The sequence below is a fragment of the uncultured Paraglaciecola sp. genome (assembly GCF_943787955.1).
Classification (GTDB): Bacteria; Pseudomonadota; Gammaproteobacteria; order Enterobacterales; family Alteromonadaceae; genus Paraglaciecola.
The window spans coordinates 288,358-343,347 of the sequence record NZ_CALSOK010000013.1; the positions used below are offsets into that span (position 1 = coordinate 288,358).

Sequence of the window (54,990 nt, forward strand, 5' to 3'; positions counted from 1 at the left end):
ATTTTAAAGGGATGTTTATATGAGTTTTACAAACAGACTGAAAAGGCAATAGTATGTCACTTAGTTAACTGTTAACACTACCTTAACAAATATAACATTTGTTAATCACAATGGTTTTCTAATTTATATATATTACAATGGCTTATGGTATAAAAATAAAACCAAATAGAAGCAGTATTATGAAAAAATACTATAATGTATAGGGGTAATCATACTATTTGGATTATCAGCTTGCGGAGGTGACCTACCTGGCGACGTCACAGTCACAGATGATGCCCAGTGCAGTGGTATCTGTTCCTATATAAACCAATGACTTACAAACCCATCGGCACCGAAGCAAGCCACTACACAAGTAGGTTTTACCTCATAGAGCCTGTAACAGATTCTGTGTAACTGTCATTATTTAAGATGTTTTCGAGGTGGTCCCCTAACTCGATAATAAAGCGAACCATCGCCTGTCGCCAGTTATGAATTGGCATAGCTCACTCTTTTGATGCTTCGGTAATAGCTAAGTACACCTTTTTCTTAGCTGAATTGTCACTAGTAAATATCTTTTGTTTTTAAGTGCATTATGGATAACACTATTGAGAGACCCTATGGCGTTGGTCGTATAAATCGCTTTGCGGATGTCCGCAGGGTAATTAAATATGTTGTTTGATTTCTGCCAATGGGCTTGCTGGGATTTACTGCTTTGGAGGTATTACTCGTCCCAAGTGTTTCTGAAGCGCTCTAGTTCAAGCAAGGCTTCTTCCTCTATACTTGAACGTTACATACTCTTTATACCAGTAGTACCAGCCTTACAGTCTTTCCAATAAAGATATTTAAGTGAGTTACGCACCATGTGCACGATACAAATCTGAATATTGGTTTGTCGAAGAACTGCATTAATCGCGTCAAGAAACCCTTTGAGGCCATCTACACCGGCTATAAGTATATCTTCCAGACCACGATGTAGCAGGTCGGACAGCAAACTAAACCAAAACTTAGCTCCTTCTGGCCTTCGGTATTAATACAAAGTGCTAAAAAGATGGATTTGTTGATAACCCGCTTGTCTTGGCGAATTTTCACAATAAAACAATCTAGATAAATAATGGGTTAAATGGGATAAATGGTGTCAAGCGGTCGTGATTGCCATTCAACGACTTTGTCGATGACGGCGCTAGTCACTCTCGATATAAGCGTGGGTGAGATGTCTGCTCCGTAACATTCATCAAAGGCTTGAACATTTCCGTTGTACTCATGCCCGGAGCATACAACCAAAGAATTTTCAAATCCGTGGAGGTAAATAGAGACTTATTTTTTGACCAGTTTGGGCTCAAAAGATCCACCAAGATCACTTAGTGAGTCGAGATCGAACTCACCATCTTCTGTTTTTATACGCTTAGAAGTCATGCCATTACGACTATTTTTGACTACTGACTTAGCATGTTTCTCGTAGCCTGAATGCTCATCCATCTCAGTGTTTAATGCAGCTTCAACGGTTATTTTCTTTAGCATTCGACTGAAATTATTCAGGTCTTCTGAGGTTTAATGCCTTTGGCCGCTTCTTTAGCGAAAGCTACAAGTTCTTTTCTGTTCATTTGTATCTACCTATATTTAACCCTCAATAGAATAATTTATGATAAGAAGTTACAGAATATTTGTTACAGCCTCGATATTGTATCATTTGGCTTTCTTACTGGCTTTAGCAATCGAACCTTTTAATATTCCTGCGGGTAAGCCAAACTCTTTGCACACACCTTTTACTTCTTTGGGTGCACTAACACTTCGTTCTTCTAAACAAAAAAACACTAACCCAAAGGGAAAAACCCCAATCGGCACCTCACAATCCATAGCGCGCCTAAATTATGTAAAGTTAGGCCCAAAGCGATCGCGTACGCTGTACCCAATACACCCCACATAGCGGTAAGCCAGAGCGCACATACAATTGTTACTGGGCCAGAGAGCATCGTCACGTTACGCATATCTCGCTCATGCCCCGTCATATTTAAGAGAAAACTTACCGATCCCGTCGCCATGTTAATCAGCTGGCCCGCGGCAATAATCACCAGCAGCTCAGCACCACTCTCAAAACCCGCACCAAAAAAACTCATAATGAAGCCCGAACATAGCACCATGGCAATCACTATAGGCAGCGAAAGTACCAGCATCGCTCGAGTGGATTTTTTTGCTAAACGCTTTATCGCCGGTAAATCTCCCTCGTTCCATAAACGCGAATAACTTGGCGCAATCACCGTATTCACAACCACTAAAACAAAAGCGATCAAACTTGCTGTACGTTGTGCCGCAACTAGATAAGCCAGCTCTTGAGACTGCACATACGCCCCTGCAATTAAAATACCTCCGTAAGCAGCTGCGACACTCATAGCGTTCGCCGACCACATTTTGCTACTGGATTCCCAGATTTCAGGATTTTTAATTACAGGGAAAATAAATTGCACCTGGGGTTGTCGAAACCATAACCAAAGCCCAAAACCCAACACCAAGACTGTAGAGAAAAAGTAGATGGCGGCCGCCGTTTCAACCGTCGCTGAATGAGGATTAAGGATAAAAAGTAAGGCAAAAAGAGTTAAGAAAATAAAGCTTACCCCAAGGTTCTGAAACACGACTACTGCGACGACACGATGTACGCCCTGAAAAGCTGACGCTAACAACATAAATAGTGATGTCGCCGGAAGTGCCAACATACAGTATTTCAAAACCACGGCGAATTCTGGCTTCTTGAAAACCGCCACCGAGATGGCGTCTGCGAAGAGAACCGTAATTATAGAAAAGGGCACTGTGGCTAGAACAATCCAAATCAGCCCCGTATTTAATTTAGATTGGCAAGCAACCGAGACATACTCTGCACCCATAGTGCGCAGAACCAGATCATCCAAGCCCAATCGAAAGACGATCGAAAGGCCCGTTAGCAGAGTCAGGCCCAGAAAAAACAAGCCTGCCTCATAAGCACCCAGCACTCTAGAGAGTGAAACTGTCAGCGTAATACCAACTATCGCAGCAACGCCCTTTGCCAACCCAGTAATAGCGATTTTAACTAACATCGGGGACATTAGGTTTGTTTTTTTTGGGGAAAGAAAAGCCGACCGGACTGAAGACCTTTTGGTCTCGTCATCTCGACTCACAACCGTATGCCTTTTTTATATAACAAAGGAATCACTTAGCCTCGCTTTTCTGCTGCATCGACAAAATCGCCTCATAGGATCTGAGCACATCATTCCAATCGAAGCCTTTTTGAAATTGTAATACCGCTTTGGACTTCTTTTCCTCCACATAATCATCCTCAATATATTGTTCGCTGAAGAAATTGCTTAAACGGTCAACCTCCCTAAAGTAGAGTGCACTCTCATTAGCGACCCACCGATTAAAAGGGTTATCGTGAGCTATTATTGCACACCCTGCACCTAAGGCCTCAACCAACGAAGGATTCGTACCGCCGACTTGATGACCATGTATATAAAAACGCGAATAAAACCTTAATGCCGCAATGGTATCCGCATCATAAATAGCGCCAGGAAAAATGACACTGTCGTTAGCCGTTTCAAAGATTTCTCGGTGGTAGTGATTGGAGTCTGGGAAAAAACTGCCTAGAACAAGCAACTTTCCCTTCCTAGGACACATACAAAAAGCTTTGACGATTTCAATAATTGAGTTCTCTGGCTCGGGCCTAGCAATAACTATTGAATAATTGTTCTTTTCAACGCCATATTGATCAATGAGAGACTCATCAGCGTCGCTTACCCTTATTGCGCCGTAGGGGATCATGGTAATCTTATCTCGTGAGACACGCGTGGCCAGATGTGCTTCTATTAGTGGATGATCGGCGATTAAGTGATTGGCGAACCAACAGCCTAAACGCTCATTCAGCCAAAACCAAGCTTTAAGAATACGTCCCCATTTCTGACGTTTCCACTCGATACCATCCATATTCATCACATTTCTAATGCGATATATGCGCTGTACTATATTGACACATGCCGTGTTGTAACCTAGCGTCAAATGTAAGGACTTATATTTTCTCGCATGCCATACAGATCTCAGGTCAAACAAAATGGTACCAAGCGGGCTCTCATTTTTGATGGGAATATGAACGCGTTTTATCCCCCGCCAAGTAGACTCGTGTAGCTTACCTTGACCCCCTTCCTGACAATAGACGATCAAATCCCAACCTTGATCAACTAGAAATAAACAAAGGCGTTCAGCAAATGTCTCGAACCCCCCGTGCCTAGCAGGTACACCCCGAATACCCAAAATAACGAGCTGCCTCCTACTCATAACGCTCTCAACTTAGCAGACATAAGGCTTGTCACTCTTTGATCAAAAACAGACAACTTAAAGTCATCTGCACGTTTCGCAGCGTTTAGTGAAAGTCTTTCCCACTCGCTGCGATCATGTGCGACCTCCTGAATTTTTTCAGCGATTTCTGCTACTCGGGATGAATCCATTAAATATCCATCCATACCCTCTCTAACCACTTCAGTTGGCCCGCCGACCTCAGGCGCAATTACCGGTACTCCGAATGAAAAGGCCTCCAGCAGTGTCAGCCCAAATGTCTCAACCCATTCATCGGGCTTTGAGAGATTCAACACAAGACTTGCATCGGCATAAAACGAGCTCATATCGGTTTGCCTAGGCAACAAGCGGACATTTCCGAGCACTTCTACATCTTGAAAAAATTCGTTGATCTCATCGGCCTCTGCATTAAGCACCAGCGTAAATTGAATACATTGATCTTCGCGAAGAGCCGACGCAACATTAAGAAATTCAAAAATCCCCTTATATGTTTTTAATGAACATGCCATGAGTACACCAAATGCGCTTTGCTTATCACGCTTTGGCTTTAAGCTTTTTGCGATAGCATTGTAGATAACACGCTCGTCATCAACCCCAAAACCTTCAACCTTGCGAAGATAATCTGAAACAAAAACCACCTTAGATGCGCAAAGACTGACGACTGACCGTAAAAGCTTCTTAAACAAAAGCGGCTTTATCGAGGTCTCATGTATATGACATACCACAACCTTACCCATCAACTTCGCAGCTAACATAGCTCCCGTAGGTCTCATCGTGTTGATATAGAAAACGGCATCAACCCTGAGATACCTCAAACAATCAAAAAACAGGTGCAGTTGAGACAGAATGTCGAAAAACAGTGTTATGTAACGGTTTTCTGATCGCCTATAAAAAACAGTGCGCTCTGTATCGGCAATTCCTCTCAGAGGCCCGTCTCCCCAACTACTGGTTAGCATCTCGGTGCGAATGCCCTTGCCAGACAACGCAGTGGCAACTTGCGCAAGTACTTTAGGACTCCCACTACAGTCATTAAAAAGATGAACGAACACGATCGCTTGTGACAAATCTTTACCTCTTCCTTTCCCAAAAAATATTAATAGAACAACCCAGAAAGATCATGAAAGGTATTGCTTGAACTTTATTGTACAGCCCAGAAATAGCGAAGCTGGTGAAAAAAATAATGCCGGCAATAACGAGCACAGACCTAGCTTCCATATCTCGTGCTCTGATTGCTATGTAAAAAAGGTGTAGTAAAAAAAACAGATACAACAAAACTCCAATAATGCCGGTCTTTAAAAGTAGGTATGAATAGGCGCTGTGCAAAATAAAAATTTCGCTATGGACATCGCCACCAAGCTTTATCGTCACATCCAAAGGGAGCGAATAGCCAGCGCCAAATCCAAACAGCTGAGTCAAAAAAGGTGCGTTTTCTAAAACTTCACGCGTAAGAAAGTTTTCGTAACCACGCCAATTATTATTGATGTCATATATATTCCAATTGTCGAACTGAATAAATTCTGACGTCGGATTCATAAACTTATTCAGCAAGGGATTGTTGGTTTCATAGCCACCCACAACCAAAAAACTGAGTATTAGAACGATTAACACCAGAAAAAGAATTAACGCCGGCTTTCTATAGAATTCAAAATAGACAAAGAGAGAGAAAATTAAAATCAGCCAGCCCGTTCTGGAGAAAGAGAGAGCCACGCTGATAATCAATAAGAAAACAGCAAAAAGTAATGCCTCTAACCGCAAGTGAAATAATCTACCTGTGCCCCCCCACAACAGCAAAGCCACTGTAAAAGGAACGATATGATTGCCTTTAACTCCCAGGTCTCTGATGTCCCGCCCGCCAAGAGACAACACCTCTGGATTAATGGCGAAATACGCTAAATGCATAAGCGCAAGAAAAATTCCAGCGATGCAAAAAATGTAGTAGAAATCTTGGCGACTCAAGGCTAAATAGAAAAAGCATCCGACATAAAATGCCAGCAAGGGGTTTAACAAATACCAAAAGTCCTTAAAAACTTCATAGTAAGTAAAACTAGACCATAGACCGTGGGTGGAAATCAAAAACACTAATAATAAGGGTAGTATGAAAGCGAACAGTTTCTTAGAAGGGATTCGCCACACAGTAATGGCAGCTAGGGGAGCCATAGCAAGGGTATAAAGTCCTGAAGACAATATAAACGGGGTAACCAAGTAACCAAAAAACAGTGGCTTATAAAAAGAAAATAAAGTCATAGCACATCAGTTTGAGGGTTTACCGCGCCAATCACTCTTGCTGGTACGCCAGCAATCATTACCCCGCTTGTGAATTCGCCGCTAACCATCGCACCAGCCGCAACTATGCTGCCGCTGCCGACCTTAGCGCCATCCAAAAAGGTTGCCTTTGCACCTACCCAAATGTTGCTTCCGAGCTCTATACCTCGCGATGTAACACCCTGATCACGAATCAACATATTTGGATGGCTAAAATTATGATTTTGCGAGTGAAAACTAACGTACTGCCCCATTATTACATCGCTACCTATTTTAACCCCGCCAGTACAGCCGAAATATGAGTTCTCTCCAATGCCAGTATTATCTCCAATCTCTAAGCCAACGCCGTATTTACTCATATGGCTCGTGACACTGATGATCGTCCCTGCGCCGATATTCACGGAATTACCCAGTCGGACACCGTTTTCGCCATAACAATCAACTGAAGCGTAATTGCCAATCGTGCACCCGGCCCCCATATGCAATTGCGATCTGTTTTTAATGCTGACGCCTCGCCCCAAGAAGACTTTCCTGTTAATTTTCAAGAGCCCCCGCGAGACCATGATAAGGCGCTGTAATAGTGTCCCTAAGAGCAAGCGCGATGGAATTCGTGAGTCTACTTTGTAGAACTTGCCAGTCGATCTAAGTAAACTTTCGTAAATAGCGTTTAGCATTGCGCAGCCCAAATCCAACCGTAATAAAAAAATTAAATATCGTTAACGTGTAACCACGAGAGAAGTTGTTGGCATAAATCCTAAAGCCGTCTTTTAGCCATCCCTGTCTAGTCTCACCGTAACCCCCATAATGAATATAGCCTGAGTCGAGATTACAAATCCGCCTGTAGCCGTGAATTGAAACCTTCTTACAATAATCAACGTCTTCAACGTACATGAAATATTCGGGATCCAAGCCCCCAACCAACTCCCAAACAGATCGTCGAGTCAATAAAAATGAGCCCTCAACCCAGTCGACATCAAGTATGCCTTTGTCAGATCCACGAGTATCGAAATACATTCGAGACAACTTGAGCATCATCAACGCACTTGGAAATCGACCAAACGATCGTCTAGGCTCATTATTGGTGCCAAACATTTTGGCACCAACTACCCCAATATCTTCTGTCCTAATTATATCCATGAACACGCGTAATTCCGTTAATAAAACAGTGTCGCTGTTAAGTAGTAATAGGTTTTCGCCGCTACTACTTGCCACCCCTAAGTTATTTCCTTTAGAGAAACCAAGGTTTGTATCGCTCGTTATGACCTTTACCCAGGAATAGTGAGAACAGATAAAAGCCACACTGCTATCGGTTGATTTGTTATCAACGAATATGACCTCATATGACAAACCAATGCATTTAAGTTCAATCGAAGACACGCAGTCGTCTAGGTATTGAAGCCCATTGTAGTTAACAATAATGATTGAAAGATCTATTTTTTTACTTGCCATCATACCCAGACCAAAGTTTTACGTTAACGTCATATTTTGACGACAGAGCTTCTACATCGTCCCTGAAAAGGGCGGTGAGCTGCGCTCTCACTTCACGGGGAATTTCGGGAATCGGCAACTTTTGGGAAGAAGTGCACTTCAACTTTAAGGACCTGTAAGCCTGAATCCATTCTTCATTCAGACTATTATAAAAATAAGATTTAAAGCGGCTTGGCCTCAACAAAAACCGCATCAGAAGACTCTCTTTAAAGCGCCCTCCAGAGTTGTAAATCTTATCTAGGTTGTCTGGACGAAAATTTTCATCCACATCTAAAAACGAGAACACGTTAGACATTACATCAGAAGGATTATCTTTCAGCTCTTCAAAAGTAATAAAGTGAACATTAGCAATGCCAAAGGCCTTCACATATGCGACACACGGCAAGAAATATTGGGAATGGGCTGCGTATCGCCAAAAATCTGAATACCCTGCGTTGCTCCTCTTTAACTCGCAATCTAATGCCTCAGCAAAGGACAGCGGCTCGTAGGTTAATCGCTGCTGATGGAGGTAATTGGAATAAGCCCTCTCGATCGGATCTCGCAGCATGATAATAATTTTTACGGCGGGTAACTGACGTTTTAGCTCAGGGATCACTCTATTATAGAAATACAAGTATGAGGGCGACACATCGCCCAATTGCTTTTCCAACGCGGCCGCCTTGTAATGTTGGCAATAATACCGCCAGGTCGTCACAACATTCAGCAGAGAATATTGATCACCGGGACCTGACGTATTTTCAGCGAGTGCCGCACTACTCCAGTAATGCAGCTCCTTTTGGTCCGGGAGATAGATGTCTGGGTGCTTTTGAAGGTACTGATACAGCGAGCTTGTGCCCGCTTTCGGCGCTCCGACAACTAAGAAACTGGGAACTTTTATCATGCCTTTCACTCAGAATTTAAGGGATTCATGGAAGTCATTGATCTCTGGCTATTCAATGCGCATATCCTAGGATTTCATAATCCTTATGGTACAAACGTCTTATTGTTGACCGCACTTTTGCGCTAGGGACATAGGCACTCTCTTCTCCAGTGGCGTTCCTTAATTCTAGCTTTGCTGTTATCCCAAGCCTATCTGCAAGATGCTGGTAATCCTCTTGCATTCGCTCGACTCTTCCAACAAAATCCACGAGCACCTTTCCAGCATCGTCACAAATAAATTTATGCTGCGGAATAAAGTGCTCAGCCGAATTTGCTATCGCGCCCTCAAGTCCGCGTAGAACAAAATCATCAAAGGAACAATATTTTTTTATGTGACGATCGTTCCAGTAAAGATCCAAAGGACCTCGTCCGCTTTTTTTCAAGTAAGTGTAGGCAGAGTAGCACCTGTTAACAGGGTCTCTGATAAAGGCGAACTTAAAATACGAATCAAATTTTATAGGGTCCTCTATTAAAAAATCACGCCATGTTGAATGCTGTGAACGAGAATCCCCATAAACGGCCTCCACCAACGAAATCCCGCCACACTTTGGTATATGAATAAAAACGCATTTATTCTTATCGAAGCATGATCGATAGTGCTTATAAAGACCTAACGTTTTCTCTACGCGTAGTCTGTAAAAACGGTATAAGCCTAATAAATTCATTATAGTCTCGTATCCCCTAAAAAACATTGGCCACAGTCACTGTTCACTGAGAGTTTTTCGAGGTGCCTTAGCGCTGGTTGATCATTCCAGCAAAGCCACCAAACGGCCTCATTTAAGAATGATACGTATGACCTGAAGCTGTTTTTGATTGCTCGCATAAATATCCCCGCTTCTAACAATGCGACGTTGGGGCCTATAGATGCCCCTGCGTCGCCTCGATGTATTGCCTCTGTAATCATTTGACGAATCTCTGGTTAAATCTCATTAAAATTTTTGAATTCAAACGCATCTGGTGAAATTGGCGGTAAATCTTTAGCAAGTTAAAGTAAAGTAATATACGCATTGCTTTAAGGTCGCTGTCTGCACATTGCAAAGTGTGCAATTAATAAGTCCTATCGCTGAAAGCAAACAACACCCAAGGCGTCTTCACAACAATCACCAGATCTTGCCAAAGCGACCAGTTGTTAATATATCTCACATCATATCGAATCCGAGCCTCCATTTTATGATCCGTGTCGGTCTCTCCTCGATACCCATTGATCTGCGCAAGGCCAGTTATACCTGGTTTGACCTTATGTCTGAGCATGTAGCCTTTTACTTTGCCACGAAATTCTTCATTGTGTGCAATCGCGTGTGGTCTGGGCCCCACAATCGACATATCTCCGACCAGCACATTAATCAACTGCGGTAGCTCGTCAAGCGAGGTCTTTCTCAAAAAGCTACCGAGCTTTGTTACTCTTATATCGTTTCTTTTGGCTTGCAAAAACTCATCTTTTTTTTCAGCCAAGTTCATACTGCGAAACTTCCAAACACTAATTGGCATGCCGTTCATACCGTAACGGTTCTGTTTAAATAAGGCAGGGCCGGGGCTGCTGAGCTTTACAGCCAGACCAATAATCGCCATAGGGACCGCCAATAGTAGCAAGCCGACGAATGAGATAACGATGTCTTCGGCACGCTTCAACCAAGAATCGATGCCGAGCGTGGGGGTATCGATGATGCTTACCGTGGGAGTATCCCCCACCGTTACCCAGTTGCCCTGCATAATGTCCGCGGTGTAAAAGTTAGGCACTAAGTACATGGAAACAGTAGAGTCACCTAGTGCTTCTATGGTTTCTTCAACAGTATTCTGGTCACAGACATTACTGGCGATGTACACCACATCCACCTCATCGGCTTGTGCCATGGCTAACAAGTTATCCAAGTCGCCAATAACGCGCAGGGTCTCGCTATTGTGGGTGAGTACATCGCCGCTATGAATATCCGACACAAAGCCCTTCAGAACCAGTCCAAGCTTTGGGTGGCTGAGGATATTTTTGGCAAGATGAGTCGCGTTGTCATTCACTCCTAGAATCACCACCGAGCGGCTATTATAGCCTTTGCCACGAAGATATCTTAATGTTACTTGAAACAAAGCACGCGAGGCGAATAGAGTTGCAGGCGCGAAGATACTCCAACAACCCAATACAACACGAGAAAGTTCGTGGGTGACTTTAAGGGCGTAGCCCAAAAACAGCAGGCCAGTGATCGCGGACAACCAAGCGATAAAAAGCGGTTTCAACTCCCCGGTGAGCTTTTCGAAGCGGTATGACTGATAAAGTCCGTTATGTTCGGCTGCGATATAAAAAATTGTCACGGTGGTTAATACGGTCATTGTGTACTGGCCGTTCCAGCCACTTAAAGAAAGGTAGATGGATAAAGTTACAAATAACGTAAGAAAAATCAGCAACACATCAACCGCGCGCTGTAGCATGCCTAACTGGTGATCGATGGGGCGGATGACTCCTTTATTTCCCATAGTCGTTTACTCGACCCTCAGTAAATCATCGATCGCTTCAGATGATAATAACTGCTGGCTATTGGATCTGTGAGCGAGCGCGTCCGTAGGTGCTTTGTTATATCCCCCCAGATTACTGCTTTAGAAAGATGGCTCACCATAATAGTAACCACCGGCTCTTTTCTGAACCGCATTAAAAATAACCCCCTTAATATTAACGCCGTTATGATGAAAGCGGTCTTGTGCTGCGGCAATCTCACCTGCCGTGCAGGTCCCAAACCGAGCCACCACCATATTTGTGCTGCAGTGAGGGCCAATAATCGAGGCATCCGTTACCGCCAAAATGGGTGGCGTATCAAAGAACACCAAATCATAAGCCTCGCTTAATTTTTCGGCTAGTTTTTTGAATATTGGGCCCATCAGAAGTTCCGAAGGGTTATTAGGGATCTTCCCTCTCGGCAGGTAGTGGAGGTTATCCGACGCCGTCTCCTTGATGGCATCTCTGACGCTCAACGTGCCAGCGAGGACATCAGCCAAGCCATGTTCTGGGTTCACATGGAATGTGCGATGTAAATAGCTCTTGCGCATATCAGCGTCAACAATCAGCACACGCTGCCCAGATTGTGCGATGACGGAAGCAAGGTTGACCGTCACAAAGGATTTGCCAACACCCGGGCTACCACTTGAGATCATCACCAAGTTGTTTTTAGCATTCATCATCAAGAAACGTAGGCAGGTTCGAAAGTTCCTCAGCGCCTCAACCGACGAATCATCAGGGTAGTCATCCGCTAGAAAACTGCTGGGCAAGTTTTTCTCTTTCTTTTCTTTGCCGCTAATGGGCCTGAGTGGCCCATTCGTTGGATGCTTAGACGGCTCATTATCAGAGAAGGGGATTGTGGCATGGACCGTTAAGCCAATTTCGGTGAATGTATGCGGGTCAATGATGCCTGGTTTCAATAAAGATCGCAGGACTAAAACCACTAGGCCAAATAAACTCCCCACCAGAAGACTAACCATCACGATGAGCTGACGGTTGGGTGCCACCGTATCCGGCAGAACCACGGCGCTATCCAATAAACGAATATTACCTACTCTACTAGCCTTCAGCATCGACAGCTGCTGCCTACGGTTATCAAGCGAAATAAAAATCGATTGGTTGGCCTCGAAGTTACGGGTGAGACGCAGTATCTCCTTCTGGGTATTGGGCAGTTGAGCTAGTTTGTCTAGCAGCTCTCTCCTTTGCTGCTGCAAATTATCCTGCTGGCGTTTAAATGAAATATAGCTGGGGTGCTGGGTTGTATAACGGCGCGAAATATCCGCTTCACTTATCGACATGGCGCTGATGTCCGCCTCGATCTGGACCAGGCCGTCTAGAGCGGCTCCGGCCTCAAGGGGAAGATTAACTGATCCACGCTTACTCTTGAAGTCGTTGAGGGTCTCCTCTGAATTAGCAAGATCCGTCTTGACCCCTAAGATTTGCTTGTCCAGGAAGTTAAGACTGCTCTCGGCCTCCGTCGCTCGGCGCTTCACGTTCTGAGAGTAAAAATGGACTCCAACTGAGTCAACGACCTCTAAAATATAATCTTTGTTGGTGCCCTCAAGGGCGATCTCAATGATGCCTGTATTCCTGCTTCTCTCAGACACCAGCAAAGATTCTTGCAGATCCATAATAGTTTCGAAGCGGGCTGCTTTCCGGACTTCGAACCGGGTACCAGGTCGCGCGATCAAGGTTTCGATAAAGATCGCCACCTCACCATCGAGACTCAGAGCCATCTCACCTACAGAGCCTTTTAACAGAACCTGATTGCCGTAAGACATAGTAAACTGCTGATCGCCGAGGGCAAGAAGCTCAAAGGAGTGACCAAGGTGACGAGTAGGCAGCTGTAGAGAAGAGACGTGAAGTTTCTCACCTCCCCAGGCATAGTTGCGAAGTCCAAAGGGGGCATCGGCAAGTTCAGCGCTGGCGTGACGCCCCGCTAGCTGCGCTCCAATCAGCGGAAGATAAATAGGCGAAACGTGTGTAGTGAGATCAAGCTCATCGACTACTGCGCCTACAACTGTGCGGGACTTTATAAGATAAAGCTCTTGTGCAACCGAGGTATCAGTAGTGATTATTTCAGCGGTGTCGTCGAGCCCTGGGACGCCAAGGGCGTCATCCTCTACCAAAATGTAACTGTTGGCGCGATATATCGGCGTCGCAAGAAGAGCGTAACTGACACCCACCGTAATAAACGCGGCAATAGAAGCCGCGATGATATATCGTCCCTCCAGTATGATACCCAGTAGCAGGCGGAAATCTATCGCATCGTCAAAGATCCCACGATCTTTCTGTGCTTTATTTGTTTGGTACGCCATATGGCATGCCTTCCTTTCTATTCTCACCCATTGTAGGAAATTCCCCCCAAAATTAGTTGGCGTTTCTCGCCGCAGTCGTTGCCCAGATGGCGTTAAAGCTACTAGTGAGCTGGCGCATCACCTTGTTCCAGCGGGCGACCGGCGCGGAGGTAACATAGACAATGTCCATGGGTTTTAGTCTGAACTGCGTGCTTAAAATAAGCATGGAGCCCATTGAAGCGTCCAACTGGTAGATATCCACCATTTTTGAAGCCGCATCGTTCGCCCTCAGCACAAAAATACCAGAGGCGTCGGCGGAGGCTTCATTGATACCCCCTACGTCGTTTAACGCCTCGGCAAGTGTCAGTCCGCTGCGATCAATTCGCTGCGTTCCTGCGCTGATAACGTCTCCCATGACGAAGACTTTGAGCGCATCGTTGCGCGGCACGTGCAGCGCATCGTTGGACCTGAGCAGTCTGTTATGATTCAACAGCCCCTCTTTATAAAATGCTGAGAGATCGATTACCTCTTTGATCGAAACGCCAGCGCGTGTTGACGTCAAAGTCGCCGAGCGCCAATCGGCGTCGGCTGCCAGGCCACCGGCAGAGTTAAGCGCATCAAGCAACGTTATGGGTACGTCGGTCACAGCAATCGTTTTCGGGTCGTTCACCGCGCCAGATACAAACACGCGCTGAGATCTGAAGGCCGCTACGGCCACGTCAACCTGAGGATCTTTGATATACCCACTCAAGCCCAGAGTAATTAAAGCTCTGATTTCGGTGACGTGCTTGCCAACTACAAAAATATTGCCTACGTACGGATAGAAAACAGTGCCGTCGGTGTGAATGACGTTGCCAGCTTCGATGGGCGTTCTTTGTCCTCCTTGAGGGATGGTCAGCTCGGGATGATCCCAAACTGTGATGTTGAGTATGTCCCCGCTGCCCACAAGATAAGAATAGCTCTTTATTTGCTCGGTAAATGCCATGCTTGAGTCACTGCTTGCCTCCGCGTGATCCAAAATAATACTCTCTAAACCAAACCGCGAATCAACTAAATTCTTAATAGTATCAGCGCTGCTATTGTCTGATTGTGGACCTACATAGACCCTGTAATGATTCATGCCATTAATGGTCATACTCTTAGCGGTCGCATTAAATCCTTCAGATAAGAGTACCCTCTGTATTTTTCTAGCATCCGATTCGTCAACATAAGTCGCCACTTGCACAGTCCAGGGTTTCCGTTGCTGCATCTCGTGGATCAGGCTCTGAGTAATCGGAATAAAATTTACTGCACTACCGCTCACATCGTCCATTTCGCGCGTATCAACCCCCGATATATGGGCACCTGGCACAACCGCACAACCACCGAGCGCAAACACGAGGACCAGGGTTACCGCATGTACTAGTGTCACTGGTAGTAATCCGCATGCCACTTTTTTACGGTGCCCAGATTTTAATTTATTTGACATTAAAGCCCCCATTCGAGGTATTTATACTATCACTTGGCTTTTGGTTGGATGTGTTCAAACAAAATATGAAGGGCTCTAAGCCAGCTTCACAGCCAGTCCACATGGTTACCATGTTCCTAGCGAGTTCGGTTTTTAATAATGCCCGAGGACGGCCCAATGTTGAGAACACAAGTGATGGTTGGCTTTCCTTCATTTTTGCGGTGCTAGCAAATGTATTGAGTTCATTATGACTATTGCCTATAGATTTTATACACAATAAAATTAGCATGACGCATTTTATTTATAAATTTTATTTATAAATTTTAGTGGTAGTAAAATCTGTATGCGGAGCAACGTAGGAAGGCGAATTGCTCGTCCGTTAAAAAAGCAAAGGGGGTAAACTCGTACCTGCCTAAACGTCAAATCTTATATAGAGTTCATCATGGAAAACTTAGACATAGCTCGGAGAAACATCGTTCGCCAAGTTTAAATAAAGTTGCGTCGGCAACGAATTCTGGCTCTTGCCGTGCACCTAATCGCGTCAGATGAAATGGAGGAGTTTACGATAAACCCGCTTGCCAGCGATGCTGGGTATCAACCCCAACGATTTTCGTCTTATTTGGAAAAAATGACATGGTTAACAAGTTGGTTGCGAATTTAATTGAAAATATAAACGGCTTGGCTGTTCTTTCCCCCTAACAACCCTATAGAAAATGCAACGATTTTTGTCGGTAAACAAGTTACTTAATACGATAAAAATACAGATTTTTTAGCGCCGCTTATATTTCGGCAGAGAAATAAGGAATGTTACATCCTAAATTGCCTAATGGATTCTTTCAGCAAGCACTAAAAGTGGCAACATTGTCAAAAGAGTGGTCCGGGAGTGGGTTGCTTTTAGGAAAAATCGAACCCAGTACAACTATGAAAAGAGTTCGCAAGTGCAAGCGGATCGGGCGACTTGACTGGGTTAATGGCTATATCGATTTGAATCAATACTGCCATCAGGTTTTAGAAATAATACTTTTGCCGCTCGCGTCTGATTCCAGCCCCGAACTTAACGCTAGGCGAAGTGAAGAAATCAATTTACTCAACAGCCTCTAGTTTATGGCGCTATCACGTTAATTATTGGCCATTAGCCTGTGGCGTAGCAATGAGGGCTAAGTAAAAAGCTCGTGGGTGTTGCCAAGTTAAGTCGCCATAATAGGTAAAATCAGGCAATGTACACCTACAAACACCACCAATTTCCTCCAGACATCATTCGCGTATCGCTACCATCTCAGATCTATTTCGTTCCATTTCCGCACTGGGGCGCCTCAATACTTATTCCGTGTGGTGTTTTAGTGACACCTTGCTGATTAAACTCGGCTCTCAGTGGGCTCTTGGTCTGCTGATAGGGGGCTGTCGCCGCTTTTGGCTGCCTGTTGTCGTTGTGACAGGGCCTGGCGAACTTCCAATTGACTGGCGTGACTCATATTCACTTTGAATGACATCCACATGGGTAGCAGCATGATAATCGCAAGCCCTGGGCCTATAATCAGGCCGAGACCCCACGTTACCGTACTGGATACTTCACCTGGTTGAGCCCCAGCCTGCAGGCCTATCAAGTCTAAAAACGGACCTGCCGTTAAGTAGCCAAAGGCGCCCATAAATTTGGAGGAAAAAAAAGCCACAGCAAAAACAACGCCCTCCTGACGTTTTCCAGTGGCCAAATCCTGCTCATCCACGATATCTGCCAGCAGCGAGTGAACGGTGATCACGCGCAGAATAGTCATCGTCATATGTACTGCCCAGTTGACGTAGATCAAGGTAAAAACAAACGTGCTGTTATCTGGTAATAGGTCAAACAATTTCAACGGTGTCAGCCAGAGTAGGTTGATGGTGGTCATAGCGCAGGTCATGCGCAGTAACTGTTGTTTTTCAAATAGTCGATTCAGTGTTCCAGAAAAAACAGCCGACAACAGAACAGCGAGAATAATGGGACCGGCAAACAGTAAGGAAGTCTGAGTTGCATCCAGTTGCCAAAAATAGGTATAAGTCACCATTAGCAATGTAGCGGTAATACTGCCGATACCACCCAACCCCATATCCAAGATCACGATGTATCTAAAGTTCTTGTTGCGAAATGTGTTGAACACATCGCGCAACATATTGTTGCCGGCATGCACCTCGCCACCGGCGAGCATGGGAATGTATTGCCAAGTGCCGGCAATGCAGATGACGCTGAACAACACGACGAGGAAGCCGTTGACCCAGCCAAAAAAACGGTAATTGTCGATGATGAAGCGGCCATCTAAGCCACTTTCATCATTGAATAAAAAAATCAGGGCGGTGGCCGAGGCAAGCGTACCAATAATCCAGGCCACATTTGTGCGCATCCCAGCCAGCTGTGTACGTTCGTGATAGTCGTGGGTAATCTCAGCACCCATAGCTAAATAGGGAACCATAAAAAAGCTCAGAGCTGTGCGTACCAGCAGTAAGCTGATCAGCAGCCAGATAAACAGCTGGACTTGATCGCTTAGCATGTTATCGGGTGGCCCGTACAGCATAACAAAACCCAAAACCATTGGAATAACAGCGGCAATCATTAACGGGTGGCGGCGGCCAATGCGCGAGCGCAAACGGTCTGACCAGGCGCCAATCATTGGGTCGCTGATACCGTCCCAGATAATTGAAATGGCGATAGCAAGACCAGTCAGCGTCCCAGACAGTCCAAGCACCTGCTTATAGTAAAACAGGACAAAGACACCCATTGCCGCTTCTTTGAGCGCGTGACTAATAATACCCGAGCTATAAAGCAGACGGTTATGCAAGCTAATACTTGAGACGTAATTGGAATAAGTTTGAGAATTTCGCACTACTTCGCATTACTCCGCATTAAATTAAAAGACCTGAGGCATGTGTATAACAAAATAGGATAGCATGTAATAATGAATAGAAATATGCAAAAATTAGTCATCAATTCATTGTTTTAAATGCGTAAATTATTTAAATGTATCGGCTTTAAGTTCTAGCTCGCTTATTTCCAGTATTGTAAAGAAACCCTATCTCAAAATGAGTTGCCATACGTTCCAGCAGGGGAAAGAACAGCCAAGCCGTTTATATTTTCAATTAAATTCGCAACCAACTTGTTAACCATGTCATTTTTTCCAAATAAGACGAAAATCGTTGGGGTTGATACCCAGCATCGCTGGCAAGCGGGTTTATCGTAAACTCCTCCATTTCATCTGACGCGATTAGGTGCACGGCAAGAGCCAGAATTCGTTGCCGACGCAACTTTATTTAAACTTGGCGAACGATGTTTCTCCGAGCTATGTCTAAGTTTTCCATGATGAACTCTATATAAGATTTGACGTTTAGGCAGGTACGAGTTTACCCCCTTTGCTTTTTTAACGGACGAGCAATTCGCCTTCCTACGTTGCTCCGCATACAGATTTTACTACCACTAAAATTTATAAATAAAATTTATAAATAAAATGCGTCATGCTAATTTTATTGTGTATAAAATCTATAGGCAATAGTCATAATGAACTCAATACATTTGCTAGCACCGCAAAAATGAAGGAAAGCCAACCATCACTTGTGTTCTCAACATTGGGCCGTCCTCGGGCATTATTAAAAACCGAACTCGCTAGGAACATGGTAACCATGTGGACTGGCTGTGAAGCTGGCTTAGAGCCCTTCATATTTTGTTTGAACACATCCAACCAAAAGCCAAGTGATAGTATAAATACCTCGAATGGGGGCTTTAATGTCAAATAATTTTAACAATCTAGAAGCCAACGGAGACTACATTTCAGACGAGGATGGTAACAAATACTATATTCTTGAGTCCAATGGTAACTATAAGCTCGCAACGGCTGCCAACCAGTATCATATTATTGATAGTAATGATGCTGTTATCAGTAGCTTTGGCAATTCCAATAGAAGCGACGGATGGAGCGTTACTCAAGTTGAAGCGAACGCAAATGGTGGTTTTCAACTGTTTTATTCCCATAGCGATGGTCGAACAATGGCGCAAGAAGTGGACGCTTCGGGTAATTATCTGTCAAACATTGCCCGTACTATGGCTCAAAATGAAACAGCTTTTCAAGCTGATCTAAATGTTGATGGAGTCATAGGCCTTAACCTGACAACGATAGAGACCAACGGAGACTTCAGTTTAGCCGAGGATGGTCACGAATATTATATCCTTGATAGCAATGGTAGTAGTTTGAATTACTTGGAAACCAGTGGTCATTATAGACTTGCCACGGGGGGCCACACGTATTATATTTTAGATGATAGTGGCAACAGTTTAAGGCTAACAGGTTTAACCTCTATTTACATACCGACACACGTTGAAGAAAATCCAAATGGTAATGGCTTTCTGGTTCTCGCAAGTAACTCTACTCAACCAGACTGGGATAATAGTCCTTGGCTTAATTATAATAATTTTGGGTTTAAGTTTGATGCATCAGGCCAACATACAGGGTCGGATATTGTATTTATAGGCAATCACGCCTTACCTCGGCCTGCAATACAATATGAACCAATCTTCAACGTTGATCTAGATAACAACAACAGTATAGCCGAAGGGGAAAATTCCAATAAGGAGCTTGACCTCGGCGGTATCCAACATCATATTGTTGACGGCTACGGATCTAGCCCTATCGCCAATTTTGGCAATTCAAATAGAAGCGACGGGTGGAGCGTTACTCAAGTTGAGGCATACGGAAACGGAAGCTTTCAGCTGTTTTACGAACACGGCGATGGTCGAACAATGGCGAAAGAAGTGGACGCTTCGTTTAATTATCAATCAACCATTACGCGTACTATGGCTCAACATGAATTAGCATTCCAAGCGGATCTAGATGGTGATGGTGTCATAGGCCTCGACCTAACAACGTTAGAGGACAATGGTAACTATAAGCTCGCAATGGCCGCCAACCAATATCATATTATTGATAGCAATGATGCTGTTATCAGCAGCTTTGGCAATTCAAATAGAAGCGACGGGTGGAGCGTTACTCAAGTTGAGGCATACGGAAATGGTGGCTTTCAGCTGTTTTACGAACACGGCGATGGTCGAACAATGGCGAAAGAAGTGGACGCTTCGTTTAATTATCAATCAACCATTACGCGTACTATGGCTCAACATGAATTAGCATTCCAAGCGGATCTAGATGGTGATGGTGTCATAGGCCTCGACCTAACAACGTTAGAGGACAATGGTAACTATAAGCTCGCAATGGCCGCCAACCAATATCACATTATTGATAGCAATGATGCTGTTATCAGCAGCTTTGGCAATTCAAATAGAAGCGACGGATGGAGCGTTACTCAAGTTGAAGCTTACGGAAACGGAAGCTTTCAGCTGTTTTACGAACACGGCGATGGTCGAACAATGGCGAAAGAAGTGGACGCTTCGTTTAATTATCAATCAACCATTACGCGTACTATGGCTCAACATGAATTAGCATTCCAAGCGGATCTAGATGGTGATGGTGTCATAGGCCTCGACCTAACAACGTTAGAGGACAATGGTAACTATAAGCTCGCAATGGCCGCCAACCAATATCATATTATTGATAGCAATAATGCTGTTATCAGCAGCTTTGGCAATTCAAATAGAAGCGACGGATGGAGCGTTACTCAAGTTGAGGCATACGGAAATGGTGGCTTTCAGCTGTTTTACGAACACGGTGATGGTCGAACAATGGCGAAAGAAGTGGACGCTTCGTTTAATTATCAATCAATCATTACGCGTACTATGACTCAACATGAATTAGCATTCCAAGCGGATCTAGATGGTGATGGTGTCATAGGCCTCGACCTAACAACGTTAGAGGACAATGGTAACTATAAGCTCGCAACGGCCGCCAACCAATATCATATTATTGATAGCAATGATGCTGTTATCAGCAGCTTTGGCAATTCAAATAGAAGCGACGGGTGGAGCGTTACTCAAGTTGAAGCTTACGGAAATGGTGGCTTTCAGCTGTTTTACGAACACGGTGATGGTCGAACAATGGCGAAAGAAGTGGACGCTTCGTTTAATTATCAATCAATCATTACGCGTACTATGACTCAACATGAATTAGCATTCCAAGCGGATCTAGATGGTGATGGTGTCATAGGCCTCGACCTAACAACGTTAGAGGACAATGGTAACTATAAGCTCGCAACGGCCGCCAACCAATATCATATTATTGATAGCAATGATGCTGTTATCAGCAGCTTTGGCAATTCAAATAGAAGCGACGGGTGGAGCGTTACTCAAGTTGAGGCATACGGAAATGGTGGCTTTCAGCTGTTTTACGAACACGGTGATGGTCGAACAATGGCGAAAGAAGTGGACGCTTCGGGTAATTATCTGTCAAACATTGCCCGTACTATGGCTCAACATGAAACAGCATTCCAAACTGATCTAAATAATGATGGTAGCGTTGCTGGCAATGATAATATTTTCCTAACTAATGGAAACGATACTTATGATGGTGGGGCTGGAAACGATCATATAAATGGCTGGAAAGGCCATGATACGTTAATAGGTGGCGATGGGGACGATACGATAACCGGAGACGGTGGTTCGGGTTTCGCTGGAAATGATACCCTATTTGGTGGTGATGGAAATGATATCCTACTTGGACGCAATGGCAATGATCAAATTGACGGTGGGTACTGGCTCAGATACCATAGCGACTGGCCCTGGATCAGACCAAATTATTCTGCGTCCAGGCGATGGCAATAACGCGCTATCTAATGCAGATATTATCTCCGACTTTACAGACGGTAATGATAACTTTGGCCTTGATGATGGTTTGTTGTTTTCTCAGCTCACTATTGCACAAGGTGAAGGTGATTATACTAGCCATACCATCGTCTCATATGGCTCGGAATACCTAGCAATCCTTCAGAATATTGATGCAAGCCAATTGACTGAATCTGATTTTCAAACCGTCGACATTGCATATGGTGATGGGGACGATACGATAACTGGAGACGGTGGTTCGAGTACCGCTGGAATTGATATCCTATTTGGACGCAATGGCAATGATCAAATTGATGGTGGTACTGGCTCAGATACCATAGCGACGGGCCCTGGATCAGAACAAATTATTCTGCGTCCTGGCGATGATGGTAACGCTTTATCTGATACAGATATTATCTCCGACTTTACAAATGGTAATGTTAACTTTGGCCTTGATGATGGTTTGTTGTTTTCCCCGCTCACAATTGCACAAGGTAAAGGTGAAGGTGAAGTTGAAGTTGATTATACTAGCCATACCATCGTCTCATATGGTTCGGAATACCTAGAAATCCTTCATAATATTGATGCAAGCCAATTGACTGAATCTGATTTTCAAGTCGTCGACATAGCATAATAAGATGACAACATTTTTCTTCAAATGCGTTCATATAACAAATTCGTATTTGCTCTTTCTTCAATATTCATATGAAGCAGGTTTGTATTCTCGGACTACACCAACATAGGGATTAACAATAAGCCACGTGGCGCCGGTAGTACTATATTTGTTGGCATTACCATGGAATTGCCATTTAAAGAAGTTGGAAAAGCAGAAGCTTCTATTGTTACTTTGAAAAAAGAATTGGAATTTAATGCCTTAGATATGTCGCCATATGAGGAAAAATTTTCTCTAGAACACCAACAGTTGGATAAATTTGAAGCTTTTAATAAAAAAAAGAAAGTCCTTTTAGATGGGCGGGTGTGTATCTCCAAGAATCGTATAAATAAGCTTGAGGACAAGTTAAAAGCTGGTCAAGTAGATGTAACGGTTCTTGCAGAAGATATATTAACCCTTGCGAAAACTGAAATAGCCATTGAGAATTTAAAAAATGATGACGTTATGCAAAAGCTTTCTGATCTTGGTGCCACGGGACAAGCATGCAAAGCTGTTTATATATGTAATGTCAAAAACTTCGGGAATTCTGCATGACATCTGTTGAATCTCAAGACAGAGTTAATACAACAGATGTACGCGATGCATTTACGATACATGCGTTTCTTCAACGCTCAGGGTCAAAGAATACGTATAACGAGGTTAGAGAAGCTGTCACATCAAGCCCAAGGTCAGATGTTATGGATTGGTCAAGCGACGCTATTAGCAGCTTTGGGTTTATTTGTAATACTGTGGCGGCAAAAGTCTCAGATTTATCTCCAGCATTATGTCCCTCTCTGTTGCTTGGCAAAGAGGAGGAGCTTGGAATCTTAGAGGATGTTCGTGCTGAGCAATTTATTATATTCGATGGACCGACGCGAAAAAAAAGAAAGCTCACTAAAAAAGAATTTGGAGAATGGTATTCGGGAAATCTTATTTTTTCTCACCCCGCACTTGAGGAAAACAAATCTGTAAAATCGCGACTAAAAGCACTTAGCCCCCTAAAGACACTGGGCATGAAGCGGTTTTCTTGGATTGCGATTGCCGCTCTACTTTCAAATATATTAGGATTGGCTACATCACTTTTTGTTATGGTGGTATATGACAGAGTTTTGCCTAACCAAGCCACGCAATCACTTTACGCTTTGGCTATTGGCGTGGGGCTCGCGATTTTATTTGATACGTTATTAAAAGGTGCGCGAAGCAGAATTGTTGAGCGGTCTTCAGTTACTGTAGATATAGCAGTGAATGAAGATATCTTTGAGCAATTTATTGAAGTTTCTAATACCAAAGAACGTAAATCTGTGGGTGAGCTTGCGTCTGTTATGCGCGACTTTGAAGTCTATAAAGACTTTATGAGTTCAGCCACAATCCTAACTTTGATTGATTTGCCCTTTATCCTCGTCTTTGTATTGGTGATTTCCATGATTGGAGGGCCATTATTCATTGTTCCACTGATATGTATACCGGTCATATTAATCCTTATACTTGCCCTTCAGCCATTACTTGTTCGCAATTCTGCCGCTGTTTCTGTGTCTGCACAATCACGCCAAAGTCTTCTTGTGGAAGTTTTAGGCGGCTTAGAAGCTTTAAGAGTCAATGGAGCATTTTCTCTTATGAAGAAGAAGTTCCTTTTGCAGTCAAACTTCTATGCTAAGGCATCTCATCAAGCAAAAACCTATGCAGAAATTAATGGAAACACAATTACTATAATCCAGCAAATATCTCAGGTTGCTGTAATAGTATATGGGTTCCATCTGTTTGCTGACCAAGTCATTACCATGGGCGCGATAATCGCGACGGTTATTTTATCTGGACGCGCACTTGGACCGCTTTCAAAGGTTGGTCAGACGCTTGGACGTGCGAACGCGGCTTATGTTGCACGTGGAAATTTAAAAAGATTTTTATCCGCAGCTCGCATGCAAAGTGATGGGGAGGGTTCAGCAATCAGAAATACAAATGATGGTGCTGTTGAAGTGAGCAGTGCAACGTTGCGTTTGTCAGAAATGGGACGTCCGCTTTTTAATGGTCTTAACTTAAGCATTAAAAAAGGTGAGAAAGTTGCAATCGTAGGTCGAACAGGCTCTGGAAAGACGTCTTTGGTAAAACTAATTGTTGGGCTTCTCGCTCCTGAAACGGGTACCGTCTTAATTAATGGATCTGATGTGCGTCAATATCCACGAGCTGATTTATTTCGATCCATAGGAACAGTGTTTCAAGAACCTTGGTTATTTACAGGGTCATTGCGCGATAATATTGCCTTAGGTCAAGATGATTGCAGTGATGAATATACCCTAGAATGCTTAAAAGCCGTTGGCGCTGACTTTGTTGGAGATGGCACAACTGCGGATTTAGAATTCGCAATTCAAGATCAAGGAAGCAATTTATCTGGTGGCCAAAAACAAGCTGTGATGTTAGCGCGAGCCCTCGTATTTAAACCACCGTTATTACTCTTAGATGAGCCAACAAGTGCGATGGATGGAGTGAGTGAACATAAAGTTATTGCACATTTATCTAAACACTTAATAAATGAGACTATTATAATAGTAACCCACAAAATGCCTGTAGTAGCAATGTGTGATCGGGTTATTGTCATGGATCAAGGCAAGATTGTTGGTGATGGCACAAAAGATGCTTACTTCGATCTTTTGAAGAAACGCGCACAGAAGAAGAATTAATATGCGATTTCCTCAAAATGACAATTACAATGGTCGCGAGTATTTCATGATCTTATTGGTTGCTGCAGTTTTTACAGTATTTATTGTATGGGCAAACTACACTCAATTAGATTTAGTTAAGCGAGGCGATGGCCGCGTTATTTCTGATGGCCAAAATAAAAATGTGCAATCTCCTGAGCGTGGCGCTATAGCAACTTATCTTGTAGAAGAGGGAAGTAAAGTTAATGCTGGGCAAATTATTGCATCAATTAATCCAATTAAAGCTGAAGGTATTTTAGAAGAGCTTGAGACACGTCTGGGTAATTTGAGATTAAAGATGATCCGCTTGGACACTGAGCTAAATGGAGGCACGATCGCAAGTGTTCGCAATAACGCTAATAGCTATACAAATACACTCTTGGATGCTGAAATTGAGCTCATGTCGTCTCGACGTAAAAGTTTAAATGCCGAATTTAAAGCCCTTAACCAAGACAAGAAGCTTAAGGGTAAAGTCCTTCTAGGCTTTGGCGCCGAAATTGACGGTCTAAATAGTATTAAAGCCCTCTTAAACAAAGAAATGTTTGAGGTATTGCCTTTGGTTGATACTGGTGTCGTGAGAAGGTCCGAGCGCTATAGGTTAGAGCGTGAAGATGTATCGCTCAAAACACAGCTTTATGTGCTCGCCGAAAAGGTTGCTCAAACTGAGTTAGAAATTGAACAAATCAGCCACCAGTTACAATCCGTTCAACTAAATTATAACACTGAGGTATATCAAGAGCGCTCCCAAGTTATAAGTGAAATTGCAGAGCTGGCGGTACGTCTTCCTGCAATCCGCCAACGGCTTAATGAAACTAAAATACGTTCGCCAATTGACGGGATTGTAAATCGTGTGTTCTTTAACACATTGGGAGCTGTTGTATCCAGTGGTGAGGTGATTGCTGAAATTGTACCAACAAAAGGCAAGCTACTTATCGAAGCTTTTATTGATCCAAAAGATATTGCCACCATTGAGCCAGGTCAATTGGCTAAAATAAGTCTTACTGCATATGACCCATCAAAATATGGATATTTATTGGGTACATTGACTAAAGTCTCTGCTGATACAGTTTTTAGGCAAGAAACTAAATTAGCGGCTTATTCTGTTAATCTATCAATTGATACAGAAATTTTTGAGAGTAATGATGTTCCAGTCTCAATTGTTCCTGGCATGATTGCACAAGTTGATATAATCCGGGGTAAGCGATCAATTTTAGAGTACTTCTGGCAACCGATTGCTAAAATGAAAGATACAGCGTTTAGGGAGTGAGGAAGGCTAGATAGGTGAAGCACTATTCCGGCAAACTAACTCTATAGCCTAGGTTTCACCTGTCGAGTAATTCCACCAACAACAAATGCGCCAATAACATTTTTCATGTGACCTGTTGACATAATAAGTTTTGAAACAATTCAATCGAACCACAAAAGACGATAACGCCAAACAAAACTGAGACTGCTAAACTTTGCCAAGTTAGCGACACAGGGGACGCCATACGAAAAAAAACGCAACAAAATAATTAAGCTTATTATTTCTTGCAACGCCCACAGAATCATTTTGTTGGATTAGCATCAACAATAGCAACGTAATGATCACCATAAATACAATTATTACTCCGATACGAATCACTTGACCTTTCAAATTTTCTTACTCTTCAAATGCAAATCACACTTTAATAATGCGCAGATGATCCACTCTGTTCGCAACCCGATTCTTAACACACACTATAATTCCCACATATCCTATAACCTCACATCACTACTATATTTTTATATAGTAGTGATGTGACTATTCGCAATAACCGAGGAAAAGACATTGCATATTTAAAAATGAGGATGGTGATATTCTTTTATAAAATCAAATTTTGGTAAGGGCTTTGAAGTCATGGAAGACGTAAAAGAATGGATCAATAAAGTAACTTTAAAAAATTGTTACATAAAAGGTCTATTTAAAATGCAGGTGTATTTATTGCAAAACTGAATTCCGTAAGAAATTAGTCAGACATGCCATGTAACATTTAAACGCTAACGGCTTGTCAATGGTGTAAAATAAGGCGCTCCGCAAAAGCGGAAACTTGTTAATGAACTCCCCGCTTTTTTTAAAGGTATTAGAAGTGATCAAATTATTTTCAGGTACATGTTCCGTTATTTTTAACCATTGATGAAAATTGACTATGAAGTAAAGCTGGAATACCGCAACTAATTGAGAATTATTTATTATTTCAGTCATCAAGGACTGACCCTGTTTATTCACCCCTATATTATTGCCAAAATGAATAAAGTCACTTAGGCTTATTCTGCGACAGCGTTCGCTCACCCATCAGCAAAACTTGAACAACGTTGAGCGGTGATATTAAAGCTATATTGATAATTTTGTAGATAAAGCCCCAGTATTTAGTGTGTAACAGCAGAGCAAACATCCAACTTGCAATTTATAATCAGCAGTTATTCCTAATGGCCAATACTTGCTTGATGGTGTTATAAACTAAAGGCTGTTGAGTAAACTGATTTCCTTACTCAACCTAGCGTAAAGTTCAGGGTTGGCATCGGATGCGTAAGCCAAAAGTATGCTCTCTAGAACCTGATGGCGGTATTGATTCAAATCAATGTAGCCATTAACCCAGTCAAGCCGCCCAAGCCGGTTGCTATCGTGAACTCTTTTCATAATTGTGCTGGGTTCGATATTTCCTAAAAACAATCCACTCTCGTACCACTCCTTCCTCGGAGCTGCCAATTGCTGTGCACGCTGGAAAAGTCCGTTCGGAATTCTAGGATCAAACAAGTTCACTTGCTCTGCCGACATAAGTGCGGCGCGATAAAAATTCGTATTTTTCTCGAATGCAGAAACCATATTACCTATGAAAAACTTTGCATTTTCTATAGGGTCGCTAGGCGGATTGTCTAAAAAAACACCCTGCATTTGTTCAATTAATTCCGAGACCAACTCTTTAATGATGTCACTTTTTTTCCCGAATAGGTTGTGAACCGTTGGCGTAGTAACCCCAGCCTCATTAGCAAGTTCATTTACAGTAAAATATTCCAAACCTTTTGTAGCTATTAGACGTTTTGCTGTATTAAAAATTCTTTCCCGTCGCAATTTTTTATTTACCTGACGAGTTTTATTTCCTAGTGCATTTAATGGTTTCTTCATAATATTTATATCCATTTAATGTTTTAATAAAAACTTTATATCCTTATTAAAAAAACATTAAAACATAACACATGCTAGATGTTCAAAACAACACTTTTTCCTATGTATCAAAGCTGCGGTGCCAAACGGTCTGATTTTTTTAATGAGGGTATATAAATATTGGGAAAAAATGTGTCGTAATAAGATTAAAAGTACTCTTTATCAAGCGGGTATGTACCCATTATTGTTCCTATATAACGACTATAAAAACAAAGTAAAAACAGAGGCTTATTTAATATATAGCAGTGGCTACATCGACTTTTTAAACCTGCTTACTACACGAGATAATTCGCGTCAAAGTATCGCTGATATTTTAGTCTTTAGATTAGCGCTTAACGGTATCAATGATACTACTGGTTTGGTCGATTTAAACATCTCAGATGTGCATTTTATGGAGCAAAGCTTGGGTTCCATTTATGGGACGGTTGCAGTAGCCATAGCCATAGCCATAGCCAACAAAAGTTGGCCATGTGATTTAGCCGCATTTGACAGTATGTATGCTTTTAAAACGGCTGTTATTAATGTGCCAACTGGTGGCCCAGCTGCAGGTATTTTTGATGCAGCTAACTCTGGACCATCTATTAAAGGAACACTATTAGTGGCCACATCGACTGAATTTGTACAGTTCTTAGCTGTATTTGCAGTAGAAAATGGACTACCTACGGACGTTGCAATAGGTCCAGCTTACACGGCTTTTGAGCAGTTGTTGGGTGATGCAGAACTTGCTGAAATTAGCACAGGTTTCTCATCATTTAAGTTTGCATCGCAAACGGCAATTGATGCTTCAGACTCTATAAGTTCTGCTTCGGAGTTAGCAAACACCACTCCTGTATTGATTCAGTTAGTCGTTGGCGGCTGAACTAATGATGATGGAAGCATCGCATTAACTGACCAAACTACTCCTGTTGTCACCACTTTACCTTTGGTTGTTGGACAAGCGTTGGCAGATATCATGGGGTTACCTAAAGTTTCAACTCCTGCCCAAGTTAGTGGCGTAGTAAGGTTTATCTCGGGGGCTCACTCTTCGCTTCTGAACCTTTTCATTAGTGCTGCAACCACTAAAGAAATGCAAAGCCAAGCAATAATATTTTTTGTTTCTGGTGGTGCAAACATAGTTGTTATTGAAACATCAGTGGTTGAAAATTAAATTAACAAGTTAAAAAAAAGCCAAGTTAATCACTTGGCTTTTTTTTTGTTTATTTACCCCCATATCTCAGAAAATATTTTTAGGAGTAAACCCAGTTGGAATTTTTATATGAGTACGGATTATTTATTGCTAAAGCAATAACAATAGTAGCGGCTATTCTTTTGGCGCTTGGTGGTATCATTAGTTTAGTGAGTAAGCAAAAACAAGGTAAAGGCCACCTTGAAATAAGCTCATTATCAGACAAGTTAGAGTCGATTACTGAGTTTGCAAGAAGTGAGTTGTTGAGCGACTACGAACTTAAGCAATTTCACAAAGAACAAAAGAAGACTCTGAAAGCCAAGAAAAAAGCGCAAAAAAACAATGATACTGATGCGCCTGATAATGGGCAACTTTTTGTTATCGATTTTACTGGTTCGATGGACGCCCATGAGGTGGATTATCTGCGCAAAGAAGTCACGGCTATTCTTTGCGTAGCAAAACCTGAAGATGAAGTGTTAGTGAGACTTGAAAGTGGTGGTGGAGTAGTACATGGCTATGGTCTAGCTGCTTCTCAATTACAACGGCTCAAAGACAAAAATATAAAGCTCACTATTTCGGTTGATAAAGTTGCCGCAAGTGGTGGTTATATGATGGCCTGTGTTGCGGACCACGTGTTGGCGGCGAAGTTTGCCATTATTGGCTCTATTGGTGTGATTGCCCAATTACCAAACTTTAACAAGTTGTTGAAGAAAAGTAATATAGAGTTTGAACAACACACTGCAGGTGAATTCAAACGTACTTTGACTATGTTCGGTGAAAATAACGAACAGGGCCGTGAGAAATTTAAAGCTGAACTTGAAGATGTACATCATATGTTTAAAGATTTTGTACAAGCCCAAAGACCAGAATTAGATATTGATCAAGTGGCAACTGGTGAATATTGGTATGGCATTAAGGCAAAGGAGCTTGGTTTAGTCGATGAAATTCTGACATCAGATGATTACATATTAACAGCAAATGAAAGTAAGAAAATTTTCACGGTAAAATACAGTATGAAGAAAAGTTTGCCAGAAAGGCTAGGCTTAGCTGCTAGTCTCTCAGTAGAATCTTTATTGATGAAACTTTGGAGCAAAAGCGAAAGCAGTTTTCGCTAATTAACTAGTTTGTCGAAGATGATTATTTAATCTTCTTCGACATTTAAAATACCTTGATAACAAATACCAATCGGCAAATTCACGATATAAAATCTTTACCCCTCCCCAAAATCACCTGAACAAATTAATAGAGAAAATATATAGCAAAAAAATAATATTATTTTTGCTATATATTTTTATGGGATTACGGGTTATATATATTGTTGACGTTTGATTTTTTGGGCGTCAAAGGACACATAAAATACTCAATGAACTCAATGAACTTAATGAACTTAATGAAGTACAGGTTCGTATAAATTATCCTTACTATTATAAAAAAATTAAACAGGAAAACAAAATGAGAACTTCAATATCAAAATTAACGAAGAATATACGTTATATTATCGCAGCATCAGCCGCAGCGAGTGTAGTTTCAGTTTCCCCTGTATTGGCTCAAGAAGAAGCTGATACAGAAAGCATCATCGTAACTGGAACAAGAATGACTGATCGTTCAGCTGCCGACTCTCCAGTACCAGTAGATATAATAAGCGGAGATGAATTTCGACAAAACTCTTCTGCAGATGTTCAAGATTTACTTCGTACTGCAGTACCCTCATTTAACATCAATAGCCAACCGATTAGTGATGCTGCAACCATCGTAAGACCGGCCAATCTACGAGGTCTTTCACCAGATAACGTTTTGGTATTAGTTAATGGTAAACGTCGTCATAGAGGTTCAATCATTTCGTTCCTTGGTGGTGGTATTTCGGATGGTGCTCAAGGTGTTGATATATCTGCAATTCCATCAATGGCATTGAAACAAGTTGAGGTTTTACGAGATGGTGCATCTTCTCAATATGGTTCAGATGCTATCGCGGGTGTACTTAACTTTATTCTTAAAGATGACTCAGAAGGTTTTGAGGTTGTAGCGCGTTATGGTTCTACTTATGAAGGTGACGGTAACAACTATACCATATCGGCAAATGCTGGATTACCTCTAGGAGATTCTGGATTTGTAAATTTGACTGCCGAAATACGAGATGTAGAAGGTACGTTAAGATCAGTTGTTAGAAATGACAGTCTTGGTATGATTGCTGCTGGATATGCGCCAGCTGCAGATTTTAAGACAATAAACAGTTATACAAGTGATTTCTCTCAATACTGGGGTACACCTGATGTAGAAGACGATGTTAAATTGTTTATTAATTCGGCTTTTGAAATCAATAAAAATGCAGAGGTTTATCTTTTTGGTAACTATGGAGAAAGAGCTGTAACGGGTGGTTTTTTCTATCGTAATCCACTTACAGAAGGTGCACAACGCGGCGGTGTTTATAGAGGTCCTACTGTCGACCCTTTGACTGGTCTTGCAGCGGCCGACGGTGTGCATTCTGTATTGGTAGGCGATCTTGATGGATTAGGCGTGGGTGGCTCATGTATTGCGGGTATACCTATTGGTGGTGCTGGAAATGTTACACCTGATCCTACTTTTCTTGCACAGGTAACAGCAGATGCAAATTGTTTCTCATTTATTGAAACTATTCCAGGTGGTTTTGTACCAAGGTTTGGTGGTAATAATGAAGATTCTGCCTTTACTGTGGGGGTTCGTGGTGAAGTTAGTATAGGTACGGGTCTTCGTTATGACGTGAGTGCACAACGAGGTTCAAACAAAACTGATTTTTACATCCGCAATACTATAAACGCTTCTATGGGGCCTGACACGCCAAGAGATTTTGTACCTGGTGGTCAAGAACAAACTGAAACACAGTTTAATTTAGACCTGGTATATAGCGTGGACATGGGTTTGGAATCCGACCTAAATATAGCTTTTGGAGCAGAATACAGAGAAGAAGAATTTGACCTTTTTGCTGGTGACGCCGCGTCTTACGAACTGGGTGTCCTAGCCAGTCAAGGTTTCTCATCGAGCTCTAATGGTTTTGGTGGCTTCCCTGCTACTACTTCTTCTTCACAAGACAGTACTGCTTTTTATGTTGATCTTGAGGCGGATATCACTGAAAAACTAACCATGCAGGTAGCGGTAAGAGCAGAAGACTTTAGTGAATTTGGGAATACTACTGATTTTAAAGTGGCTGGTATTTATCATGTTAGTGATGATGTTAGACTGCGTGGCGCTATTTCAACTGGTTTTCATGCTCCAACAGCGGGGCAAGCCAGCATAACCAATGTAACAACGCAAAACGTTCAAGGTGTTCTTGTTGACCAAGGTACCTTACCTTTATCGTCTGCAGCAGGTCAGCTGGGAGCGGACTTTATTGAGAGTCTTGGCAATGGTCGGCCTCAACTTGGTCCAGAGGATGCAAAAAACTTTTCAGTTGGCTTGGGCTTTAATATTGCAGATACTACTTGGACAGTTGATTACTATAACATTGAGTTAACAAATCGTGTTGCACTTGGTGCCAATGTAGACTTTCTTGATGCATTAAATTATGCAGGAGGAGCAGGGTCTAATTATGCAACAATCTCAGAAGCGTTAACGGGTTTAGATTCACAAGGTGTTATTGATCGCCAACAATTTATTGGTTTAGATGACTTAGCACAATTTAGATTTTTCTCGAACAGTTTCGATACGACTACTACAGGAATCGATGTTGTAGGTAATATAAACTTTGATTTTATGGGAGGAGAGTCTGGGATCACGGTTGCAGCTAACTATAACAAAACCGAAGTAGATAATTTAGGTACTGTTAATCCTATAGGTGCGGGACGTGTTTCAGCTATTGAAGATTTACTACCAAATATACGAGGCAATGTAGCGTGGAATCATACCAAAGATAATATCAGAACGTTGGTACGTGCAAGTTATTATGGTGGGTGGGATGATACTGGTAACGGTGTCCCCGGAATTGGTGCAGAACTATTAATTGATGTTCAAGTTGCCTATCAGTACAACGAGCAATTGGAATTTGTAGTAGGTGTAGATAATCTTCTAGACACTTACCCTGAAGAAAATCCAAATGCTGGCGGCAGTGGACAATTGTACCCTGAATCAGCTCCGTTTGGTTTTAATGGCGGAACTTGGTATTTACAAGCGAGATACAACTACTAAGGAATTTAATTATACTTTTATAAAACCACTCGCATAAAAACGAGTGGTTTTTTTATATTCGTTTTATGTTTAATTTTAAAGCGATTTATAAGAGTAAGATCTCTTAAAATAATGAGGATGGTATTAAAGTTGAAGGTACTTTTATATTAAAAGCTAGATAATTGGAATATAGTAAATTGACACGTATATCCATATTAACTAAACATATTTAAAATTCGGACTAAAATAATTAGGGTGATATTAGTATTGTTGACAGTGATGATATTGAAAATATACTGCAAGCAACCTTCGTGAAAAATTTTTGTAGTTAACCAAAATAATAAATACGACACAAATTATATATATGTTGTCACCCCATAAAATCTTGCTCCTAATCATAATTTAAATTATATATAATTAAGCTAGGAAATAGGGATTTCATATCATTAATTAAATCAATTTTTTATTAGGATGAATATCACTTTTATTAACTCTAATTAGCTATTTCATTTCTTTTTTTAACGTCAAATAATCTAATTGGCAACGTCATGCCTGCAGTTCTCATCTAGCATTAACATTCCACTTACAAATTATAAACAATCGTATTGATGCTTGTTTTGCCATAGGTTGATAAATGAAAGATAGAAATCATCTTGCGAATATTGGACTGATTCATCAAGTTAACGTGATTGAAGATGGTTTAATTGATATTCCAATGTTGCAAGTTTTACAACCAGATGGTTCGTTGCATCAACAAGCAGAATTACCAACTATCAGCCAACCATCTGCTCTGAAAATTCTTCAGACAATGCAATATGTTAGATTGTTGGATGAAAGGATGGTGGCCGCACAGCGTCAGGGCAGAATTAGCTTTTATCTTGCCTGCACTGGTGAAGAAGCCTCAACGGTAGCCAGTGCGGCTGCATTAGAGCCTCAAGATATGATCATGTCTCAATATCGTGAGCAAGGGGCACTGGCTTATAGAGGATTTTCGAGTAAAGAATTTATGGATCAATTGTTCAGTAATCAAAATGAGCTGAACAAAGGTAGGCAAATGCCCATCCATTATGGATCTACCGCCCTTAACTTTATGACTATCTCTTCTCCTCTGGCTACACAGATCCCACAAGCAAGTGGTTATGCTTATGGTCAGAAGATGGCCGGACTTGAAGCTGTCACTATTTGTTATTTTGGTGAGGGTGCGGCATCTGAGGGTGATTTTCATGCTGGACTTAACATGGCTGCAGTCCTTAATTGTCCCGTTATCTTTTTCTGTAGAAATAATGGCTACGCCATTTCAACACCTTCAGAGGAACAATTCAAAGGTGATGGTATTGCCTCTAGAGGTTTAGGTTACGGTATCAGAACCATCCGCGTAGATGGCAACGATGTGTTAGCTGTTTACGCCGCGACCCAAAAAGCCAGACAATTAGCATTAGAACATCATTGCCCAGTACTTATAGAAGCGATGACATATAGATTAGCCGCACATTCCACCTCAGATGATCCATCAAGTTACCGTTCCAAGGATGAAGAGGGGAGTTGGAGGTTAAAAGATCCTGTAGCGCGATTTAAAACATGGATGCAGTCTAAAGGTTGGTTGGATGAAAAACTCAATCTAGCCTTTATAGAAAAAGGCAGACAAGAGATTTTAAAAGAGCTTAAAGTTGCCGAACTAGTACCCGTATGTCCTATTGAGCAAATCATTGAAGATGTATATGACACACCTCCATGGCATTTAAAGGCTCAATTAGCAGAATTGAAAACCCATATCGAAATATATCCAGAAGCGTATTCTAAAACATCAGGGAGGTCATAACATGGCAACTCTGAATATGCTGCAAGCAATAAATAATGCACTGATCACCGCTATGAATGATGATGAAAAAGTCATAGTGTTTGGTGAAGATGTGGGACACTTTGGTGGGGTGTTTAGAGCCACAAGTAACCTACAATATACATTTGGAAAAGCCAGGTGTTTCAATACACCTTTAACTGAACAAGGCATCATAGGCTTTGCTACTGGCCTTGCCTCTCAGGGGGGCAGTACCAGTAGCTGAAATTCAATTCGCTGACTACATTTTTCCAGCTTTTGACCAAATTATAAATGAAACTGCAAAGTTTCGTTATCGTTCTGGTGGCCAGTTTTCATGTGGCACACTTACTATTCGAACGCCATACGGCGGTGGTATATCAGGTGGGCTTTACCATTCTCAGTCACCTGAGGCATTTTTTGCTCATATACCAGGTATGAAGGTGGTTATTCCCCGTAACCCATATCAAGCAAAGGGCTTGTTGATTGCGTCAATTCGTGATGATAACCCTGTTTTATTTATGGAGCCTAAACGTTTATATCGAGCTTCAGTTGGTGAAGTACCTGAAGAGGATTACCAGTTACCTCTTGGAAAAGCAGATATTGTTAAGGAAGGTTCTGATATCACTTTATTAGCTTGGGGCGCACAAGTTGAAATTTTAGAAAAAGCTGCTGTTATGTCTAAAGAGCAAGGTATTTCTTGTGAGGTGATCGACTTACAGAGCATCTTGCCTTGGGATATTGAGACGGTATGCAGTTCAGTTGAGAAAACGGGGCGGTTATTGATCAACCATGAAGCACCCTTAACTGCGGGTTTTGCCAGTGAAATAGCAGCCAGTGTGCAAGAAAAGTGTTTTCTTCATCTTGAGTCACCTATTTGCCGGGTTTGTGGGTTAGATACCCCTTATCCATTGGCCCATGAAAAAGAATATATGCCGGATCACCTTAAAACTTTCGAAGCGATAAAGCGCACCGTCAATTTTTAGCCTTTTTTTATACCTCAATTGATAAGGAGCAAACTATGCAAGATTTTATATCTGCCTGATATTGGCGAAGGCGTTGTCGAGTGCGAAGTGGTCAAGTGGTTAGTTACACAGGGCCAAGAAATTATTGAAGACCAACCAGTAGTTGAGGTGATGACCGATAAAGCGTTAGTAGAGATCCCTGCAAAGTATAGCGGTGTGGTCACGACGCTTTATTATGCCGAAGGCGATATTGCAAAAGTGCATTCCCCTTTGTTTGCTATGCAAGTCACTGATGAAAATTCAGCGCCGCAGCAGGACACATCATCCGTCAAAGGAGTTGAAACGACTGAAACAAATGTGTCGAATACTGTTACTACGGTTACCTCTAAGCTTACACACACTGACACTGAAAAAAAGAACACGGGTAAAGCATTAGCAAGCCCAGCAGTAAGAAGGCTTGCTAGGGAGCTAGAAATTGATTTATCACAGATAGCTGGTAGCGGCGATAAAGGCCGCGTTTTAAAGGACGATCTTAGCTTTAGTGCGTCACCAACGCTTGGATCTGTTGTAATCACTCCGAAGATAACAGGCGGTAAACGTGTGGAGCCAATTCGTGGTATTCAAGCTGCTATGGCAAAACATATGATGCATTCAGTTTTTACAGTGCCCCATTTTAGTGTCAGTGAAGAAATCGAAATGGACAAACTCATCGACGCCAGATCACAACTTAAAGCATTGTTTGAGAATGAAGGCGTCAAACTCAGCTTTATGCCATTTTTCATCAAAGCGATGTCATTGGCATTAGAACAGTTCCCAATAATTAACAGTCAAATTAATAGTGATTGCTCAGAAGTCACTTATTTTGACGATCACAATATCGGCCTTGCAGTCGACTCCAAGGTCGGCTTAGTGGTACCTAACATCAAGGGTGTGCAAAACTTATCTTTATTAGAGGTCGCTAAAAAATCTAACGAGTTAGTAGACTTAGCACGTCAAGGAAGATTAAGCAGTGCTGACCTTAAAGGCGGAACCATCAGCATTTCTAATATTGGTGTACTTGGTGGAACAGTCGCCACACCTGTAATTAATGCACCTGAATCAGCCATTGTGGCATTGGGTAAAATACAACGTTTACCACGGTTTGATGAAAATGACGCTGTGAAGGCCGTTAACATCATGCACGTAAGCTGGTCGGGAGATCATAGAATTATCGATGGCGCGACGATGGTAAGGTTTAATAACCTTTGGAAATCTTACTTGGAAAACCCGATTACCATGTTAGCCATGACCAGATAGCTATATAATGATCAAACCCGCTAACAGCGGGTTTATTTTTGCTTTAAGATTAACGCAAATATTCAATAACTCCGTTAAATTAAGGAATTCAGTTTGCTAAGTTATCGACATAGCTATCATGCAGGTAATCATGGGGATGTATTAAAACACCTTTGCCAGATGTTGATCATCAACAAGCTTAAAAGCAAAGACAAAGGCTTCTGTTATTTCGATACGCACAGTGGTGCAGGGGTGTATCAGCTAAATTCAGAAGAAGCCCTTAAAACTAAAGAATTTAAACATGGCATTGATCGCCTTACCGGGCATGCAGCACAAAACAAAGCAATGAGCGATTATTTGTCTTTGGTGGCAGCGTATAAAAAATTTAATCAATATCCGGGTTCGCCAGAAATAGCCAAATCTATGTTGCGTCCACAGGACCAACTGATTTTGATGGAATGGCACAATCAGGAAATACTCAATTTAAAAAGCAATCTTGGCGGTAAAAATATCGCTATTCATCATAGGGATGGATATGAAGGTTTGTTAGCTTTAACGCCACCCAACATGCAACGAGGTATGGTGCTTATCGACCCTTCATATGAAGTGGCGAGTGAATATCAACAAGTAGTCGATACCGTGATATCTGCTCACAAGAGATGGAATTCTGCGATTTATGCGATTTGGTATCCCTTAATAACTGATAGACAATCTTCAAATGCAAGCTTTGAAAGCAGCGACAGTAAAAAAGGAAAAAGTGAAGCGATGCTGGAGAGCCTAAACCAACATCCTTTTAAGAACATGCTTAAAATAGAGTTACGCGTAACCGATGGCGGTGAGCTGGGAGGCATGTATGGGTCTGGTATGCTTATCATTAACGCACCTTGGCAGCTTGATAAGCAGATTACAGAAAGTTTACAAGAACTGACACCATTAATGGCTCAAAACGATAGCGCATCATTCTCTGTTGATTGGTTAATTGAAGAATAGTTGGTCACTCTGAGATGTTGACACCCGCGAATATTAAACATTTTTATATACCTGATGAGCAGTCTATTTATTTGCTGTCACACAAGGATGCCAAAAAACTAAAAGATTGGTTTAAGTTGTGCACCGACCAGTTACTGTTATTGGGTTATCAAAACATTGAATTGATAGGCAAAGGTGCATTTGGGTTTGCATTCGCAGGCACTGTTTCAAAAGCAAAGGTTTCAAAAGCAAACGTTTCTCAAAGTACCACCCAACCTCAACAACAGGTTTTTAAATTTTCTCGGATAAATCTGCCGCAACATGTTCAAGACCGGTTTGAAGAAGAAGCGTATATGTTGAGCTTAGTTAATCATCCCTACGTTCCTCGGCTAATCGAATATCAGCGTATCAATAAACAGTCTGTCTTGGTTATGGACCGAGCCAAAGGCGAAGATTTAGAGAAGATATCCTTAAAGTATGGCCCCTTATCGGTACAACTCGTTATAAAAATAGCAGGGCAACTGGCCGATATTTTATTATATTTACGGGGGCATCAACAACAAGGTCAAACTAAACCAATCGTTCATGGTGATATCAAACCTTCGAACATCGTGTTTGATGAAAGCAACGAACAAGTAGGATTGATTGATTGGGGCTCGTCTGTTTTTGCACAAATTGACCACCAAGGTCAATTTATAGGCAATAATGTAATGGACTTAATGTCCAGTGACATGCAGCAAACTAATGCGCGTTTAGGTGATGTGTATTTTATTGGCGATGATCAGCTCAATGGTGGCTTATCTTCGGTAAGATTCGATGAACAAGGTCTGGCAAGTACTTTGTATGCACTGGCATCAGGTCAATCAAGTCGTTTTGGGCATAAAGTTATCAGTCCAAATTCTCTTGGGTTACCTCAAGAACTGGCCAAAACCTTAACTGCAATGATGAGTGATTCACCTCAGATACGAGAGAAAGGGGGGGACTATTTTATTAACAATATGCAATACATAAAAAACATAGTCTTAAATGAAAATATTCGTCATCTGCATACTTCGTTGATACCTACCCGGGTTAGTCAAGATTACAAAGAAATTGATACCGTTGTTTACAGTTCTCGAAAGTCATTTTTACGAATAGAGGTTTGCCAAGCAGAACAAGAACTTAGATATATAGACGATGCTCAGTTTGAGCGATATTATAAAAACTTCATGCAAGGCATGGGTGATACAGAAAAGGCCTTTGTGGCTGCAGTGAGTCGTTTGGGTAAATATCCCGTAGTGGGAGGGTTAGCGGTAAGGTGGGAAGAGACTGGGGTATATATCGACTCTAGTCTGAATTTGTATGACATATCACTACAAACGTCATTCGAAGCGTCGGTTAATAATGTTGTACATTTTGCCAGAGCCATTAACCGAAACGGTGTTTTTAAGTGTTGTATGTTCAACGCTCGAGATACGTTGCATGTTGAACGAAGTGATGAAAATAGTGTGTTTATACCTAAAAAAACCATGCAAATACCTTATGAATTAAGCGCAATATCACTTGCTGAACATGATACACATATGCATTCTTACTTTGAAGATGGTGATGACCCAGACGAATTATTAACTCTTCCTAAAAAGTTAATGGCTGTGATCAGTCAATTAAATAGTATTCATCATACAGGCTGTATCATTTTCGAATCATTACCGACACATCTTAAAATACATAGCGATTACAAGTTACTAAATCACAGTATGGAAATGGAGTTTAAGAGTTTATTAAAAGATGTTATTGAACTAATTCCAACCATTAATGGACTTGGAATTTCTGGATTTATGAAATTGCCGTTTAAAGATACACGATTTTTTACCCATCAAGGTCAATTACCTGATAAATTTTACCCTAAGGATCCACATCAACACACTTAGGGCAAATAGCCATAGTGTACTGAATAAATAGAGAGCTTATGTCAGAAGTAAAACTAGTAGAATTATTAACCTTAGATAAAATTGAAGAAGGTTTGTTTCGTGGACAAAGTTGGGACCTAGGGTACCGAGCGTTATTTGGAGGGCAGGTATTAGGTCAGGCTCTTGCTGCAGCTCAGCTCACTTTGCCCGAAGGACGTATTTCGCATTCATTTCATAGCTATTTTTTATTACCTGGTGATGCAAATAAACCGGTGATATTTGATGTGGAAAACGTTAGAGACGGTCGTAGTTTTTCAACCCGAAGAGTAAAAGCCATTCAAAATGGTAGAAATATTTTTTATATGACGGCCTCTTTTCAAGCTCCTGAAGAGGGACTGGCTCATCAATATGCTGACATGCCTATCGTTCCTCCACCTGAAGATATAATGTCTGACAATAAAGTGTTTGGTAGCAATCAAGATATACCTAAACGTATGTGTGAAAATACCGGTTACCACAAACCCATTGATATGCGTACCGTTGATTATGTTGACCCTACAAAAAAAATAGTGCAACAGCCAAAACGCTATATTTGGATGAAGGCACAAGAGTTGTTGTCTGGTAATATCAACCTTAATCAAGTGATGCTGGCATATGCATCTGATTATCACCTTTTATCTACAGCTCTTCATCCACACGGGGTGTCTACTCGAGATAAAAATATACGTATGGCAACGATCGATCATTCTATGTGGTTTCATCACCCTTTCGATTTCGATGATTGGTTATTGTATTGCGCTGAAAGCCCTTTTTCTGGTGGCGCCAGAGGGTTAGTTAGAGGACAGTTCTTTAATCGTGAGGGCAAGTTAGTCGCATCAACAATGCAAGAAGGCTTACTGCGTCAAATGGGAGAAGACCAATGATTTATTCCTTAGGTGATGATCATGTTCAAATTGCAGAAGGTGTTTTTGTTGCGCCTGGTGCACATGTTATTGGTAAAGTGGTCATGCAGCAGAACAGCAGTGTTTGGTTTAATGCTGTGGTTCGCGGTGATTGTGATGTCATTACAATCGGTGAAAACAGTAATGTTCAAGATGGTTCAGTATTACACACCGATGTGGGTGTACCTTTAACTATTGGTAAAGGTGTCACAGTTGGTCATAAGGTAATGTTGCATGGCTGTGAGGTTGGGGATTACAGTTTGATAGGAATTAATAGTGTAGTGTTAAACGGTGCGAAAATTGGTAAGTATTGTGTCATAGGTGCTAATAGTTTAATCACTGAAAACATGCAGATCCCTGATGGCTCACTAGTGATGGGGTCACCTGCTAAAATTATTAAGTCTATTCCAGAACAGCAGCAAAAAATGCTTCAACAATCTGCACAGCATTATGTTGATAATGCCAAACGATTTTTAACTCAATTAAAATCATCTTGAATTTTAAGACAAAAAAATGTCCGAGCCTTTTAATAGTTCGGACTTAGGGGAATGGCTTTTAGAGCTGTACGCTACTATAAATATCACTGCTTTGAAGTGAAATTCATGAAATTGTTTTTAAATTAGAACAACTTTGTGTAAAAGTAAATATTTATTAGACTTAATTTTTTGTTATTTAAATCAATGCTTTAATATAGCTTTATACAGGTGTTTTTTAAGTTTTTGAATACTTTATTAGGTTTAATAATGATTTTGTAAGTGAGCATTTATCTTATTTATCCTCGTTACACTTGTATTGTAGCTATGAGTTTATACTGCAATAATCAATCTATAAAAATCAGTCAAATTTTGGATTATCTATGTCTCTATTATTTTCATCTTTTATACCTCCAACCCGAGTACTCATGGGGCCAGGTCCTTCAGACGTATATCCTCAAGTTCTCAAAGCTTTAGCTAGGCCTACAATCGGTCATTTAGATCCAAAGTTTGTTGATCTAATGGATGAAGTAAAGCAGTTACTACAATACGCATTTCAAACTAACAACGCATTAACGATGCCTATTTCTGCACCAGGATCTGCGGGTATGGAGTCTGTTTTTGTTAATTTAGTTGAGCCAGGCGATAAAGTGATCGTGTGTCAAAATGGTGTGTTTGGCGGACGTATGCAGCAAAATGTTCAGCGTTGCGGTGGTCAAGCTATTATGGTGCAAGATGATTGGGGTAAACCCACAGACCTAAATAAAGTAAGAGTAGCATTGCAAGCTAACCCTGATGTAAAAGCCGTGGCTTTTGTTCATGCTGAAACTTCAACAGGTGTGTTGAATGATGCCAAAGCATTATGCCAACTGGCCAAAGAGTTTGATTGTTTAACCATAGTCGATGCTGTGACATCTCTGGGTGGCAGCGAGTTAAGAGTTGATGATTGGCAGATTGATGCGATTTATTCGGGAACCCAAAAATGTCTTTCTTGTGTTCCAGGTTTATCGCCTGTTTCTTTTAGTGAACAGGCCATCGCAGTTATTAAAAAACGTAAGCATCTGGTGCAAAGCTGGTTCTTAGATATGGACTTAGTGATGGGTTACTGGGGTAAGGGAGCTAAACGCGCTTACCATCACACGGCCCCAGTTAATAGCATTTATGCGTTACACGAATCGCTGTTAATATTGCAACAAGAAGGACTACAACCGACTCATGCGAGGCACCTTAAAAATCATCTTAGTTTAAAAGCTGGGTTAGAAAAATTAGGGCTAGAATTCGTTGTTGACCAAGATTATCGTCTACCGCAACTGAACATGGTACGTATTCCAGAAGGTGTCGATGATGCTGATGTTCGCAATAGATTACTCAGTGAGTTCAACCTAGAAATTGGTGCTGGCTTAGGTGCATTGGCGGGTAAAGTATGGAGGATCGGTTTAATGGGCTGTGGTTCAAGTCAAAAAAATGTTGATTATTGTGTAGCTAGTTTAGACATGGTACTTAACTAAATAAGTCAATATTGTAAACAATGTTAATTGTCGACAGTTACTCTTGTTATTCTTAATAAGAAGTTTTAGAATTGTTATATATATATTTATTGTCGACAATAATTCATTGCAAATATTAACACACATTTCACCTGGTATTACTCGAGCAGACACGGTATTCACCGATATACGGCAACGTATTGTTGAGGGTAATATTTTAACTGGCTCTAAGTTAAGTGAACCCGGTCTCGCCAAATATTACGAAATCAGCCGCAGCACATTACGTGATGCACTATCTCGCCTAGAAGGTTGCGGTTTACTTGAACGTAAAGCCAACATTGGTTATCGCGTGGTGACATTATCAACTGAGCAACTGCTTGAGGTATTTCGAGTTAGAGAATCTTTAGAGGGTATGGCATGTCGGTTAGCGGCAAAAAATATGACTTCAATACAAATTACTGATTTAAAAAAATTACTCGATGTACACAATCAGTACGAATCTTTGAAGCAAGGGCAGGCTTATATTCAAGAAGAAGGGGATTTAGACTTTCATTTTCGCATAGTGATGGGCAGTGGCAACAAACTACTGATCCGGCTTTTATGTGAAGAACTATATTATTTGGTGCGTATGTATCGTTATCAGTTTGGAATGGCCAGTCCCCGCGCTAAAAGAGCCTTTTCTGAACATCATCACATTATTCAAGCCATCGAAGATAAAGATGGTGAACTGGCTGAAATACTAATGCGTAGGCATATTTCAGCATCACGAAAAAATGTAGAAAAAAGGATGAATACCTTATGAGCACTCCCGGACAACGTTTTCGTCAAGCACTAAAAGACAATCAACCTTTACAAATCGTTGGCACTATCAACGCGTATACAGCGATGATGGCCAAAAAAATTGGCCATCATGCTATCTATCTTTCAGGTGGTGGGGTTGCGAATGCATCCTATGGTTTACCAGACTTAGGTTTGACCTCTTTGAATGACGTATTGGCAGATGTTCAGCGAATTACTGCTGCCTGCGACTTACCTTTATTAATCGATATTGACACTGGTTGGGGTGGAGCATTTAATATTGCTAAAACCATACGTGATATGGAGAAAGCAGGCGCTGCAGCTGTGCATATAGAAGACCAAGTGGCGCAAAAGCGCTGTGGTCATCGACCTAATAAAGAAATTGTATCCACTGAAGAGATGGTTGATCGCATCAAAGCCGCTGTTGACGCCCGCTCCGATCTTGATTTTTTCATCATGGCGCGTACTGATTCTTTTGCTCAAGAAGGATTAGGATCTTCTATAGCACGGGCTAAAGCTTACGCTGCAGCTGGAGCAGATGGTATTTTTGCCGAAGCGGTGCAAACTGAAGCACATTATCGAGCATTTTCTGAAGCCTTAGACGTACCAATTCTGGCAAATATCACAGAGTTTGGTCAAACTGAATTATGGAATAAGAAAGAGTTAGGTGAGTGGGGCGCTGATATGGTGCTGTATCCACTTAGTGCATTTAGAGCCATGAATAAAGCGGCTGAAAATGTCTACCAGTCTATTATGACCAATGGTGATCAAAAAGCTGTGGTTGATAGCATGCAAACTCGCATGGAATTGTATGACTACCTTGGTTATCACGCCTATGAACAAAAACTGGACTCACTATTTTCTGAAGGTAAAAACAAGTAACGTTCGAATTAATCTTGTTTTATAAACAATATTAGAAACCTCAACCCCTTAATATGTAATAAAAAAAACAAGGGTTTAATTTATATAGGTTGGAATAAACAATGGCTGAAAAAAAACTTAGTGGTGCCGGTCTTCGTGGCCAAAGTGCTGGTGAAACAAAACTGTGTACTGTTGGAAAATCAGGATCGGGACTTACCTATTGTGGTTATGACGTGTCAGATTTAGCGGACAATGCAACGTTTGAAGAAGTAGCTTATTTATTATTTAACGGCGAACTTCCCAATCAAGCAGCATTAAATAGCTATAAAGCAGAGTTACTCACTCAGCGTGATTTACCTAACGCCTTAAAAGAAGTGTTAAAATTGATACCTGCAGACGCTCATCCAATGGATGTGATGCGCACCGGTTGCTCTTTTTTAGGTAACCTTGAACCTGAGGTTGACTTCAGTCAACAAAACACAGCTTCAAACAGATTGCTTGCCGCTTTCCCAGCAATCATGTGTTTTTGGTACAAGTATAGTCATGACGGTGTTGAAATTGATTGTACGACGGATGAAGATTCTATTGGCGGTCATTTCTTAAAGCTACTTACAGGTGACACTCCCTCGGAGCTTCACAGAAAAGTGATGGACGTATCACTTATTTTATATGCTGAGCATGAATTTAATGCTTCTACTTTTACCGCTCGTGTTTGTGCCTCTACTTTGTCTGATATGTATTCGTGTGTGACAGGTGCTATTGGTTCTCTTAGGGGACCCCTGCATGGTGGTGCAAATGAAGCGGCAATGGATATGATCCAGCAGTTTAGCTCGCCTGCTGATGCGAAAATACAAATGGCAGGAATGTTAGAGCGTAAAGAAAAAATCATGGGGTTTGGTCATGCTATTTATAGTGAATCGGATCCACGCAACGTGATTATTAAAGCGTGGTCAGAAAAATTAGGACAAGAGTTTGGTGATAGTATGCTTTACGATATTTCAGTAGCTTGTGAAGAATTTATGTGGGATACCAAAAAATTATTCTGTAATGCTGACTTTTTTCACGCCTCGACTTATCATTTTATGGGTATTCCGACTAAGTTATTTACACCTATATTTGTTTGTTCGCGTCTAACCGGTTGGGCTGCTCATATCATGGAACAACGTTCAAACAATCGTATCATTCGACCAAGTGCCGACTATATCGGTGCTGAGCCAAGAAAAATCACAGCTATTAGTCAACGCTAAAAGCATCTTAATTACAGGCTGATAATAATCGGCCTGACTCTCCTTATCTATTTTGCGGGTCTATATATGAATTACGAATATCGCAAACCTCTTCCAGGTTTCACAATAGCTGGAACCAATATTGATTATTTTGATACCCGCGGGGCAATTGAAGCCATTAGCCAAGGCGCTTACGCAAAATTACCCTATACATCCCGAGTCTTAGCTGAACAACTGGTGCGTAAATGCGCGCCTGATACCCTGACTGATTGTCTAAAGCAAATTATTTATCGCAAACAAGAGTTGGATTTTCCTTGGTATCCGGCACGTGTTGTTTGTCATGATATTTTGGGACAAACAGCGCTTGTTGACTTAGCTGGCTTGCGTGATGCAATAGCAGATCAAGGCGGCGACCCGTCAAAAGTTAACCCTGTGGTACCAACCCAATTAATCGTCGATCACTCACTGGCTGTTGAATACAATGGGGATGACTCTGAGGCCTTTGATAAAAATAGAGCCATCGAAGATAGACGTAACGAGGACCGGTTTCATTTTATTGAATGGACCAAAACAGCGTTTAAAAATGTTGATGTTATTCCTGCGGGTAATGGCATCATGCACCAAATTAATTTAGAAAAAATGTCGCCCGTAATTCAACTAAGAGACGGCGTAGCTTTCCCGGATACTTGTGTAGGTACAGACAGCCATACTCCTCATGTCGATGCATTAGGTGTCATCGCCATCGGAGTGGGTGGTTTAGAAGCGGAAACAGTTATGCTTGGCAGGCCATCTATGATGCGTCTACCGAATATTGTTGGCGTCAGACTAAGCGGAAAACGCCAGTCAGGTATCACGGCCACAGACATTGTATTAGCAATCACTGAGTTTTTACGAAGCGCCAAAGTCGTTTCAGCCTATCTTGAGTTTTTTGGCGACGGTGCTGCAGATTTAACCATCGGAGACCGTGCTACTATTTCAAATATGACGCCTGAATACGGTGCGTCTGCGGGTATGTTTTATATTGACAAACAAACCATTGATTATTTGAAAATCACTGGTCGCGAACCAGAACAAGTAGAGTTAGTTGAAACTTACGCTAAACATACGGGGCTTTGGGCAGATGACTTAGTCGATGCAGAATACGAACGTGTATTAGAGTTTGATTTATCGTCTGTTGGTCGCAATATGGCCGGGCCCTCTAGCCCACATCGTCGTCTTGCTACTGCCGATTTAGCTTCAAAAGGCATTGCCTATGCTGTTGAGCAAAAAGAAGGTGAAATGCCCGATGGTGCGGTTATTATTGCGGCTATTACCAGCTGTACTAACACCAGTAATCCACGCAACGTAGTGGCGGCGGGTTTAATTGCTCAAAAAGCCAATGAATTAGGTTTATTAAGAAAGCCTTGGGTGAAATCGTCATTTGCACCAGGTTCAAAAGTGGCCAAGTATTACCTAGAAGAATCAGGGTTATTACCTGAAATGGAAAAATTAGGTTTTGGTATTGTTGGATATGCATGCACAACCTGCAATGGTATGAGCGGGGCTCTGGACCCTGCCATTCAAAAAGAAGCGGTAGATCGTGATTTATATACCACTGCAGTTTTATCGGGTAACCGTAATTTTGATGGGCGAATTCATCCTTATGCCAAACAGGCCTTTTTAGCATCTCCACCCTTAGTGGTGGCTTATGCCATCGCGGGTACGATGCGTTTTGATATTGAAAAAGACGCGTTAGGTTATGATAAAAATGGTACTGCTATTACCTTAAAAGATATCTGGCCAAGTGACGAACAAATCGATGCGATTGTCTCTGAGTTTGTTAAGCCAGAGCAATTTAAAAAAGTATACGCTCCCATGTTTGATTTAGGTACCTTCGAACCTGCTGAGAGTCCGTTATATGATTGGCGACCTCAAAGCACATATATTCGCAGACCTCCATACTGGGAAGGAGCGCTTGCTGGAGAGCGCTCCATGAAAGGAATGAGACCACTAGCAGTGCTAGGCGACAACATTACCACTGATCATTTATCTCCGTCTAATGCGATTATGTTAGACAGTGCGGCAGGGGAGTACTTAGATAAAATGGGATTGCCTGAAGTTGATTTTAACTCTTATGCGACTCACCGAGGTGATCACCTTACCGCCCAAAGAGCGACCTTTGCTAATCCCAAATTGTTAAATGAAATGGTCTTGGAAAATGGTGAAATAAAACCTGGTTCGTTTGCTAGATTAGAGCCTGAAGGCACAGTGATGCGTATGTGGGAAACTATCGAAACCTATATGCAGCGTAAACAACCGCTGATCATTGTGGCAGGTGCTGATTATGGGCAAGGTTCTTCTAGAGATTGGGCTGCTAAAGGGGTGCGTTTAGCAGGTGTGGAAGTCATTGCTGCTGAAGGTTTTGAACGTATTCACCGCACTAATTTAGTCGGCATGGGCGTATTACCCCTTGAATTTAAACCCGGTACCACTCGTCATACTTTAGGCATTGACGGCACTGAAACCTACGATGTAATAGGTGATTATGCTGCTGGCGCCACTTTAACCTTACATATTACCCGTAAAAATGCTGAACAAATGCAAGTGCCTATGACGTGTCGTTTAGATACTGCTGAGGAAGTACGGGTTTACGAAGCAGGCGGAGTACTGCAGCGTTTTGCTCAGGACTTTCTTGAGTCTACTGTGGCATAACGAGTAGGATTCTAAAGGACATAAATATATGAGTCATAAACCACAAATAGGTGTTGCTGCGACGTACATGCGCGGCGGGACCAGCAAAGGGGTTTTTTTTAAACTGACGGATTTACCAGAACCTGCGCAGATACCTGGTATGGCCAGGGATAAGTTATTGCTTAGGGTGATTGGCAGCCCAGATCCCTACGGCAAACAAACTGATGGGATGGGCGGAGCTACTTCAAGTACCAGTAAAATTGTCATTTTATCTAAAAGTACGCAACCTGAACACGACGTAGATTACTTGTTTGGTCAAGTTTCTATCGATACAGCATTTGTCGATTGGAGTGGCAATTGTGGCAACTTAACCGCCGCTGTAGGATCATTTGCAATTAGTCATGCATTGGTTGACGCTAGTCGTATTCCTGAAAATGGTGTATGTGTAGTACGTATTTGGCAAGCTAATATCAACAAAACTATTATTGCTCATGTGCCTATTACTGATGGACTGGTTCAAGAAACAGGTAACTTCGAATTAGATGGTGTGACCTTCCCAGCAGCCGAAGTTAAAGTGGAATTTGTTGCCCCCGTTGAAGGTGATGAAGCCATGTTCCCCACCGGCAATTTGGTTGATGATTTACATGTGCCAAATGTGGGTGATTTTAAAGCCACGATGATCAATGCGGGTATTCCTACTATGTTCCTAAATGCTGAAGCGCTAGGGTATGCAGGGACTGAATTACAAGAAGCCATTAACGGTGATGCGCAAGCACTGAACCGTTTTGAAACTATCCGTGCATATGGTGCGCTGAAGATGGGGTTAATTCAACATATTGATGAGGCTGTTAGTCGTCAACACACCCCAAAAATTGCTTTTGTAGCGAAACCTGCAGAATATCTCACTTCGAGTGGCAAAATGGTAGATAGCCAAACTATCGACTTGGCAGTTAGAGCGCTTTCGATGGGCAAGTTACATCATGCCATGATGGGCACTGCCGCTGTTGCGATAGGTACGGCGGCAGCTATTCCAGGCACCTTAGTTAATTTAGCCGCTGGCGGGGGGGAGATTGAGTCTGTTACTTTTGGTCATCCTTCAGGAACACTAAAGGTTGGCGCGCAAACCGAATTCAATAATGGAACATGGGCAGTTAATAAAGTGTCAATGAGCCGAAGTGCAAGAAAACTTATGAAAGGTGAGGTGTATATACCTAGTGATTGTCTTTAAATTGATCTTGTCTGTTAATTCCTTTTATAAATATTCAGAGCAATAATCAAGGTTCTAAAAGGTTTAAAAGGTCTAAAATTGTAACTGAACTTTTTAACATTTTTGACTAGCGCCAGCACTTTTATTGTGACTGGTTGTAGTCACCCCCGAAGAACAATATATTAAATTGGAACAAAGTCTACCTATGACAGAAACCGTCGCAGAAGCCCCCTTGTGGTTAGAAGAAGTAGAAGGCAAGCAAGCTTTAGATAAGGTGAATGCTTGGAATAAAGTGACCTTAGATAAACTGATGGCTGATAAACGTTACGCTCAGTATCTTGATTCTGGATTAGATATTGTTAATGCCAAAGATAAAATCCCTTATGGCACTTATCGAGGTGGTTTTGTTTACAATTTTTGGCAAGACGAAAATCAGGTTCGAGGCATGTTACGAAGAACCACTATAGATGAATACACAAAGTCTCATCCTAAATGGCAAGACTTGTTAAGCATTGATAACCTTTCTACTTTAGAAGATAAAAATTGGGTGTTTAAAGGTACCCAATGTTTAGAGAGTGATTACGACCGTTGCCTATTATCTCTTTCTGATGGTGGAAAAGACTCTGCCGAAATGCGTGAGTGGGATCACTCCAAACAATCTTTTGTTGAGAATGGATTTTTTATTCCAGAAGCTAAAACCGGTGTGAGTTGGAAGGATATTGATAATATCAATATTGCCACTCACTGGGGTGAAGACTCTCTAACTGAAAGTGGCTACCCTTATATTATCAAGTCATTACAAAGAGGGCAGGCACTTTCTCAAGCAAAACAAGTATTTGAAGGTGAAAAAACAGATGTAGGTGTATGGCCTGTTACTATTAAATTTGGCGACAATAATCTGAATATGGCGGTTCGCTCGGTCACATTTTTTGAATCGTTATATTTTTGGCTTCCTGATGATGGACGTGATGCGGTTCAATTACCTCTGCCTAAAAAAGTAGCAGTGCAAGGTGTATTCAAAGGGCAACTTATGTTGTCACTCAAGCAAGAATGGTCTCCACAAGGTAAAAGACAAGCTTTTAATAGCGGAGATCTGGTGTCCTTTGATCTAGATCATTGGCTGCAAAAGCAAGAAATAAAAAACTTACAGTTAGTTTATCATCCTCAGGAACGAGCCACTATTGATGGTGTGTCGATTACAAGTAATAAACTAGTTTTAACCTTGTTAGAAAATGTAGTCAGTAATATATATATTTATGATTTTGATAATAAATGGTCACATATAAAATTGGCGATGCCTGAAAACGGTTTAATGTCTGTTTCATCAGCTAATCTTGATAGCGATACCATTTTTATTAATCAAGAAAGTTTTGTGGCGCCTGATACCTTATTTAAAGTAGATGTAAAAAATATAGATATTATTGCGATTAGATCCATTCTAGCTCGTTTTGATGCGTCAAATATTGTAGTTGAACAATTTGAAGCCAGTTCAAAAGACGGTGAAAAAATTCCGTATTTTGTAGTCAGACATAAAGACATACAATTTGATGGCACAAACCCTACATTGCAATATGCTTATGGTGGCTTTCAGGTATCACTAAAACCAAGTTATTCAGGGTTGCTTGGTAAAAACTGGCTCGAACAAGGCGGCGTTTATGTATTGGCAAATATTCGTGGTGGTGGAGAATTTGGTCCAAATTGGCATCAAGCAGGACTTAAAACTAAGCGACAGGTCATTTTTGATGACATGATTGCCGTTGGTGAAGATATTATCGCTAAAAAAATTACCTCTCCTAAACGCCTAGGCATAATGGGAGGATCTAATGGTGGTCTGTTAATGGGGGTTATGTACATTCAAAGGCCAGACCTATGGAATGCAGTTATCTGCCAAGTACCTTTGTTGGATATGTTGCGTTATCACAAGTTACTAGCAGGGGCTTCTTGGGTTGATGAATATGGTAGCCCTGATGTCACTGATGAACGCGCGTTTTTAGAAAAGATATCACCGGTGCATAACATTGACCCAAAGGGTGACTACCCTTCAATTATGTTTGTTACCTCTACCAAAGACGATAGAGTTCATCCTGCTCACGCAAGAAAGATGGCTTACCTGTTAGAAAAGCACGGTCATGATTTTGAATATTATGAAAATATTGATGGAGGACATTCAGCGTCGGCTAATTTACAAGAAAGAGCAAATAGAACTGCTTTGGAATATACTTTTTTATCCCAAAAATTAATGGATTAATATCTTTATGGCAGTTTAGTTATGAGGCAGCCATTACAATAACAGTAGCTTAAGTTGATTCATTCTATGTTCATGGCTGTGAATGCATCATAATTGAAATTTATTCGAAAATGTCTGTTTATCGAGGTTATATATGCGTATTTTGTTTTTGTTTTTGTTCACCTTAATGATTGGCAATGCCATCGCTAAAGACCATACCAATGGGCAACAAAATAGAATAATTGAAGTCTCAGGAGTGGGTAACATACTTAGTGTTCCCGATCGCTTTAGTTTTAGTTTGTCAATTGAACAAAAAGGTAGAGTCGCTTCAGAACTAAATAAGGCTATCGTCGACAAAACAAATTCTGTGGTGCAGGCTTTGATTAAGGTTGGAGTCGATAAAAAAGCAGTTCAATCATTACAAGTACAATTTAATCCTTGGGTTGAATACAAGGGTAATGTTCGAGAACAAAAAGGGTTTATTTTAACTAGGCAGGTTAAGGTCACCTTAAAAACCTTGGCTCAATACGAACAGTCTATAGATGCTGTATTAAACCTTGGTGTCAGTCAGATTAATCAATTTAGATTTACTAACAGTCAAGCTGATGAAAATTATCAAGGAGCATTACAACAGGCTTTGTTAAATGCGCAAAAACGGGCGATTGATATGGCTAAAGTATTGGACTTGAAATTAGCCGGTGTAATATCCATATCAGAGCAGTCATCGGGCGCAGTCGCACCAATGGCGATGCAAACACGACAATTCAAAACATCCGAAAGTTATCAACCCGGAGAAATGTCTACACAGGCAAGAGTGAAAGTTATTTTTGCACTGCAAGACGATTAATAAATAGTTACATCTTAATTAGGTTTAGATTAATGGCAGAAAACAAAAAGCAACACTATGCCCAATTGGCACAACAAGTCGGAGCCATAGTTGCTGGAGAACAAGATTTAGTAGCCAATATGGCGAATATCAGTGCGATACTTTATTGGGCATTGGAAAAAGTTAACTGGGCAGGTTTTTATTTAGTAAAAGAAGGACAATTGGTTTTGGGACCCATTTCACGGGCAACCGGCCTGCATACGTATTCCCATTGGCAAGGGGGTGTGTGGAACGGCCGTGTCTGACAATAGCTATCCAACTGATTGAAGATGTGACAGCAGTTTTCCGGGCACATAGCTTGTGATGTCGGCATCTAATTCCGAAATTGTGTTACCCATTCGCAAAAACAACCAAGTTATTGCTGTATTGGATATAGACAGTCCAGACATCGCGCCGATTTGATCTTGATGATAAGGCGGGCTTGAGCCAAATTGTCGATATCTTGCAACGCAACCTTCTAGCGATGCAGATGATGTTGAAGCCGGGAGTGTTGTTTAGTGAAACAGTACGATAGATATTCAAGTGGTGCTCGCCACCGCTGATGACATGGATTTCTGGGATGATAGAGCGCCAGTGACGCAACAGATCGGATGAAATACTATCCTTCATCTGCTTTACGATAAGGCACATGAAGACATAAATTCCACCTCTTTAGAGAATATGATCCAATATATTTGGGAAAATTGGCGAGAAGATGCACATTTACTCGATATAGATGAAGATGATTTGTATGACTGGGTTGACCAGCTTCTAGCAACTTGGGATGATGAGCACCAAGAACCCCGTTAACACACGAACTAACTAGAAGACTGAATGGATAATCCACAAAAATTTTCGAACAGCAAAGAAGTCATTGGCTTCTTAGTTGAACAATTCCCCGCTTGTTTTAGTAATAAAGGTGATGCTAAACCTTTAAAAATAGGTGTTTTTCAAGATTTAGCTGAGCGCTTAGAGAATGAGGAGCGCGTTAGCAAAACGCTGCTTCGCTCTTCATTAAGACACTACACCAATAGTTGGCGTTACCTGCACAGCATCAAAAAGGGTGCGCAGCGTATTGATTTAGATGGCAAAGATGTTGCTGCTATTGAAGACGAACACGTTGAACACGCTAAAAAGCAACTTGATGAAAGCAAGGCTAAAGTGGCAGAGAAAGCGTAAAGAGCTTAAAGCCGCCGGTGCCCCTGATGTAAAGACCTACTTACAAAAAGAAAGAAGCGCCTAAGTTTAAACCTACCTCTAAAGTGGTTAACAAAGAGCAAGCTAAGGTTAAGCAGCCTCCCGCTGAAAGATTAGAGCGAGAGCATATTGTCCCAGGAACCGCTGTGACAGTGAAGATTGGCAAGAGCCCGATGCCTGCAACTATTACTGATGTCAGTAAAGATGGTATTCAAGTGCAACTCGATACAGGAATGGTGGTCAAAGTTCAATTAGAAAACTTGAGATTGGCTCGTTCAAAGAGGTAATAGATGATTAAATCAATTCGTATATCTGTGGCATCATCTTTATTGGTATTGAGCTCTAGCTCTATAGCAATAGAGAGCAGTTTGGGAGTGAAAGA

The 54,990-nt window shown here is 41.6% G+C and carries 40 protein-coding genes and 4 pseudogenes; 29 read left to right on the forward strand and 15 right to left on the reverse strand.

Annotated features, from left to right (window positions below; all coding sequences use genetic code 11):
* Nucleotides 1–766: 766 nt before the first annotated feature.
* The 13 genes and pseudogenes from Q0Y52_RS13320 to Q0Y52_RS13380 all read right to left on the reverse strand — a co-directional run bounded on the left by Q0Y52_RS13320 (nucleotide 767) and on the right by Q0Y52_RS13380 (nucleotide 15,205).
* Nucleotides 767–1,497: pseudogene (locus tag Q0Y52_RS13320) on the reverse strand (transposase).
* 165 nt (nucleotides 1,498–1,662) lie between these two features.
* On the reverse strand, nucleotides 1,663–1,821 hold the full coding sequence (locus Q0Y52_RS13325; RefSeq protein WP_297822323.1) for a hypothetical protein: 159 nt from the start codon (nucleotides 1,819–1,821) through the stop codon (nucleotides 1,663–1,665).
* Entirely contained in the window at nucleotides 1,791–3,044 is a 1,254-nt protein-coding gene (locus Q0Y52_RS13330; RefSeq protein ID WP_297822325.1) for an MATE family efflux transporter, read from the reverse strand. The genes Q0Y52_RS13325 and Q0Y52_RS13330 overlap by 31 nt, the downstream gene beginning before the upstream one ends.
* A 112-nt stretch (nucleotides 3,045–3,156) precedes the next feature.
* Nucleotides 3,157–4,275 carry a DUF1972 domain-containing protein gene (locus Q0Y52_RS13335; RefSeq protein WP_297822327.1) on the reverse strand — a complete coding sequence of 373 codons (1,119 nt, stop codon included), beginning with the start codon at nucleotides 4,273–4,275 and terminating at the stop codon, nucleotides 3,157–3,159.
* The gene (locus Q0Y52_RS13340; RefSeq protein WP_297822329.1) at nucleotides 4,272–5,357 is read right to left on the reverse strand and encodes a glycosyltransferase family 4 protein; all 1,086 of its coding nucleotides are present in this window, start codon (nucleotides 5,355–5,357) and stop codon (nucleotides 4,272–4,274) included. The genes Q0Y52_RS13335 and Q0Y52_RS13340 overlap by 4 nt, the downstream gene beginning before the upstream one ends.
* 4 nt (nucleotides 5,358–5,361) lie before the next feature.
* Nucleotides 5,362–6,537 (reverse strand): O-antigen ligase family protein, encoded by a 1,176-nt coding sequence (locus Q0Y52_RS13345; protein ID WP_297822331.1) that lies wholly within the window; start codon nucleotides 6,535–6,537, stop codon nucleotides 5,362–5,364.
* On the reverse strand, nucleotides 6,534–7,034 hold the full coding sequence (locus Q0Y52_RS13350; protein WP_297822333.1) for a hypothetical protein: 501 nt from the start codon (nucleotides 7,032–7,034) through the stop codon (nucleotides 6,534–6,536). Before Q0Y52_RS13350 ends, Q0Y52_RS13345 begins: the two co-directional genes overlap by 4 nt.
* Before the next feature lie 163 nt (nucleotides 7,035–7,197).
* Nucleotides 7,198–8,007 (reverse strand): glycosyltransferase family 2 protein, encoded by an 810-nt coding sequence (locus Q0Y52_RS13355; protein WP_297822335.1) that lies wholly within the window; start codon nucleotides 8,005–8,007, stop codon nucleotides 7,198–7,200.
* Complete coding sequence (locus Q0Y52_RS13360; protein WP_297822339.1) at nucleotides 7,994–8,923, reverse strand: sulfotransferase; 930 nt, start codon at nucleotides 8,921–8,923, stop codon at nucleotides 7,994–7,996. The genes Q0Y52_RS13355 and Q0Y52_RS13360 overlap by 14 nt, the downstream gene beginning before the upstream one ends.
* A gap of 52 nt (nucleotides 8,924–8,975) precedes the next feature.
* A complete protein-coding gene (locus Q0Y52_RS13365) occupies nucleotides 8,976–9,626 on the reverse strand; it encodes a sulfotransferase family 2 domain-containing protein (RefSeq protein ID WP_297822341.1) in 651 nt (216 codons plus the stop codon).
* A 382-nt stretch (nucleotides 9,627–10,008) separates the two neighbouring features.
* Nucleotides 10,009–11,424, reverse strand: coding sequence for an undecaprenyl-phosphate glucose phosphotransferase (locus tag Q0Y52_RS13370; protein WP_297822343.1), 1,416 nt, complete (start codon nucleotides 11,422–11,424; stop codon nucleotides 10,009–10,011).
* A 120-nt stretch (nucleotides 11,425–11,544) separates the two neighbouring features.
* Nucleotides 11,545–13,758 (reverse strand): polysaccharide biosynthesis tyrosine autokinase, encoded by a 2,214-nt coding sequence (locus tag Q0Y52_RS13375; protein ID WP_297822345.1) that lies wholly within the window; start codon nucleotides 13,756–13,758, stop codon nucleotides 11,545–11,547.
* A 52-nt stretch (nucleotides 13,759–13,810) separates the two neighbouring features.
* Nucleotides 13,811–15,205 (reverse strand): polysaccharide export protein, encoded by a 1,395-nt coding sequence (locus tag Q0Y52_RS13380; protein ID WP_297822347.1) that lies wholly within the window; start codon nucleotides 15,203–15,205, stop codon nucleotides 13,811–13,813.
* A 783-nt stretch (nucleotides 15,206–15,988) separates the two neighbouring features.
* Here Q0Y52_RS13380 and Q0Y52_RS13385 point away from each other — a divergent pair.
* Nucleotides 15,989–16,285, forward strand: coding sequence for a hypothetical protein (locus tag Q0Y52_RS13385; protein WP_297822349.1), 297 nt, complete (start codon nucleotides 15,989–15,991; stop codon nucleotides 16,283–16,285).
* A gap of 254 nt (nucleotides 16,286–16,539) precedes the next feature.
* On the opposite strand, the gene Q0Y52_RS13390 is transcribed toward Q0Y52_RS13385, so the two are convergent.
* Nucleotides 16,540–17,994 (reverse strand): MFS transporter, encoded by a 1,455-nt coding sequence (locus tag Q0Y52_RS13390; protein WP_297822351.1) that lies wholly within the window; start codon nucleotides 17,992–17,994, stop codon nucleotides 16,540–16,542.
* 938 nt (nucleotides 17,995–18,932) lie between these two features.
* Between Q0Y52_RS13390 and Q0Y52_RS13395 the strand changes: the two genes are divergently transcribed.
* The 5 genes from Q0Y52_RS13395 to Q0Y52_RS13415 all read left to right on the forward strand — a co-directional run bounded on the left by Q0Y52_RS13395 (nucleotide 18,933) and on the right by Q0Y52_RS13415 (nucleotide 26,526).
* Nucleotides 18,933–21,914 carry a calcium-binding protein gene (locus Q0Y52_RS13395; protein WP_297822353.1) on the forward strand — a complete coding sequence of 994 codons (2,982 nt, stop codon included), beginning with the start codon at nucleotides 18,933–18,935 and terminating at the stop codon, nucleotides 21,912–21,914.
* Entirely contained in the window at nucleotides 21,823–22,548 is a 726-nt protein-coding gene (locus Q0Y52_RS13400; RefSeq protein ID WP_297822355.1) for a hypothetical protein, read from the forward strand. Before Q0Y52_RS13395 ends, Q0Y52_RS13400 begins: the two co-directional genes overlap by 92 nt.
* Nucleotides 22,549–22,710: 162 nt before the next feature.
* The gene (locus tag Q0Y52_RS13405; protein ID WP_297822357.1) at nucleotides 22,711–23,121 is read left to right on the forward strand and encodes a hypothetical protein; all 411 of its coding nucleotides are present in this window, start codon (nucleotides 22,711–22,713) and stop codon (nucleotides 23,119–23,121) included.
* The gene (locus Q0Y52_RS13410) at nucleotides 23,118–25,241 is read left to right on the forward strand and encodes an ATP-binding cassette domain-containing protein (RefSeq protein ID WP_297822359.1); all 2,124 of its coding nucleotides are present in this window, start codon (nucleotides 23,118–23,120) and stop codon (nucleotides 25,239–25,241) included. The genes Q0Y52_RS13405 and Q0Y52_RS13410 overlap by 4 nt, the downstream gene beginning before the upstream one ends.
* A gap of 1 nt (nucleotide 25,242) precedes the next feature.
* Nucleotides 25,243–26,526: an HlyD family type I secretion periplasmic adaptor subunit gene (locus Q0Y52_RS13415; RefSeq protein ID WP_297822361.1), complete on the forward strand. Its 1,284-nt coding sequence runs from the start codon at nucleotides 25,243–25,245 to the stop codon at nucleotides 26,524–26,526.
* Between the two features lie 1,212 nt (nucleotides 26,527–27,738).
* On the opposite strand, the gene Q0Y52_RS13420 is transcribed toward Q0Y52_RS13415, so the two are convergent.
* On the reverse strand, nucleotides 27,739–28,404 hold the full coding sequence (locus Q0Y52_RS13420) for a TetR/AcrR family transcriptional regulator (protein ID WP_297822363.1): 666 nt from the start codon (nucleotides 28,402–28,404) through the stop codon (nucleotides 27,739–27,741).
* 169 nt (nucleotides 28,405–28,573) lie between these two features.
* Between Q0Y52_RS13420 and Q0Y52_RS13425 the strand changes: the two genes are divergently transcribed.
* From Q0Y52_RS13425 to Q0Y52_RS13535, 23 genes and pseudogenes are all read left to right on the forward strand, one after another.
* A complete protein-coding gene (locus Q0Y52_RS13425; protein WP_297822365.1) occupies nucleotides 28,574–29,302 on the forward strand; it encodes a hypothetical protein in 729 nt (242 codons plus the stop codon).
* 93 nt (nucleotides 29,303–29,395) lie between these two features.
* Entirely contained in the window at nucleotides 29,396–29,590 is a 195-nt protein-coding gene (locus Q0Y52_RS13430) for a hypothetical protein (RefSeq protein ID WP_297822367.1), read from the forward strand.
* Between the two features lie 95 nt (nucleotides 29,591–29,685).
* Nucleotides 29,686–30,723, forward strand: a complete 1,038-nt coding sequence (gene sohB / locus Q0Y52_RS13435) for a protease SohB (RefSeq protein WP_297822369.1) — start codon at nucleotides 29,686–29,688, stop codon at nucleotides 30,721–30,723.
* A gap of 337 nt (nucleotides 30,724–31,060) precedes the next feature.
* Nucleotides 31,061–33,766: a TonB-dependent siderophore receptor gene (locus Q0Y52_RS13440; RefSeq protein ID WP_297822370.1), complete on the forward strand. Its 2,706-nt coding sequence runs from the start codon at nucleotides 31,061–31,063 to the stop codon at nucleotides 33,764–33,766.
* A gap of 613 nt (nucleotides 33,767–34,379) precedes the next feature.
* Complete coding sequence (locus Q0Y52_RS13445; protein WP_297822372.1) at nucleotides 34,380–35,564, forward strand: thiamine pyrophosphate-dependent dehydrogenase E1 component subunit alpha; 1,185 nt, start codon at nucleotides 34,380–34,382, stop codon at nucleotides 35,562–35,564.
* Nucleotide 35,565: 1 nt separating this feature from the next.
* Nucleotides 35,566–36,544 (forward strand): annotated as a pseudogene (locus Q0Y52_RS13450) (transketolase C-terminal domain-containing protein).
* Between the two features lie 18 nt (nucleotides 36,545–36,562).
* A complete protein-coding gene (locus tag Q0Y52_RS13455) occupies nucleotides 36,563–37,819 on the forward strand; it encodes a 2-oxo acid dehydrogenase subunit E2 (protein WP_297822374.1) in 1,257 nt (418 codons plus the stop codon).
* A gap of 93 nt (nucleotides 37,820–37,912) precedes the next feature.
* Nucleotides 37,913–38,788 (forward strand): 23S rRNA (adenine(2030)-N(6))-methyltransferase RlmJ, encoded by an 876-nt coding sequence (gene rlmJ / locus Q0Y52_RS13460; protein WP_297822376.1) that lies wholly within the window; start codon nucleotides 37,913–37,915, stop codon nucleotides 38,786–38,788.
* A 14-nt stretch (nucleotides 38,789–38,802) separates the two neighbouring features.
* Nucleotides 38,803–40,677 carry a protein kinase gene (locus tag Q0Y52_RS13465; protein WP_297822378.1) on the forward strand — a complete coding sequence of 625 codons (1,875 nt, stop codon included), beginning with the start codon at nucleotides 38,803–38,805 and terminating at the stop codon, nucleotides 40,675–40,677.
* A 38-nt stretch (nucleotides 40,678–40,715) separates the two neighbouring features.
* Nucleotides 40,716–41,579: an acyl-CoA thioesterase domain-containing protein gene (locus Q0Y52_RS13470; protein ID WP_297822381.1), complete on the forward strand. Its 864-nt coding sequence runs from the start codon at nucleotides 40,716–40,718 to the stop codon at nucleotides 41,577–41,579.
* Nucleotides 41,576–42,094, forward strand: a complete 519-nt coding sequence (locus Q0Y52_RS13475; protein WP_297822383.1) for a gamma carbonic anhydrase family protein — start codon at nucleotides 41,576–41,578, stop codon at nucleotides 42,092–42,094. Before Q0Y52_RS13470 ends, Q0Y52_RS13475 begins: the two co-directional genes overlap by 4 nt.
* Nucleotides 42,095–42,453: 359 nt before the next feature.
* Complete coding sequence (locus Q0Y52_RS13480; protein WP_297822385.1) at nucleotides 42,454–43,578, forward strand: alanine--glyoxylate aminotransferase family protein; 1,125 nt, start codon at nucleotides 42,454–42,456, stop codon at nucleotides 43,576–43,578.
* A 106-nt stretch (nucleotides 43,579–43,684) separates the two neighbouring features.
* Nucleotides 43,685–44,359: a GntR family transcriptional regulator gene (locus Q0Y52_RS13485; protein WP_297822388.1), complete on the forward strand. Its 675-nt coding sequence runs from the start codon at nucleotides 43,685–43,687 to the stop codon at nucleotides 44,357–44,359.
* On the forward strand, nucleotides 44,356–45,237 hold the full coding sequence (prpB, locus tag Q0Y52_RS13490) for a methylisocitrate lyase (RefSeq protein ID WP_297822390.1): 882 nt from the start codon (nucleotides 44,356–44,358) through the stop codon (nucleotides 45,235–45,237). Before Q0Y52_RS13485 ends, prpB begins: the two co-directional genes overlap by 4 nt.
* A gap of 101 nt (nucleotides 45,238–45,338) precedes the next feature.
* Nucleotides 45,339–46,463: a 2-methylcitrate synthase gene (prpC, locus tag Q0Y52_RS13495; RefSeq protein ID WP_297822392.1), complete on the forward strand. Its 1,125-nt coding sequence runs from the start codon at nucleotides 45,339–45,341 to the stop codon at nucleotides 46,461–46,463.
* A 66-nt stretch (nucleotides 46,464–46,529) separates the two neighbouring features.
* Complete coding sequence (acnD, locus tag Q0Y52_RS13500; RefSeq protein WP_297822394.1) at nucleotides 46,530–49,133, forward strand: Fe/S-dependent 2-methylisocitrate dehydratase AcnD; 2,604 nt, start codon at nucleotides 46,530–46,532, stop codon at nucleotides 49,131–49,133.
* A gap of 28 nt (nucleotides 49,134–49,161) precedes the next feature.
* Nucleotides 49,162–50,340 carry a 2-methylaconitate cis-trans isomerase PrpF gene (prpF, locus tag Q0Y52_RS13505; protein WP_297822396.1) on the forward strand — a complete coding sequence of 393 codons (1,179 nt, stop codon included), beginning with the start codon at nucleotides 49,162–49,164 and terminating at the stop codon, nucleotides 50,338–50,340.
* Nucleotides 50,341–50,524: 184 nt separating this feature from the next.
* Nucleotides 50,525–52,567 (forward strand): prolyl oligopeptidase family serine peptidase, encoded by a 2,043-nt coding sequence (locus tag Q0Y52_RS13510; protein WP_297822398.1) that lies wholly within the window; start codon nucleotides 50,525–50,527, stop codon nucleotides 52,565–52,567.
* A gap of 133 nt (nucleotides 52,568–52,700) precedes the next feature.
* Nucleotides 52,701–53,393 carry an SIMPL domain-containing protein gene (locus Q0Y52_RS13515; RefSeq protein WP_297822400.1) on the forward strand — a complete coding sequence of 231 codons (693 nt, stop codon included), beginning with the start codon at nucleotides 52,701–52,703 and terminating at the stop codon, nucleotides 53,391–53,393.
* A 32-nt stretch (nucleotides 53,394–53,425) separates the two neighbouring features.
* Nucleotides 53,426–53,946, forward strand: a pseudogene (locus Q0Y52_RS13520) (GAF domain-containing protein).
* 32 nt (nucleotides 53,947–53,978) lie between these two features.
* Nucleotides 53,979–54,221: pseudogene (locus Q0Y52_RS13525) on the forward strand (hypothetical protein).
* A 24-nt stretch (nucleotides 54,222–54,245) separates the two neighbouring features.
* A complete protein-coding gene (gene proQ, locus Q0Y52_RS13530) occupies nucleotides 54,246–54,590 on the forward strand; it encodes an RNA chaperone ProQ (protein ID WP_297822402.1) in 345 nt (114 codons plus the stop codon).
* Between the two features lie 164 nt (nucleotides 54,591–54,754).
* Nucleotides 54,755–54,895 (forward strand): hypothetical protein, encoded by a 141-nt coding sequence (locus tag Q0Y52_RS13535; RefSeq protein WP_297822404.1) that lies wholly within the window; start codon nucleotides 54,755–54,757, stop codon nucleotides 54,893–54,895.
* The last annotated feature ends 95 nt before the right edge of the window (nucleotides 54,896–54,990 follow it).

What these genes read in the sequence shown, in the direction of transcription:
- Q0Y52_RS13330 (WP_297822325.1), bottom strand. Translation starts at nt 3,044, where the DNA reads ATGTTAGTTAAAATCGCTATTACTGGGTTGGCAAAGGGCGTTGCTGCG.
- Q0Y52_RS13355 (WP_297822335.1), bottom strand. Translation starts at nt 8,007, where the DNA reads ATGATGGCAAGTAAAAAAATAGATCTTTCAATCATTATTGTTAACTAC.
- Q0Y52_RS13440 (WP_297822370.1), top strand. Translation starts at nt 31,061, where the DNA reads ATGAGAACTTCAATATCAAAATTAACGAAGAATATACGTTATATTATC.
- Q0Y52_RS13470 (WP_297822381.1), top strand. Translation starts at nt 40,716, where the DNA reads ATGTCAGAAGTAAAACTAGTAGAATTATTAACCTTAGATAAAATTGAA.
- acnD (WP_297822394.1), top strand. Translation starts at nt 46,530, where the DNA reads ATGAATTACGAATATCGCAAACCTCTTCCAGGTTTCACAATAGCTGGA.
- Q0Y52_RS13360 (WP_297822339.1), bottom strand. Translation starts at nt 8,923, where the DNA reads ATGATAAAAGTTCCCAGTTTCTTAGTTGTCGGAGCGCCGAAAGCGGGC.
- Q0Y52_RS13365 (WP_297822341.1), bottom strand. Translation starts at nt 9,626, where the DNA reads ATGAATTTATTAGGCTTATACCGTTTTTACAGACTACGCGTAGAGAAA.
- Q0Y52_RS13380 (WP_297822347.1), bottom strand. Translation starts at nt 15,205, where the DNA reads ATGTCAAATAAATTAAAATCTGGGCACCGTAAAAAAGTGGCATGCGGA.
- Q0Y52_RS13430 (WP_297822367.1), top strand. Translation starts at nt 29,396, where the DNA reads ATGGGGTTACCTAAAGTTTCAACTCCTGCCCAAGTTAGTGGCGTAGTA.
- Q0Y52_RS13335 (WP_297822327.1), bottom strand. Translation starts at nt 4,275, where the DNA reads ATGAGTAGGAGGCAGCTCGTTATTTTGGGTATTCGGGGTGTACCTGCT.
- Q0Y52_RS13375 (WP_297822345.1), bottom strand. Translation starts at nt 13,758, where the DNA reads ATGGCGTACCAAACAAATAAAGCACAGAAAGATCGTGGGATCTTTGAC.
- Q0Y52_RS13395 (WP_297822353.1), top strand. Translation starts at nt 18,933, where the DNA reads ATGTCAAATAATTTTAACAATCTAGAAGCCAACGGAGACTACATTTCA.
- Q0Y52_RS13510 (WP_297822398.1), top strand. Translation starts at nt 50,525, where the DNA reads ATGACAGAAACCGTCGCAGAAGCCCCCTTGTGGTTAGAAGAAGTAGAA.
- Q0Y52_RS13415 (WP_297822361.1), top strand. Translation starts at nt 25,243, where the DNA reads ATGCGATTTCCTCAAAATGACAATTACAATGGTCGCGAGTATTTCATG.
- prpF (WP_297822396.1), top strand. Translation starts at nt 49,162, where the DNA reads ATGAGTCATAAACCACAAATAGGTGTTGCTGCGACGTACATGCGCGGC.
- Q0Y52_RS13405 (WP_297822357.1), top strand. Translation starts at nt 22,711, where the DNA reads ATGGAATTGCCATTTAAAGAAGTTGGAAAAGCAGAAGCTTCTATTGTT.
- Q0Y52_RS13410 (WP_297822359.1), top strand. Translation starts at nt 23,118, where the DNA reads ATGACATCTGTTGAATCTCAAGACAGAGTTAATACAACAGATGTACGC.
- Q0Y52_RS13480 (WP_297822385.1), top strand. Translation starts at nt 42,454, where the DNA reads ATGTCTCTATTATTTTCATCTTTTATACCTCCAACCCGAGTACTCATG.
- Q0Y52_RS13400 (WP_297822355.1), top strand. Translation starts at nt 21,823, where the DNA reads ATGATCAAATTGACGGTGGGTACTGGCTCAGATACCATAGCGACTGGC.
- Q0Y52_RS13370 (WP_297822343.1), bottom strand. Translation starts at nt 11,424, where the DNA reads ATGGGAAATAAAGGAGTCATCCGCCCCATCGATCACCAGTTAGGCATG.
- proQ (WP_297822402.1), top strand. Translation starts at nt 54,246, where the DNA reads ATGGATAATCCACAAAAATTTTCGAACAGCAAAGAAGTCATTGGCTTC.
- Q0Y52_RS13420 (WP_297822363.1), bottom strand. Translation starts at nt 28,404, where the DNA reads ATGAAGAAACCATTAAATGCACTAGGAAATAAAACTCGTCAGGTAAAT.
- Q0Y52_RS13445 (WP_297822372.1), top strand. Translation starts at nt 34,380, where the DNA reads ATGAAAGATAGAAATCATCTTGCGAATATTGGACTGATTCATCAAGTT.
- Q0Y52_RS13350 (WP_297822333.1), bottom strand. Translation starts at nt 7,034, where the DNA reads ATGGGGGCCGGGTGCACGATTGGCAATTACGCTTCAGTTGATTGTTAT.
- Q0Y52_RS13345 (WP_297822331.1), bottom strand. Translation starts at nt 6,537, where the DNA reads ATGACTTTATTTTCTTTTTATAAGCCACTGTTTTTTGGTTACTTGGTT.
- Q0Y52_RS13465 (WP_297822378.1), top strand. Translation starts at nt 38,803, where the DNA reads ATGTTGACACCCGCGAATATTAAACATTTTTATATACCTGATGAGCAG.
- prpC (WP_297822392.1), top strand. Translation starts at nt 45,339, where the DNA reads ATGGCTGAAAAAAAACTTAGTGGTGCCGGTCTTCGTGGCCAAAGTGCT.
- Q0Y52_RS13425 (WP_297822365.1), top strand. Translation starts at nt 28,574, where the DNA reads ATGTGTCGTAATAAGATTAAAAGTACTCTTTATCAAGCGGGTATGTAC.
- Q0Y52_RS13515 (WP_297822400.1), top strand. Translation starts at nt 52,701, where the DNA reads ATGCGTATTTTGTTTTTGTTTTTGTTCACCTTAATGATTGGCAATGCC.
- Q0Y52_RS13475 (WP_297822383.1), top strand. Translation starts at nt 41,576, where the DNA reads ATGATTTATTCCTTAGGTGATGATCATGTTCAAATTGCAGAAGGTGTT.
- Q0Y52_RS13385 (WP_297822349.1), top strand. Translation starts at nt 15,989, where the DNA reads ATGTTACATCCTAAATTGCCTAATGGATTCTTTCAGCAAGCACTAAAA.
- prpB (WP_297822390.1), top strand. Translation starts at nt 44,356, where the DNA reads ATGAGCACTCCCGGACAACGTTTTCGTCAAGCACTAAAAGACAATCAA.